At 57.5% G+C, this 55,997-nt stretch carries 59 protein-coding genes (2 of these 59 cut by a window edge); 36 read left to right on the top strand and 23 right to left on the bottom strand.

Annotation, left to right across the window (positions count from 1 at the left end; all coding sequences use genetic code 11):
• Nucleotides 1-2,425, top strand: the 3' portion of a protein-coding gene (gene carB / locus EO133_RS12075) for a carbamoyl-phosphate synthase large subunit (RefSeq protein WP_127072890.1). It extends 887 nt beyond the left edge of the window; only the last 2,425 of its 3,312 coding nucleotides appear in the window; its start codon lies beyond the left edge, outside the window; the stop codon is at nt 2,423-2,425.
• 105 nt (nt 2,426-2,530) lie between these two features.
• Here carB and EO133_RS12070 read toward each other — a convergent pair whose 3' ends face one another.
• From EO133_RS12070 to ltaE, 3 genes are all read right to left on the bottom strand, one after another.
• Nucleotides 2,531-3,106 carry a TetR/AcrR family transcriptional regulator gene (locus EO133_RS12070; RefSeq protein WP_127072889.1) on the bottom strand — a complete coding sequence of 192 codons (576 nt, stop codon included), beginning with the start codon at nt 3,104-3,106 and terminating at the stop codon, nt 2,531-2,533.
• Nucleotides 3,107-3,115: 9 nt separating this feature from the next.
• Nucleotides 3,116-3,934 carry an SDR family NAD(P)-dependent oxidoreductase gene (locus EO133_RS12065; protein ID WP_164734992.1) on the bottom strand — a complete coding sequence of 273 codons (819 nt, stop codon included), beginning with the start codon at nt 3,932-3,934 and terminating at the stop codon, nt 3,116-3,118.
• A 203-nt stretch (nt 3,935-4,137) separates the two neighbouring features.
• Nucleotides 4,138-5,157 (bottom strand): low-specificity L-threonine aldolase, encoded by a 1,020-nt coding sequence (gene ltaE / locus EO133_RS12060; RefSeq protein WP_127072887.1) that lies wholly within the window; start codon nt 5,155-5,157, stop codon nt 4,138-4,140.
• Nucleotides 5,158-5,584: 427 nt separating this feature from the next.
• Here ltaE and EO133_RS12055 point away from each other — a divergent pair, with 427 nt between their 5' ends.
• The 5 genes from EO133_RS12055 to EO133_RS12035 all read left to right on the top strand — a co-directional run bounded on the left by EO133_RS12055 (nt 5,585) and on the right by EO133_RS12035 (nt 11,039).
• Entirely contained in the window at nt 5,585-5,797 is a 213-nt protein-coding gene (locus tag EO133_RS12055; RefSeq protein WP_127072886.1) for a cold-shock protein, read from the top strand.
• Between the two features lie 311 nt (nt 5,798-6,108).
• Nucleotides 6,109-6,582: a transcription elongation factor GreA gene (greA, locus tag EO133_RS12050; RefSeq protein ID WP_127072885.1), complete on the top strand. Its 474-nt coding sequence runs from the start codon at nt 6,109-6,111 to the stop codon at nt 6,580-6,582.
• Between the two features lie 153 nt (nt 6,583-6,735).
• Nucleotides 6,736-7,686 carry a thioredoxin-disulfide reductase gene (trxB, locus tag EO133_RS12045; RefSeq protein WP_127072884.1) on the top strand — a complete coding sequence of 317 codons (951 nt, stop codon included), beginning with the start codon at nt 6,736-6,738 and terminating at the stop codon, nt 7,684-7,686.
• Nucleotides 7,687-7,708: 22 nt separating this feature from the next.
• Nucleotides 7,709-8,602, top strand: a complete 894-nt coding sequence (locus tag EO133_RS12040) for a LysR family transcriptional regulator (RefSeq protein ID WP_127072883.1) — start codon at nt 7,709-7,711, stop codon at nt 8,600-8,602.
• A 1,399-nt stretch (nt 8,603-10,001) separates the two neighbouring features.
• Nucleotides 10,002-11,039, top strand: a complete 1,038-nt coding sequence (locus EO133_RS12035) for an NAD(P)-dependent alcohol dehydrogenase (RefSeq protein ID WP_127072882.1) — start codon at nt 10,002-10,004, stop codon at nt 11,037-11,039.
• On the opposite strand, the gene EO133_RS12030 is transcribed toward EO133_RS12035, so the two are convergent.
• Nucleotides 11,040-12,242, bottom strand: a complete 1,203-nt coding sequence (locus EO133_RS12030) for a pyridoxal phosphate-dependent aminotransferase (RefSeq protein WP_127072881.1) — start codon at nt 12,240-12,242, stop codon at nt 11,040-11,042.
• A 177-nt stretch (nt 12,243-12,419) separates the two neighbouring features.
• Between EO133_RS12030 and EO133_RS12025 the strand changes: the two genes are divergently transcribed.
• Entirely contained in the window at nt 12,420-12,848 is a 429-nt protein-coding gene (locus EO133_RS12025) for a CBS domain-containing protein (protein WP_127072880.1), read from the top strand.
• Between the two features lie 107 nt (nt 12,849-12,955).
• Nucleotides 12,956-14,188: an aminotransferase class V-fold PLP-dependent enzyme gene (locus EO133_RS12020; protein ID WP_127072879.1), complete on the top strand. Its 1,233-nt coding sequence runs from the start codon at nt 12,956-12,958 to the stop codon at nt 14,186-14,188.
• Here the strand turns inward: EO133_RS12020 and EO133_RS12015 are convergent, their stop codons facing one another.
• Nucleotides 14,189-14,584: a DUF2147 domain-containing protein gene (locus EO133_RS12015; protein ID WP_127072878.1), complete on the bottom strand. Its 396-nt coding sequence runs from the start codon at nt 14,582-14,584 to the stop codon at nt 14,189-14,191.
• 358 nt (nt 14,585-14,942) lie between these two features.
• Between EO133_RS12015 and EO133_RS12010 the strand changes: the two genes are divergently transcribed.
• Nucleotides 14,943-15,554, top strand: coding sequence for a thymidine kinase (locus EO133_RS12010; RefSeq protein ID WP_127072877.1), 612 nt, complete (start codon nt 14,943-14,945; stop codon nt 15,552-15,554).
• Nucleotide 15,555: 1 nt separating this feature from the next.
• Nucleotides 15,556-15,963 carry an acyl-CoA thioesterase gene (locus tag EO133_RS12005; protein WP_127072876.1) on the top strand — a complete coding sequence of 136 codons (408 nt, stop codon included), beginning with the start codon at nt 15,556-15,558 and terminating at the stop codon, nt 15,961-15,963.
• Nucleotides 15,964-15,993: 30 nt separating this feature from the next.
• Here EO133_RS12005 and EO133_RS12000 read toward each other — a convergent pair whose 3' ends face one another.
• Entirely contained in the window at nt 15,994-16,638 is a 645-nt protein-coding gene (locus EO133_RS12000; RefSeq protein WP_164734991.1) for an MOSC domain-containing protein, read from the bottom strand.
• A gap of 195 nt (nt 16,639-16,833) precedes the next feature.
• On the opposite strand from EO133_RS12000, the gene EO133_RS11995 reads away from it, so the two are divergent.
• Together EO133_RS11995 and EO133_RS11990 are read left to right on the top strand one after the other, a co-directional pair.
• Entirely contained in the window at nt 16,834-17,442 is a 609-nt protein-coding gene (locus EO133_RS11995; protein ID WP_164734990.1) for an SH3 domain-containing protein, read from the top strand.
• Nucleotides 17,443-17,682: 240 nt separating this feature from the next.
• Nucleotides 17,683-18,081, top strand: coding sequence for a septal ring lytic transglycosylase RlpA family protein (locus EO133_RS11990; RefSeq protein ID WP_127072873.1), 399 nt, complete (start codon nt 17,683-17,685; stop codon nt 18,079-18,081).
• A gap of 2 nt (nt 18,082-18,083) precedes the next feature.
• Here EO133_RS11990 and EO133_RS11985 read toward each other — a convergent pair whose 3' ends face one another.
• From EO133_RS11985 to EO133_RS11975, 3 genes are all read right to left on the bottom strand, one after another.
• On the bottom strand, nt 18,084-18,980 hold the full coding sequence (locus tag EO133_RS11985) for an aminoglycoside phosphotransferase family protein (protein ID WP_127072872.1): 897 nt from the start codon (nt 18,978-18,980) through the stop codon (nt 18,084-18,086).
• Nucleotides 18,981-19,381: 401 nt separating this feature from the next.
• The gene (locus EO133_RS11980) at nt 19,382-21,310 is read right to left on the bottom strand and encodes a methyl-accepting chemotaxis protein (protein ID WP_127072871.1); all 1,929 of its coding nucleotides are present in this window, start codon (nt 21,308-21,310) and stop codon (nt 19,382-19,384) included.
• A gap of 250 nt (nt 21,311-21,560) precedes the next feature.
• The gene (locus tag EO133_RS11975; RefSeq protein WP_127072870.1) at nt 21,561-22,967 is read right to left on the bottom strand and encodes an aminotransferase-like domain-containing protein; all 1,407 of its coding nucleotides are present in this window, start codon (nt 22,965-22,967) and stop codon (nt 21,561-21,563) included.
• A gap of 89 nt (nt 22,968-23,056) precedes the next feature.
• On the opposite strand from EO133_RS11975, the gene EO133_RS11970 reads away from it, so the two are divergent.
• Nucleotides 23,057-23,920, top strand: a complete 864-nt coding sequence (locus EO133_RS11970) for a DMT family transporter (RefSeq protein ID WP_127072869.1) — start codon at nt 23,057-23,059, stop codon at nt 23,918-23,920.
• Here EO133_RS11970 and EO133_RS11965 read toward each other — a convergent pair.
• Complete coding sequence (locus EO133_RS11965; RefSeq protein WP_127072868.1) at nt 23,917-24,600, bottom strand: ArsR/SmtB family transcription factor; 684 nt, start codon at nt 24,598-24,600, stop codon at nt 23,917-23,919. The genes EO133_RS11970 and EO133_RS11965 overlap by 4 nt on opposite strands.
• Before the next feature lie 72 nt (nt 24,601-24,672).
• Between EO133_RS11965 and EO133_RS11960 the strand changes: the two genes are divergently transcribed.
• Together EO133_RS11960 and EO133_RS11955 are read left to right on the top strand one after the other, a co-directional pair.
• Entirely contained in the window at nt 24,673-25,002 is a 330-nt protein-coding gene (locus tag EO133_RS11960; RefSeq protein ID WP_127072867.1) for an NIPSNAP family protein, read from the top strand.
• Entirely contained in the window at nt 24,999-25,346 is a 348-nt protein-coding gene (locus EO133_RS11955; protein ID WP_127072866.1) for an antibiotic biosynthesis monooxygenase family protein, read from the top strand. The genes EO133_RS11960 and EO133_RS11955 overlap by 4 nt, the downstream gene beginning before the upstream one ends.
• On the opposite strand, the gene EO133_RS11950 is transcribed toward EO133_RS11955, so the two are convergent.
• The 3 genes from EO133_RS11950 to EO133_RS11940 form a co-directional block, all read right to left on the bottom strand.
• On the bottom strand, nt 25,334-26,548 hold the full coding sequence (locus tag EO133_RS11950; protein ID WP_127072865.1) for a multidrug effflux MFS transporter: 1,215 nt from the start codon (nt 26,546-26,548) through the stop codon (nt 25,334-25,336). The genes EO133_RS11955 and EO133_RS11950 overlap by 13 nt on opposite strands.
• Before the next feature lie 623 nt (nt 26,549-27,171).
• Nucleotides 27,172-28,518: an HD-GYP domain-containing protein gene (locus EO133_RS11945; RefSeq protein ID WP_127072864.1), complete on the bottom strand. Its 1,347-nt coding sequence runs from the start codon at nt 28,516-28,518 to the stop codon at nt 27,172-27,174.
• A gap of 130 nt (nt 28,519-28,648) precedes the next feature.
• Complete coding sequence (locus EO133_RS11940) at nt 28,649-29,482, bottom strand: LysR family transcriptional regulator (protein WP_127072863.1); 834 nt, start codon at nt 29,480-29,482, stop codon at nt 28,649-28,651.
• Between the two features lie 107 nt (nt 29,483-29,589).
• Here EO133_RS11940 and EO133_RS11935 point away from each other — a divergent pair, with 107 nt between their 5' ends.
• Nucleotides 29,590-29,991: an MAPEG family protein gene (locus EO133_RS11935; RefSeq protein WP_127072862.1), complete on the top strand. Its 402-nt coding sequence runs from the start codon at nt 29,590-29,592 to the stop codon at nt 29,989-29,991.
• A 78-nt stretch (nt 29,992-30,069) separates the two neighbouring features.
• Nucleotides 30,070-32,610: an excinuclease ABC subunit UvrB gene (gene uvrB, locus EO133_RS11930; protein ID WP_244640677.1), complete on the top strand. Its 2,541-nt coding sequence runs from the start codon at nt 30,070-30,072 to the stop codon at nt 32,608-32,610.
• A 592-nt stretch (nt 32,611-33,202) separates the two neighbouring features.
• Here the strand turns inward: uvrB and EO133_RS11925 are convergent.
• Together EO133_RS11925 and EO133_RS11920 are read right to left on the bottom strand one after the other, a co-directional pair.
• Nucleotides 33,203-34,048: a hypothetical protein gene (locus EO133_RS11925; RefSeq protein WP_127072861.1), complete on the bottom strand. Its 846-nt coding sequence runs from the start codon at nt 34,046-34,048 to the stop codon at nt 33,203-33,205.
• Nucleotides 34,045-35,394: an AAA family ATPase gene (locus EO133_RS11920; RefSeq protein ID WP_127072860.1), complete on the bottom strand. Its 1,350-nt coding sequence runs from the start codon at nt 35,392-35,394 to the stop codon at nt 34,045-34,047. The genes EO133_RS11925 and EO133_RS11920 overlap by 4 nt, the downstream gene beginning before the upstream one ends.
• Before the next feature lie 238 nt (nt 35,395-35,632).
• On the opposite strand from EO133_RS11920, the gene EO133_RS11915 reads away from it, so the two are divergent.
• Complete coding sequence (locus tag EO133_RS11915; protein WP_127072859.1) at nt 35,633-36,214, top strand: hypothetical protein; 582 nt, start codon at nt 35,633-35,635, stop codon at nt 36,212-36,214.
• A gap of 508 nt (nt 36,215-36,722) precedes the next feature.
• A complete protein-coding gene (locus EO133_RS11910) occupies nt 36,723-37,193 on the top strand; it encodes an SH3 domain-containing protein (protein WP_244640675.1) in 471 nt (156 codons plus the stop codon).
• Between the two features lie 43 nt (nt 37,194-37,236).
• Here EO133_RS11910 and EO133_RS11905 read toward each other — a convergent pair whose 3' ends face one another.
• A complete protein-coding gene (locus tag EO133_RS11905; protein ID WP_127072858.1) occupies nt 37,237-37,680 on the bottom strand; it encodes a hypothetical protein in 444 nt (147 codons plus the stop codon).
• 136 nt (nt 37,681-37,816) lie between these two features.
• On the opposite strand from EO133_RS11905, the gene EO133_RS11900 reads away from it, so the two are divergent.
• From EO133_RS11900 to EO133_RS11870, 7 genes are all read left to right on the top strand, one after another.
• On the top strand, nt 37,817-38,212 hold the full coding sequence (locus EO133_RS11900) for a DUF2177 family protein (protein WP_127072857.1): 396 nt from the start codon (nt 37,817-37,819) through the stop codon (nt 38,210-38,212).
• 84 nt (nt 38,213-38,296) lie between these two features.
• Entirely contained in the window at nt 38,297-38,506 is a 210-nt protein-coding gene (locus EO133_RS11895) for a hypothetical protein (protein ID WP_127072856.1), read from the top strand.
• A 147-nt stretch (nt 38,507-38,653) separates the two neighbouring features.
• A complete protein-coding gene (locus tag EO133_RS11890) occupies nt 38,654-39,412 on the top strand; it encodes an SDR family oxidoreductase (RefSeq protein ID WP_127072855.1) in 759 nt (252 codons plus the stop codon).
• Nucleotides 39,373-41,289, top strand: a complete 1,917-nt coding sequence (gene uvrC, locus EO133_RS11885; RefSeq protein ID WP_127072854.1) for an excinuclease ABC subunit UvrC — start codon at nt 39,373-39,375, stop codon at nt 41,287-41,289. Before EO133_RS11890 ends, uvrC begins: the two co-directional genes overlap by 40 nt.
• A gap of 31 nt (nt 41,290-41,320) precedes the next feature.
• Nucleotides 41,321-41,899 carry a CDP-diacylglycerol--glycerol-3-phosphate 3-phosphatidyltransferase gene (gene pgsA, locus EO133_RS11880; protein ID WP_244640671.1) on the top strand — a complete coding sequence of 193 codons (579 nt, stop codon included), beginning with the start codon at nt 41,321-41,323 and terminating at the stop codon, nt 41,897-41,899.
• Nucleotides 41,896-42,147 carry a molybdopterin converting factor subunit 1 gene (gene moaD, locus EO133_RS11875; RefSeq protein WP_127072853.1) on the top strand — a complete coding sequence of 84 codons (252 nt, stop codon included), beginning with the start codon at nt 41,896-41,898 and terminating at the stop codon, nt 42,145-42,147. The genes pgsA and moaD overlap by 4 nt, the downstream gene beginning before the upstream one ends.
• Nucleotides 42,148-42,215: 68 nt before the next feature.
• Nucleotides 42,216-42,662, top strand: a complete 447-nt coding sequence (locus EO133_RS11870) for a molybdenum cofactor biosynthesis protein MoaE (RefSeq protein ID WP_127072852.1) — start codon at nt 42,216-42,218, stop codon at nt 42,660-42,662.
• Between the two features lie 51 nt (nt 42,663-42,713).
• Here the strand turns inward: EO133_RS11870 and EO133_RS11865 are convergent, their stop codons facing one another.
• Nucleotides 42,714-43,604 carry a branched-chain amino acid aminotransferase gene (locus tag EO133_RS11865; RefSeq protein ID WP_127072851.1) on the bottom strand — a complete coding sequence of 297 codons (891 nt, stop codon included), beginning with the start codon at nt 43,602-43,604 and terminating at the stop codon, nt 42,714-42,716.
• Between the two features lie 206 nt (nt 43,605-43,810).
• On the opposite strand from EO133_RS11865, the gene EO133_RS11860 reads away from it, so the two are divergent.
• Nucleotides 43,811-44,272, top strand: coding sequence for a MarR family winged helix-turn-helix transcriptional regulator (locus tag EO133_RS11860; protein ID WP_244640719.1), 462 nt, complete (start codon nt 43,811-43,813; stop codon nt 44,270-44,272).
• A gap of 43 nt (nt 44,273-44,315) precedes the next feature.
• Here EO133_RS11860 and EO133_RS11855 read toward each other — a convergent pair whose 3' ends face one another.
• The 5 genes from EO133_RS11855 to EO133_RS11835 form a co-directional block, all read right to left on the bottom strand.
• The gene (locus EO133_RS11855; RefSeq protein WP_127072850.1) at nt 44,316-44,654 is read right to left on the bottom strand and encodes a tRNA-binding protein; all 339 of its coding nucleotides are present in this window, start codon (nt 44,652-44,654) and stop codon (nt 44,316-44,318) included.
• A complete protein-coding gene (gene proC, locus EO133_RS11850) occupies nt 44,651-45,466 on the bottom strand; it encodes a pyrroline-5-carboxylate reductase (protein WP_127072849.1) in 816 nt (271 codons plus the stop codon). The genes EO133_RS11855 and proC overlap by 4 nt, the downstream gene beginning before the upstream one ends.
• Nucleotides 45,463-45,963, bottom strand: a complete 501-nt coding sequence (locus tag EO133_RS11845; protein ID WP_127072848.1) for a type III secretion system chaperone family protein — start codon at nt 45,961-45,963, stop codon at nt 45,463-45,465. Before EO133_RS11845 ends, proC begins: the two co-directional genes overlap by 4 nt.
• Nucleotides 45,964-46,228: 265 nt before the next feature.
• Nucleotides 46,229-46,963, bottom strand: coding sequence for a metallophosphoesterase family protein (locus EO133_RS11840; RefSeq protein WP_127072847.1), 735 nt, complete (start codon nt 46,961-46,963; stop codon nt 46,229-46,231).
• A gap of 9 nt (nt 46,964-46,972) precedes the next feature.
• Complete coding sequence (locus tag EO133_RS11835) at nt 46,973-47,224, bottom strand: accessory factor UbiK family protein (RefSeq protein WP_127072846.1); 252 nt, start codon at nt 47,222-47,224, stop codon at nt 46,973-46,975.
• A 122-nt stretch (nt 47,225-47,346) separates the two neighbouring features.
• Here EO133_RS11835 and lgt point away from each other — a divergent pair, with 122 nt between their 5' ends.
• From lgt to ychF, 9 genes are all read left to right on the top strand, one after another.
• On the top strand, nt 47,347-48,156 hold the full coding sequence (gene lgt, locus EO133_RS11830; RefSeq protein ID WP_164734988.1) for a prolipoprotein diacylglyceryl transferase: 810 nt from the start codon (nt 47,347-47,349) through the stop codon (nt 48,154-48,156).
• Nucleotides 48,149-49,234: a class I SAM-dependent methyltransferase gene (locus EO133_RS11825; protein WP_244640669.1), complete on the top strand. Its 1,086-nt coding sequence runs from the start codon at nt 48,149-48,151 to the stop codon at nt 49,232-49,234. Before lgt ends, EO133_RS11825 begins: the two co-directional genes overlap by 8 nt.
• A gap of 57 nt (nt 49,235-49,291) precedes the next feature.
• A complete protein-coding gene (gene pgeF / locus EO133_RS11820; RefSeq protein ID WP_127072845.1) occupies nt 49,292-50,062 on the top strand; it encodes a peptidoglycan editing factor PgeF in 771 nt (256 codons plus the stop codon).
• Between the two features lie 151 nt (nt 50,063-50,213).
• Nucleotides 50,214-51,146: a ribose-phosphate pyrophosphokinase gene (locus EO133_RS11815; protein WP_127072844.1), complete on the top strand. Its 933-nt coding sequence runs from the start codon at nt 50,214-50,216 to the stop codon at nt 51,144-51,146.
• 248 nt (nt 51,147-51,394) lie between these two features.
• Nucleotides 51,395-51,736: a hypothetical protein gene (locus EO133_RS11810; protein ID WP_127072843.1), complete on the top strand. Its 342-nt coding sequence runs from the start codon at nt 51,395-51,397 to the stop codon at nt 51,734-51,736.
• Between the two features lie 71 nt (nt 51,737-51,807).
• A complete protein-coding gene (locus EO133_RS11805; protein ID WP_127072842.1) occupies nt 51,808-52,062 on the top strand; it encodes a hypothetical protein in 255 nt (84 codons plus the stop codon).
• Nucleotides 52,063-52,198: 136 nt separating this feature from the next.
• Nucleotides 52,199-52,822: a 50S ribosomal protein L25/general stress protein Ctc gene (locus EO133_RS11800; RefSeq protein WP_127072841.1), complete on the top strand. Its 624-nt coding sequence runs from the start codon at nt 52,199-52,201 to the stop codon at nt 52,820-52,822.
• A 68-nt stretch (nt 52,823-52,890) separates the two neighbouring features.
• On the top strand, nt 52,891-53,598 hold the full coding sequence (pth, locus tag EO133_RS11795; RefSeq protein WP_127072840.1) for an aminoacyl-tRNA hydrolase: 708 nt from the start codon (nt 52,891-52,893) through the stop codon (nt 53,596-53,598).
• Between the two features lie 96 nt (nt 53,599-53,694).
• Complete coding sequence (gene ychF / locus EO133_RS11790) at nt 53,695-54,792, top strand: redox-regulated ATPase YchF (protein WP_127072839.1); 1,098 nt, start codon at nt 53,695-53,697, stop codon at nt 54,790-54,792.
• Between the two features lie 67 nt (nt 54,793-54,859).
• On the opposite strand, the gene EO133_RS11785 is transcribed toward ychF, so the two are convergent.
• Nucleotides 54,860-55,997: the 3' portion of an MDR family MFS transporter gene (locus EO133_RS11785; protein ID WP_127072838.1), read on the bottom strand. Its footprint extends 353 nt past the window's final position; the window shows 1,138 of its 1,491 coding nt (coding positions 354-1,491); its start codon lies off the right edge, out of view; the stop codon is at nt 54,860-54,862.

Here is a 55,997-nt window from a genome sequence, read left to right as displayed (position 1 = left end):
TGTCATCGAGATGAACCCCCGCGTCTCCCGCTCGTCCGCGCTTGCCTCGAAAGCCACCGGCTTCCCCATCGCCAAGGTCGCCGCGCGCCTTGCCGTCGGCTACACGCTCGATGAATTGGAAAACGACATCACCGGCGGCGCCACCCCGGCCAGTTTTGAGCCGACCATCGATTATGTCGTCACCAAAATCCCCCGCTTTGCGTTTGAAAAATTCCCCGGCGCCGACAATCGTCTCACCACCGCCATGAAGTCGGTGGGCGAAGCGATGGCGATTGGCCGCTCATTCCCGGAATCGCTGCAAAAGGCCCTGCGCAGCCTCGAAACGGGCCTCACCGGCCTTAATGAAATCGGCATCCCGGGCCTTGGTGAAGGTGACGACAAAAACGCAGTCCGCGCCGCGCTTGGCACGCCGACCCCCGACCGCCTGCTTTATGTCGCCGAAGCCATGCGTCTTGGCTACGATCATCAGATGATCCACGAAGCCTGCCGCATCGACCCATGGTTCCTTGAGCAGCTTCAGGCCATTGTCGATATGGAAAACAAGGTTCGCGAACACGGCCTTCCGGAAACCGAAGGCCAGATGCGTAGCCTCAAGGCAATGGGCTTTTCCGATCCCCGCCTTGCCGAGCTTTCCGGCAAGACCGCCAAGGAAGTGCTCAACCACCGCCACAAGCTCGGTGTACGTCCTGTCTATAAGCGCATCGATACCTGCGCTGCCGAGTTCGCATCGCCCACCGCTTACATGTATTCGACCTACGAGGCTCCCTTTGCTGGCGCAGTCGCCGACGAAGCGCGCCCGACCGACAAGAAAAAAATCGTCATTCTCGGTGGCGGGCCGAACCGTATCGGTCAGGGCATCGAGTTCGATTATTGCTGCTGTCACGCCGCCTTCGCGCTTTCGGACGCGGGTTATGAGACCATCATGATCAACTGCAACCCGGAAACCGTCTCGACCGACTATGACACCTCCGACCGCCTCTACTTCGAGCCGCTGACGGAAGAAGACGTCATTGAAATCCTGACCACCGAAAAGCAGAACGGCACGCTGCATGGCGTTATCGTTCAGTTCGGTGGCCAGACCCCGCTCAAACTCGCCGCCGCTGTCGAACGCGCGGGCGTTCCGATCCTTGGCACCCAGCCCGAAAAGATCGACCTTGCCGAAGATCGTGACCAGTTCATGAAGCTTTTGAACCGGCTCGATCTGACCCAGCCCAAGAACGGCATCGCCTATTCGCTCGAGCAATCGCGCATCGTTGCCGAGGGCTTGGGTTTCCCGCTGGTTATTCGCCCGTCCAATGTTCTGGGCGGACGCGCCATGGTCATCTGCTATTCGGCAGAAGATTTCGAGCGCTATGTGCAGTCCACGCTGACTGAACTGGTCCCGCCCGAAATCCGCCAGAAATACCCCAATGACAAAACCGGCCAGATCAATTCGGTCCTCGCCGCCAACCCGCTGCTCTTCGATAGCTACCTCCAGGGCGCAGTCGAAATCGACGTCGATTGCCTTTCCGACGGCACCGATGTTTTTGTCGCGGGCATCATGGAACACATCGAAGAAGCGGGCATCCATTCAGGCGACAGCGCCTGTTCACTCCCGCCCCATTCGCTGTCCGGCGAGGTCATCGCCGAACTCAAGCGTCAGGCAGCCGAAGTCGCCAGGGCGCTCGATGTTGGCGGCCTGATGAATGTCCAGTTCGCATTGAAGGACGGCACGCTCTACTTCCTTGAAGTCAATCCGCGTGCTTCGCGCACGGTGCCCTTTGTGGCCAAGGTTATTGGCGAACCGATTGCCAAGATTGCAGCCCGCATTATGGCTGGCGAAAGCCTTTCCAGCTTCAATCTTGTCGAAAAAGACATCAAGCATATCGGCATCAAGGAAGCGGTCTTCCCCTTCGCCCGCTTCCCCGGCGTCGATACGGTTCTTGGCCCGGAAATGAAGTCCACAGGCGAAGTGATCGGGCTCGATACCGATTATGCACTGGCTTTTGCCAAGTCCCAGCTTGGCGCGAACGTTAAGGTGCCTGTGGAAGGTACGGTCTTTGTGTCGGTTCGCGATGAGGACAAGGCCGGTATCGTGGAGCCAGTGCGCCAATTGGCCAATGCAGGCTTCAAGATCATCGCAACCGGAGGCACCCAGCGCTTCCTCGCTGAACAGGGCATCGACTGCAGCAAGATCAACAAGGTGCTTGAGGGGCGTCCCCATATCGTTGATGCGATCAAGAACGGGGAAGTGCAACTGGTGATCAACACCACCGATGGCGTCAAGGCGGTTTCGGACAGCCGCGACATCCGCCGCGCCGCGCTGATGGGCAAGGTGCCCTATTACACCACCATCCCAGGCGCCACCGCCGCGGTTGAAGGCATCGTCGCCTATAGCGAGGGCAACCTTTCGGTCAAAGCGCTACAGGAATACTTCGCAGCGTAACCCTTGAGCGCATCCAGCAAAACGCATGCCCCCGGATTTGATCCGGGGCATGCGTCTGCGGTTCGGAAACGCTATAAAACAAGGACTTGGAGCATTTCCCAAGCGCTACAATGCCTCGATCCAGCTCTTCAGCCGCTCGCCCTCGCGCTCCAGGAGTGACGGATCGCGAGCGCTCAGGGTCACCATTGAGGCCCCCTGTAATCCCGCTTGCAGTTGGAGCGCCAAATCGTTCGCCTCCTTCTCATATCCCAGTTCGATGAACTGCTCTTTCATCCACGCCATCGGGACGGTCAGCAGTTCGCCGGCACCCTCCGAAAACGCGTCAGTCATCTTGAGAAGTTCCGCGCACAACGTGCCCATCGGGCAGCCTTTCTGCGCCACATTGTCGGCATTGCTCACCGTCATGTCGACGAAAGCCTTCAGCCGCTCTTTTGGGGACACTATCGCGCCAAAACGATCCCGCGCCTGCGCGAACTGGTCCTTGCGATAGGTCAGAATCGCCGCGCGGATGTCTTCCCTTGTCTTGAAATAATAATAGACGTTGCCAAGCGGCACGCTCGATTCCGCGGCGATGTCGGCCAGCGTGGTAAGGCCAAAACCCTGACGGTAGGCGAGCGCGACGGCCGCCGATACCAGCCGCTCGCGCTTGTCGCGGGCGGCTGTCCTTTCCTCTTTTGCCAAGTACGGCTCCTAACTGACGAACGTTGTACTCTTGCGCATCATATCCGCAGTCATCGCCCGCACCAAACCATGTGGCATAATCCTGTTCATGATGCGGAACACGAGACCCGGCATGATAATCATCTTATTGCGGCTCAAGCCTTCCAGCGCCTCGCGGACGCACTGTTCGACCGGCATGGGCTTCATCGGCATGGCAGCCCCATCGAGGCCCATTTTCGTAACGAGCGGCGTGTCAGTCGGCGTCACGATCAAAACGCTGATCCCAACGCCCGACCGCTTGAGTTCGGAATGCAGGCTGCGACCAAGTGTGTTGACGAGCCCTTTAGACGCCGCTGGAACGGCATGAAAGGGAATACCACTGTCGGCGCCCAGTGCCGAAACGAGTAAGGTGCCACCCCTGCCGCGCCGTGCAAATCTCTGACTGAAATGATGGGTCAGCAACAAATGCGATAGCCCATTGAGTTGCACGATTTCGCGCAACTGCTCACTGTTGAAGGCTAGAAACGCCCCCGGTTGTCCGGTTCCCGCGCAGGAAAAGAACAGCCCCACATCAATGTCCGCAGTGCCCGCGATAAGGACATCTTCGGCACCGGGCTGCGAAAGATCGGCTTCTATGACCCTGAACACGATCCCGTAGTGGCGGGCCAACTCCTCCCCCAGGCGAGCGAGAACTTCGCCCCGCCTGGCAACCAGCACCAGATTGAGCCCATTCGCGGCAACCTGGTGCGCCGCCTCCCGTCCGATGCCGGAAGACGCCCCTGTCACAACGGCCCAGGGACCGAATCTGCGGGCGTCCAACCTGGCAAACCGCTTGTTTTTCTTCTTCATGCTTTGTTGCTCCTTCATCAAATTAGTTAGCTAACTAACTTATTGTCGATCATAAAGCAAGAAGCCTGCCGCGCACCCGCAGAAATGGCGGCAGATTGCCCGAGAAAAGAGAGACAGCGTCAACTCCGGGCCATGTCCGAAAGACCCGGCGGCTTATCGGCGCACGGCAAACGGGCGCGTCCGACAAAAACCCAAGCGTAAAATCAACGCCTGAAAAACGCCGCCGCGACCGCCAGCGCCCGATCGACATCCGCATCCGAAATATCCAGATGTGTCACCCAGCGCTGCTCTCCATATCGGCCGGAAACCAGAATGCCGTTTGCCGCAAGCCAGTCGGAAAATGCGGACCCGATTGCCGCATCGGCGTTGACGAAGAAAATATTGGTCTGCGGCGTTGTCACGGCCAGCCCGTCATATCGCGCCAACCCTTCGGCAAGCCGTTTTGCTCGCGCATGGTCATCGGCCAGCCGGTCGATATTGTGCTCAATTGCATAAAGCGCCCCGGCGGCGATGATCCCGGCCTGCCGCATGCCGCCACCCACCATCTTGCGTAAGCGCTTGGCCTTCCCGATAAGGTCCGCATCGCCTGTCAGTACCGAGCCGACCGGTGCGCCCAGCCCCTTGGAAAGACACACCGATACGCTATCGAAAGGTTCTGCAAGCTTCTGGGCCGATTTGCCACTCGCCACCGCGGCATTGAAAATGCGGGCGCCATCGAGATGGGTCGCGAGCCCATGCCTGCGCGCAAGCGCTGTCGCTTCCAGCACATAATCTTGCGGCAGCACTTTGCCGCCAATCGTATTTTCCAGCGCCAGCAGCTTGGTGCGCGCAAAATGCGCGTCGTCTGATTTGATCGCAGCTTCGATCTTTTCAAGCGCGATCGATCCGTCTGGCAGATTTTCGAGCGGCTGCGGCTGGATCGAGCCGAGAACGGCCGCGCCTCCTGCCTCATACTTATAGGCATGGCCATCCTGCCCCGCGATAAACTCGTCGCCGCGTTCGCAATGGCTCATGAGCGCCAAAAGGTTAGATTGTGTTCCTGAAGGTACGTAGATCCCGGCTGTCTTGCCCATCAATTCGGCCACGCGGGCCTCAAGCGCGGCAACTGTTGGATCCTCACCGTACACATCGTCGCCCACCTTCGCTTCCGCCATGGCCTGACGCATGGCCGCACTGGGCCGGGTAACGGTATCGGAACGAAAATCAACAACAGGCTGTGTCATGGAAAGCAGGTACTCGCAGAACAAAACAGATTGGATGTTCCTCTTACAATCTCCGCCAGCATATTTCCATCGCCAGAACCGGCACGTGCCGGACCACCATGCGTCCAATGCCAACTATTACAATTTTAGGGCCTTCATTAGCCAAATCGAAATTCCCGTATTGCTGACATGTTAGAAAGCGCGTTACACTATGCAGCGCATCTCTATTTCAGGAATGCCAGTATAAAAATTTTGGTGGCCGCCTGAATTCAGAAACTCTTGAATAGTTCCTGCACTTCTTCTAAAAATTGCATATCGAAATTAGGGCTGACCGATCTAGCCTCGCGAGTTTCTTCGCGCCTGCAGACGTACTGGACCAATATTCGATATACCCGGCACGCAATGGCAATGCGTGCCACTAGACAGCGCGACGCGAAAGGACACGCCAATGGCTACTGGCACAGTCAAATGGTTCAACACTCAAAAAGGCTATGGCTTTATCCAGCCCGATGAGGGCGGAGCGGACGTTTTCGTCCACATTTCTGCCGTTCAGAACTCAGGCCTGACTGCTCTCGATGAGGGTCAGAAGATTTCTTACGAAATCGTCAAGGATAAGCGCACCGGCAAGTCTGCAGCCGGCAACCTTGTAGCTGCCGACTAGGCAGCAACCGGTACTTGAGCCAGCGGCCCGGCTCAGGGGCCGGAAAAGAATAAATTGGGCGCAAACCTTTAGCGGGTTTGCGCCCAATTCGGTTTTGGGGACGATTCCTCTTGCACCGCTTGGGCGAACACCCATATCTCGTCAATCGGGCTTGAGTGTTCGTAACGCACGGGTGGGACTTGACCAACCTGTCGGACATGGGCACCCTGTGCGTAAGAATCTCCCCGAATACGTGAAAGCGGCTGCCGCTGATCCTGATCGGCGCCAGACACCGCTTGCGTAAACTTGTTTGTAGAAAGGGATTGGAAAGAATGGAAAAAATCCCGATGACTGTGGCAGGACATGCCGCACTTATTGAAGAGTTGAAGCGCCGGACGTCGGAAGACCGCCGCACCATCATCGATGCGATCTCCGAGGCACGCGCCCATGGCGATCTCTCGGAAAACGCCGAGTATCATGCCGCCAAGGAGCAGCAGAGCCTTAACGAAGGCCGCATCATGGAACTTGAATCCATGTTGGCCAAGGCCGAGGTCATTGACGTGTCCAAGCTCTCGGGCTCAACCGTCAAGTTTGGCGCAACCGTCAAACTCGTTGACGAAGATACCGAGGAAGAAAAAACCTATCAGATCGTCGGCGATGCCGAAGCCGATGCCAGCGCGGGTCGTATCTCGGTATCCTCGCCCATCGCGCGCGCGCTGATTGGTAAGGAAGAGGGCGATTCGATAGAAGTTGCCGCACCCGGCGGTGCCCGCAGCTACGGAATCCTCAAAATCGCCTATAAATGAGGCAAGTGCCGGGGTGCAGCAGCGCTCCGGCAGCCCTTTGCTGTAGTTTAATCACAACACCAACAGCTTTTACCCCGCCAGCGCGTCACCATGCTTGTATCGGCGGGCTGGCGTGCCATATTTGACGCAACGCAAAAACGACGATCAGATAAAATGCACGCCAAAGTCATCATTATTGGGTCCGGCCCTGCCGGCTACACCGCCGCCATTTACGCCGCGCGCGCCATGCTTGAGCCGCTTATGCTTGCGGGCCTTCAGCCCGGCGGTCAGCTCACGATCACCACCGACGTTGAAAATTATCCCGGCTTTGCCGACCCCATTCAGGGGCCGTGGCTCGTCGAGCAGATGCGCGCCCAGGCTGAAAACATGGGCACGAAAATCAAGAACGAGATGATTGTCGATGTCGATTTCAACACGCGTCCGTTCCGGCTGACCGGCGACAGCGGCACGGTTTACACCGCCGATAGCGTTGTGATCGCAACCGGGGCTCAGGCCAAATGGCTCGGTCTGCCCACGGAAGAAAAATTCAAAGGTTTCGGCGTCTCTGCCTGTGCCACATGCGACGGCTTCTTTTATCGCGACAAGACGGTCCTTGTGGTTGGCGGCGGCAATACCGCTGTCGAAGAGGCCCTGTTCCTGACCAATTTTGCATCCAAGGTGATCCTCATTCACCGCCGCGACCAGTTTACCGCGGAAAAGGTCATGCAACAGCGCCTGTTCAAAAATCCCAAGATCGAAGTGCGTTGGAATACCGTGCTCGATGAGGTCAAGGGCGATAACATGCCGCCATCGGTGCGCGGCGCTGTCTTGCGCGATGTCGCAACCGGACAGACGAGCGAACTGGAGGTCGACGGTATTTTCGTTGCCATCGGCCATTCTCCGGCCACTGAAATTTTCGCCGGCAAGCTCGATATGAAGCAGGGCGGCTATATCATTACAGAGCCCGACAGCACGCAAACCTCGGTTCCCGGCGTCTTTGCGGCTGGCGATGTGACCGACGATGTCTATCGCCAGGCCGTGACCGCTGCTGGCATGGGCTGCATGGCCGCGCTCGAAGCCGAGCGCTACCTGGCGGCCCACGAATTGGCAGAGGCTGCCGAATAAAGGATAGGAAGGGACGAGGGGGATGCTGGACTGGGACAAGCTGCGCATATTTCATGTCGCCGCGGAATCGGGGAGTTTCACCCATTCTGCGGAAAAGCTCGGCATGTCCCAATCCGCGGTATCGCGTCAGATTTCCGCGCTTGAGGATGATCTGGGCCTCAAGCTCTTCATTCGCCACGCCCGCGGTCTCGTTCTGACGGAAGTGGGGGAGCAATTGTTCCGCACCGCCCACCGCATGGCGTGGGAACTACAGTCGGTTCAGGCCCAGATGACCGAAAGTCAGGACGTTCCGACCGGCCCTCTGATCGTCACGACCACTGTGGGGTTCGGCTCCACATGGCTGACCAAACGCATCCATGAGTTTGTCGAGCTTTATCCGACCATTCAGCTTGAAATCAAACTCAATGACGCTGAATTGGACCTGGCCATGCGCGAGGCCGACGTTGCGATCCGGCTGCATCGCCCGAACCAGTCCGAGATGATTCAGCGCAAGCTCTTCACCGTGCATTTCCACATCTATGCATCCAGATCCTACATTGAGCAGCATGGCACGCCCAACTCGATTGAAGAGTTGGACGCCCATAACATCATTACCTTTGGCGAGCCTTCTCCGTCCTACCTGGGCGATGTGAACTATCTTGAGCGCGTGGGGCGGCCCGACAACAGCCCGCGCCGCACCACCCTCAAGGTCAATGCCATTTACGGCATGATGCAAGCCTGCCGTCAGGGAATCGGCATCGCGATGATTCCCGATTACATCACCGAGGAAGAACCCACCCTCGTTCGTGTTCTCGATGACATCGAATTGCCGGCATTTGAAACCTATTTCGTCTATCCGCCCGCGCTCAAAAGCTCAAAGCGCGTCGGCGTATTCCGCGACTTCCTTGTCGAGAAGGCGCGCGACTGGCACTTCTGACCGATTACGCGTCCGGACGCGGCATGGAACGCAATCATGTGGTCTCCAAGGGCGGCGCAGTGTTGCCGGGAATTCGTCCCGGCTTCGCCCCGACCATGCGCGCTTCAACGCGCCGGCCAACGCTTTAGAGCGGATCAGTTTTTAATGAAATCGCGATCTTCATCTTTCGCTTGCCCGGCGAAAGCCGGGGCCCATGGGCATCAGCCGCAGGCTCTTGTGTTTGCCGATAGGCTGCCGGATCTCCACTTTCGTGGGGACTGCGAGGGGAGAGCTTGGGGATGTTTTCATCAAAACAGCTCCCCAATTCAAATCCCAACGATTCCGCTTTTGGCTGGTAGCGCCCGTTCAGCTTCCCCTTCGCAAGAGGTATCCTCCCTCCGGAACACGCCCGCCCCTTATATCCGATGATATTTTAAGCATAAGCGCCGCCAGTCTGCATACAAGAAAACGCCTGTATTTCAGGCACTTTGCGCAAATTTCAGCGCCCGCTATGCATTTTTCACATAGCTGACATGCTTATAGCGGGGTTGCGAGCCACCGCGCTAATCTCTACTTACGCACCAGACATTGCGCGTCTTTCCTCCTCCTCCCTTTGGGCGCGCTTGATGTTCCCTCCTTTCAAGAGGCTTGCCTCTTGAGACTGGCCCCGCTCTCCCCTCGAGCGGGGCTATTTTTTTGCCTTTGCCATAAAGACTATTTATTAGGCGCTATTTTTTACCGCCGAAAATTTCATCACCACTCTGCCCGTTTTGACCTCTGCAGAAAATGCATGGCAGCTATGCCAAAAGACTACTTTTCAAGTCGTGATTAGATTGGCATATATCGGTCGTCAACTGAGCAGCGCGCTTTCTCCTCCTCCCTAAGCCCCCTGCGAAGTGACACATAGAGCGGCAAGGGTATCTCCTCCTCCCACCTGATCCGCTCCACCGGCCGCGATCGAATCCTCCTCCCTCGATTACGGCCGACAGTTTAAGGCTCCACCCCCTCCTCCCGGGTGGAGCCTTTTTCTTGCTCAATTTTTGACCACAACTCGACATCTGCCTAATGCATGGCAGGTATGCGCTATTGCGCATTGTCCCAAACCGGCTCATGGCACATATTCGTCTTGTCAGCGGGCGACGCGCCTTCTCCTCCTCCCTAGGCCCCTCGCCACTGACACCGAACAGGCGACGTATCCTCCTCCCACGGACCCTGTTCACCCGGCCGTCGCCGTATCCTCCTCCCACGGAGCGGCCGTAAACTTTGAGATTAGGGCTATGCCCGATATCAAGGCTCCGTCTTTGACGGAGCCTCTTTTTTTGCCCGATTGGGCCGCACTGGATCACACGCCTACTTTTCTGCCACCCCGATCTGTCGTATTCGCAGACATAAAGGTCGTGGGACAGGAGATATCGGCATCATGCAAGCACTCGTACTGGAAAAAACACGCCAGCTTTCCCTGCGCGAGATCGATCTCCCGCTCGACATGGGGGCTGACGATGTAACCATTGCCATCGATACCGTCGGCATTTGCGGTTCCGATGTCCATTATTTCACCCACGGCCGCATCGGACCCTATGTCGTCAACGCGCCCATGGTGCTGGGCCATGAAGCCGCGGGCACCGTCACCGCCATTGGCGCGAACGTGAAAACGCTCAAGGTCGGCGATCGCGTCTGTATGGAGCCAGGCATTCCCGATCCCAGTTCGCGCGCCACGCGCCTTGGTCTTTACAACGTGGATCCCGAAGTCGTTTTTTGGGCTACCCCGCCGGTCCATGGCTGCCTGACCCCGCAGGTCGTTCACCCCGCAGCCTTCACGTTTAAGCTGCCCGGCAACGTATCTTTTGCCGAAGGCGCGATGATCGAACCGCTCGCCGTGGGGATGCAGGCCGCAGCCAAGGCTAAAATCGCACCGGGCGATACCGCGCTTGTCATCGGTGCCGGCCCCATCGGCATTCTCACGGCCCTTGCGGCCCTTGCAGGCGGCTGCGCCCGCGTTCTCATTTCAGACCTGCAAAAGACAAAACTCGACATCGCCGCCCAATATCCAGGCATCACCCCGGTCGATATTTCAAAGGAAAATCTCAAAACCGTTATCGACGAGACCACCAAGGGTTGGGGTGTGGATGTGATCTTTGAAGCCAGCGGCAGCCCAAAGGCCTTCGAGGGCATTTTCGATCTTGTAAGGCCCTCCGGCGTGGTTGTGTTGGTCGGAATGCCTGTTGCGCCCGTCACATTCGATGTGGTCGGCGCGCAGGCCCGCGAAATCCGCATCGAAAGCGTATTCCGTTATGCGCACGTCTTTGACCGCGCACTTGAATTGATCGCCTCGGGCAAGATCGACGTCAAACCGCTCATCACCGAAACCTTCCCCTTCGATCAGTCGATTGCCGCCTTCGAGCGCGCCGCCGAGGGCCGCCCCGGCGACGTCAAGCTGCAGATTAAATTGGCCAAATAGCTACTCCACACCTGCGCAGAACGCCTCGATGCGGTTCATCGCTTCCGTCAGTTCCGCATCCGAGGCGGCGTAGGAAATGCGGAAGTGCCCAGCCAGCCCGAATGCACTGCCATGCACAAGCGCGACGCCATTTTCCTCAAGCAGCGCCATCACGACATCTTCATCGGTCTCAAGCGCGCGTCCCCCGGCGCTGGTCTTGCCCAATAGCGCCTTGCAGGACGGAAACACATAGAACGCGCCTTCCGGTGTAAGGCATTCCAGCCCTTCGCAGCCATTGAGCCGTTCCACCACCATGTCCCGCCGTTGCTGGAACACCGCGCGCCACTCGGCCAGAAATGCCTGCGGTCCGTTGAGCGCCTCGACCGCCGCCCATTGCGAAATCGAGCACGGATTTGTCGTTGATTGACCCTGCAACTTGGTCATGGCCTTGAGAATTTCACGCGGCCCGGTGCAATAGCCGATCCGCCAGCCGGTCATGGCATGGGACTTTGAAACCCCGTTCATGGTCAGGGTACGGCCAGCAAGCCGCGGCTCAACTTCCGCGATTGTCGCAAATGTCCGGCCGTCATAGACCAGCACTTCATAGATGTCGTCGGTGAGAATATGCACATGGTCGTGGCGCACCAGCACATCGGCCAATGCCTTGAGTTCATCTGCCGTATAGGCCGCGCCCGAGGGGTTGGACGGCGTGTTTAGCAGCAGCCATTTCGTCCTGGGCGAAATGGCCTGCTCCAGAACCTTTGGCGTCAGCTTGAACCCTGTTTCCTGGCTTGCATGGGCAAAAACCGGTTCGGCACCGGCCAGTCGCACGATTTCGGGATAGCTCACCCAATAGGGCACCGGCACCACCACTTCATCGCCGGGATTGAGCGTTGCCAAGAGCGCGTTATAGATGATCTGCTTGCCGCCCGAGGAAACAAAGCAATCGTCCGGGGTAACGTCGAGCTTGTTATCGCGCCGGAACTTTTCCGCCACCGCCTGCTTGAGTTCGGCAATGCCATCCACATTGGTGTAGCGCGTCTTTCCTGCCTCAATCGCTGCTATTCCGGCCTTGCGGACATGCTCGGGCGTATCGAAGTCTGGCTCCCCGGCCGAAAGCGCAATCACGTCCCTTCCCGCCTGCGCCATCTGCCGCGCCAACTGGCTGATCCCCACGGTTGCTGAAGGCTGCACGCGCCCAAGCGCATCTGACAGCAGACCCATAATTTTCTCTCCCGGAAACAAAAACGACTGGCTATCAGCCTCTTACGCCACAAGCTGCCGCCCGTGCAAGGATGCAGCAGGCACCGACGAAAGAACGATGTCGTTCCTCAATATCAGAACTTGCGTATTTTGTTTTCGCCGGGCAAGCTGAACCATATTGGCTGAGGAGGAATTGCCATGTTTGTAGAGTCCATCCTTTCATCCAAGGGCGGCGACGTTTATTCGGTCGCTACCAGCGCGACCGTTTCTGAACTTGTCGACATGCTCGCCAAGCACAATATCGGTGCCGTGCTGGTACTGGACGACGAGGGAAACACAGCCGGCATCATTTCCGAACGCGATGTGGTCCGGCAACTGGCGCGCGCGTCCGAGGGCATTATGTCAAAGCCGGTTTCAGCGCTTATGACCAAGGCCCTCAAGACCTGCAAACCCACCGATACGCTCGATACGGTAATGGGCATCATGACTCGCGGGCGCTTCCGCCACCTGCCCGTCATGGAAAACGGTCGCCTTGTCGGCATCATCTCAATCGGTGACGTCGTAAAGCGCAAGATCGAGGAAGTCGAACACGAAACCGAAGTGCTACGTGAATACATCGCAAGCTGAAGGCTGGGCGGCGATCGCAGTCCTCGACATCTGACATGTTAGCACTTGCTCCCGACCCCTCCGGCGCCTAGAAATAGGCGCAAGCCTGTCTTGTTTCGGATTCTTTCATGTCGTCTGTGCCCCTTGCTTTGCCTATCGCCGACGTTCGCGCGTTTTTTCCGGCCTTTAGCGAACCGTCGCTCGATGGTTGGGGCTTTTTTGAAAACGCTGGTGGCTCTTATACAGCCCGGCACGTGCTTGACAGGCTCTACAGCTTTTATACCGGCACCAAGGTTCAGCCCTATAGCGCCTATCCCGCCTCGATTGATGGCGGCGCGGCGATGGACATGGCCTATACCCGCCTGGCGCTGGCACTCAATGTCGAACCCGATGCCATCCATTTCGGCCCTTCGACCTCGGCCAATTCCTACGTGCTGGCAAACGCCTTCGATCAGTTGTTCCAGCCGGGCGATACGATCATCGTTACCGATCAGGACCACGAAGCCAATTCCGGCGCCTGGCGCAAGCTGGCGGACATGGGCATCACAATTCGCGAATGGCAGGTCGATCCGGTAAGCGGCAATCTCGATCCGTCCCGGCTCGATACGCTGCTCGATGAAAGCGTGCGGCTTGTCGCTTTCCCCCATTGCTCCAATATCGTTGGCGAGATCAACCCGGTTGCTGAAATCTGCGCCACGCTCAAGGCCGCCAATATCGTCAGCGTCGTCGATGGTGTTTCCTACGCGCCGCATGGCTTGCCCGATGTTAAGGCCCTGGGCGCCGACATCTACCTGTTTTCGGCCTATAAAACCTATGGACCTCATCAGGGTATCATGGTCGTGCGACCCGATCTCGCCCGCCAGCTTCCCAATCAGGGCCATTTCTTTAACGCCGATCTTATCCGCAAGCGGCTAACCCCGGCTGGCCCTGACCATGCGCAGATCGCGGCATGTACCGGCATTGCCGATTATCTGGAGGCCCTCGCCGCGCTTTCGCCGGACGCAAACCAGCCCAACCCGTTTCGCCGCGCGGAAACCCTTATACACCAACAGGAACAGGCCCTGCTCGCCCCGCTCATGGATTACCTGGGAGCGCGCCGCAATCTGCGCGTCATCGGCCCGCTCGATGGCACCAAGCGCGCGCCCACGATCTCAATTGCCCTCGATGAACCGGGACTGGAGGCCGCAAAGCGGCTCGCCAAACACAAGATCATGGCCTCGGGCGGGCATTTCTATGCCTGGCGTCTGCTCAAGGCGCTTGGCCTCAACCCGGAAGCCGGTGTCCTGCGCCTGAGCTTTGTCCATTATACCTGCCCGGAAGAAATCGAACGGCTGATTAAGGCATTGGACGCCGAGATCTGATCAGTTGCTGACCCGGTTCAGCTCGATGCTTTCGCAGATGACAAACAACGCGCAGGCATCCAATTGCATCCGATCCTCGCTGATCACTTTCAGCGTGCCATCGAAATTGAACCCTTCGAGCGTGATGCGTCCGCGCCATACGCCCTCGCGCACCGGCATGGCTTCGTTGATGAGATAGGTATTGAGATATTTGCTGTTGCGCGCATCGATCTTGTCGTCCTGAATCCAGATCAGTTCCGCGCACAGAAAATGATTGGCCTGCCCGCAAGCGGTAAATTCATAGCGGGACTCGCGGTTCTCCGGCTCCCAAACCCCATAGGGGTTGGCGGCGAGCACCGGCGCTGCGACCGCCATACAGGCAACAGTGGCAATCGCCGCAACCATCCTTGCAAACATTATGAGCCTCCATCTGGCAAAAACATCGCGCACAATTGGCACCACCCCGGCTGAATGGTCGATGAACCGGCATGATCTATGCCCAAGAAACGCGTCATATCAATGTCATAGATCACCAGTAAAGTTTGATCGGCAGCACGGCTTAACCCCAGCAAGCTGCTTGAGGTCCGGTGCGCACGGACCTCTTGCCGAACCCCAAATCGGCTCTTTTCTTTCACGGTCGCCATCTTCGGCGACCGTTTTTCTGCTGCACCGCTATTCGGCATCGTCATTTGGCTGTGGATCGTTTCAGCTTTTGCGCCGCATTCATGGATTCGCGCATTAAAAGAGCGGCCTACCTCTCCGACCAGAAGCACGCATGGCCAAGCTTTATTTCTCATACGCCGCAATGAATGCCGGTAAATCCACAATGCTTTTACAGGCGTCGCACAATTATCGCGAGCGCGGTATGCAAACCCTGCTTTTCACGGCCGCCTTTGATGATCGCGCCGGTCGTGGTGTCATCGCGTCGCGTATTGGCGTTGCAAGTGAAGCCTTGCTTTTTTCTCCAGATGACGACCTCTTCGCCGTCATTGAGCGCGAGATTGCAAAAGACAATCTGGCCTGCATCTTTTTCGATGAGGCCCAGTTTCTGACACCCGAGCAGGTCTGGCAACTGGCGCGCGTTGCCGACAGGCTCAACGTGCCGGTGATGTGCTACGGCCTGCGCACCGATTTTCAGGGCAAGCTCTTTCCCGGCTCGGCCGAATTGCTCGCCATTGCCGACAACCTGCGCGAAATCCGCACCATCTGCTCGTGCGGCGCCAAGGCCACAATGGTCATCCGCCTGGGCGCCGATGGCAAACCCTTGCTCGAAGGCGAACAGGTCGACATTGGCGGCAATGAGAAATACGTTTCCCTGTGCCGCCGTCACTGGGAAGAGCAGGTTGGCCGCTGGGCCCGTAACCGGTCAATGAAAGGATCTGCATAAAATGAGCACTGTGGAAACCACTTCCGAACCGCGCGGAGCCATGACCATCCGCACCATGCCGATGCCCGCCGATACAAACGCTGCAGGCGACATTTTCGGTGGCTGGGTCATGAGCCAGATGGATATTGCCGGCGCCATTGCCGCCGTCGAACATGTGGGCGGGCGTGTCGCGACCGTGGCTGTCGAAGCCATGAACTTTATTGCACCGGTTCAGGTTGGCGATGTCTTCTGCGTCTATACATGGGTCGAGCGCATCGGAAACACCTCAATCACCATCGGCATGGAAGCCTGGACCAAGTCTCGCCATTCGCCCATCCGCCGCAAGGTTACTCAGGGCCACTTCATCTATGTTGCGCTCACCGATGAGGGTCAGAAGCGCGCCATAGGCGATCAACCCATCAACCTATAGAGCGCGCCGAGAACTGCGGCCCTTTTTCAATCAGGATCGCAACTCCAGCGTCCCCAGTAGTTCTGCGTAATGCTCGCGCTCGCGGATCGCGACTGGCAGGGACAGGACGGTTTCGACCTGCTCCCGCGTAGGCCGTTTTTCAAAATGCAACGCGAACTGCGCGCCAAGACTCATTCTGCGGTTCTCGGCAGGCAGATAGGCAATTGCCTGCCCTGCTTCTGCTTGTCCCTGCGCAATCACCCGTGCATAGGCACCTGGCCGCCCGGCATCGCGGAACCGCTTGACGAATGCAGGATCGCCCATCTTGGCAGCAAAGGTGTTGCACGGCACCCGCGGCGCAGTGATCTCAAGCGTGACATTGCCAAACTTGAGCCTGTCGCCCGCACATAAAGTTGCGCTTTCCACGCCCTCGATCGTCAGGTTCTCGCCAAATAACCCCGCCTCGACATCGATCCCGTCGTCGGCCCAGAAAGCATAATCATCCATGGTGTAGAGATAAACGGCCTGATCCGGGCCGCCGTGATGCTTGCGATTAACAATAGCGTCCCCTTCCAGGCCTAGCCGGTCGATCTCGACCGGGCCGCTGACAGGTCGCTTGAATATACCGCTTTTCTTTTCGGGGCGCGTCGGGTCGTAAGACTGCTTCCGGCCAATATTGACGCTGATCAATTTCATTTCGCGCTCCCTTTTATACCCATCGTTGTTCTCCAGCAGCATCCCTTAACTTCCCGTTCATATCGGGTTCAACTCACGCAATATAGACTTCACGATCATAAGTTACCGCTTGCCTCTGAAGAAAAACGGCAAGTGAACGGAACAATTGGCGACGAGATGGATTTGACATCTTATGCGCCTCGCAAGGAGAGCATCATGTTTATGCGCAAATATACAACCGTAGCGATTGTTGCCATAATGGCGCTGTTCGTCTCGGTTTCGGGCGCGATGGCCTATCAGGCCGCCGCCTCCACTTCACTCAATGTCCGCTCCGGCCCCGGCACCAACTTTGGCGTCGTTGGCGTGCTCCAGACCAATCAGGTCGTTAATGTGCTCGAATGTAACGCATCCAATACATGGTGCCGCATTCAGGATCGCACCACCCGGGGCTGGGCCTCGGCGCGTTATCTGCAGCCCATTTCCGGCACGGTCCCATCTCGGCCCGGCGTCAGCCAGCCGAATGTCGGCATAACCATCGGCGGCGACGGCTTCAGCTTTTCTTTCGGCACCGGCCCGCGCGCGCAAGTCTGCTTTTATGAGCGCCCCAACTATTCCGGCCGGAGCTTCTGCGCCCGTCCCGGCAGCACCAACCGTATGCTGGATCGCAACTGGATCGATCGCATCAGTTCCATCCGCGTTGATGGCAATGCACAGGCCATCATCTGCACCCGCCCCGGCCTGCGTGGGAATTGCGTAACAGTCGATCGCTCGGTGCGTCATTTGGGCCGCTTCGCCAACACCACCGCTTCCTACCGTATTCGCTAAACCTACCTTCTTGGCGAACGATCAACGGCCCCGCATCTGTCGGGGCCGAATTCTTTGCGCCCATCAAACTTGAGCAGGAAGTTTGTGGAAATCCGGCCCCGAAACTGTTGCAATATTGCAATAGTTCCTGGTTGATTCGCTTAAATCGACCAAAATCACATTTGCGTCATCTTTGGTCTAAGTCTGGTCACATGCACGTGTAGAACGCCCTGATCATTAATAATTAGGGCAACCAGAACAATGCCGTTTGCAAAAAGCGCTATATGCGCGGCAATACTGACTTTAGGGGTCCTTCCGGCCACTGTTTCTTCTCTCTCAGCACGCGAAACCGTTGCTGTCGTCCAGACCATAAATGGCACCGCCTCCTGGTATGGCGGCAAATTTCATGGGCGCCGCACCGCCAATGGCGAAACCTACAACATGCATGCGCTGACTGCTGCGCATCCTTCACTTCCGTTCGGCACCCAGGTGGTCGTCACCAATCAGAACAATGGCCGCACCGTCGTTGTCCGCATCAATGATCGCGGACCCTTTACCGGCGGCCGCATTATCGATCTGTCGCACAAGGCGGCAAATCAGATCGGCATGATCAATTCCGGTACTGCGCGTGTCACTCTTGAAGTGCTTGGCGGCGTCTAAAATCAAATAATGCGCGTTGGCTCGGCCAGCATCCGGTCAGCCACGCGCGCAAATTTGTCCGCTTCGTTTGCATTGGTCTTGCCCATGCCCGAAAGGATGAACAACACTTTCCACAGCACCCAGGCACGTCCGCGTAACCAGGTCGCGTCATCGAGATCGACTGCCTGCGCAAAGACCGTGCGCGCCTCTCCCTCCAGAGAGGTCCATGCAATGTAAAGATCGCAGGCAGGGTCGCCGACCCCCAATGAGCCGAAGTCGATCACCGCAGCCAATCGCCCATCGCGGACAATCAGATTGCCTGGCGCAACATCGCCATGCAGCCACACCGGCCGGCCGGCAAATCTCGCGTCAAGGCCTGCCTCCCAGATCGCGGTCGCGGCACGCTGATCGATCCGCCCTTCAAGCCGCCTTATCGCCTCGCGTGTCTGACTGTCATAGACTGCTGGCGGGCATCCCCGATAAAAATTGTGCTTTCCGGCAGCCGGACCGCCCGTGGCATCCACATCTCGCAAAGCCCTCAGAAACCTTGCCAGGTCGCGAGCGAGCTGGACATTATCGACCGTCTCGACCTGCGCGAGACTGTCCCCTTCAATCCATCGATAGACCGACCAGGGAAAGGGATAATATTCACCCGGCTCTCCAAACGCCAATGGATGCGGGACGGTCAGGGAAAGATGCCTGGCCAGATACGGCAGCCAGCGCCGCTCTTTCTCGATTTGCGCAACATAGCGTTCAGCGCTGGGAAGACGCACCAGCATATCATTGCCCAGATGAAACGTGCTGTTGTCCCATCCGCTATGGGCCACGGGGCGCACGGGCAGGTCCGCCCATTGCGGGAACTGGTGCGCAACCAGCTTTTGCACTGTTTCGGAATCGATTTGCCGCCGATCATCAACCATAACGCACCTTGCTCGTTGAGCAGTTTTCAACAACCCAGGTTGAACATAAACCTAAAATTTACCGACAATTTTAATTTCCCGCACAAGGTCTGGTTAAGCGCGCATACTGGTCCGCGCTGCTTGCAAAGCCACGGAGACAACCTCGGCAAACCTGCAGCACAGGGGGCATTATGCGGACCGGCGACGGTCCAGACCAAACGTTTGTGGGGTGTGTAATGTCGGAAAAACTCTCGACCCAGAAATTTGTCTCTATGACCATTGCCGCACTTGCGGGAACGGCCATGTGCGGCCTTTTCGCGATGGTGCTTTTGGCCACCGGTGCGCTGGCCGCATGAACCGCAATAAGAACGAGACCGGCCTCGATTAAAGACCGGTCTCACGTTTTTCACTATAGCGCGGCGTCAGGCTGCTGCCCAACGCTCCTCACTGTCATCGGCTTGCGCAAATGTCGTATTCTTGTCGATGGTGAAAATCTCCACGATCCGGTCAAGAGCCGAAGCCTGCGCTTCGGTCTGCTCAATCGCCGCATTGGTTTCTTCCACCAGCGCCGCATTGTGCTGGGTCATCTCGTCCATCTGCTGAACCGCAACCCGAACCTCGCCGATCGCAGCGCTTTGCTCCTGGTTCGCTTCTGCGATTTCCTGCATCAACGCGCTGTTTTCCTTCACTGCGGCCAGAATGTCAGTCAGTTTGGCAGCAGCCTCGGCCACCAGCTTCGACCCGCCGCTGACTTCATTTGCACTCTGCTCGATCAACGCCTTGACTTCACCCGAAGCATTGGCGGCCGATTGTGCCAGCCTGCGCACCTCAATCGCCACAACGGCAAACCCCTTGCCTGCTTCACCCGCTCGCGCTGCCTCGACCGAAGCATTGAGCGCCAGCAGGTTGGTCTGAAAGGCGATATCGTCGATCATGCCGATAATGTCGGAGATCTTGTCCGACGACGACGTGATCCGCTGCATGGCGGTTGTGGCATTGCCCATCACAACCCCGCCTTCATTGGCAAGCTGTGCCGCAGATTGGCTCTTGTTAAAGGCAACGTCCGCCTTTTCGGCATTGCCGTGAACAGCCGAGGCCAACTGCTCGATGGCCGCCGACGTTTCTTCAATTGCGGCTGCCTGCTTGGTGGTACGGCCGGAAAGATCGTTGGCACCGGCAAGAATTTCCCCGGTTGCCGTCTTCAACCCCCGCGACGTTGCCCGCAGCTTGCCGACAATCTCGGTCAGGTTGTCCGCTACCGCATTGGTGTCTTCGCGCAGCGCCGCAAAAGCGCCGCGATAGGTGCCTTCCATGCGCTGCGTCAGATCGGTACGCGCAAGCGCCGAAAGCACCTGGCCTGCTTCTGCCAGACCGGCATTGACAGTATCGAGCATGGAATTGAAGTTCGCCACAACGCGGTCGATATCCTTGTCGCCGAACTCCTCGCGGATGCGCTTTGTGAAATCGCCATCGGCACACGCTTCGATCACCGTATCGAAGGCCAACTGGAACCGCTCCATCATCTGGGCGCGGGCAGCAGCGGCCTGCGCATTGATCGCGCGCTCGGCTTCAGCCGCTTCCATGGCCTGCCCATTGGCGCGGAACACTTGCAGCGCCTTGGCCATCTGGCCCAGCTCGTGCTCGTTGTCGGTGCCCGAGATTTCCATGTTGAACTCGCCATCGGCCAGCCGTCGCATCAGTGCTGTCATTCCGGCAATTGCGCTTGAAAGCCAGCGCCCCATGGCAATCGCCAGAGCGATGCCGAGGACCAGTGCCAGCGCGGCAACGCCGATAACCAGTGCGCTTCCGAACTGCGCCCCCTCAACACCGGCCGGACCAAGCGTATTCTGCCGTTCGGTCGACCGCGCATAGAGCGCATCATAGACTTCCTGTATCTGGGGGCCAATGGCATCGAGCTGTTGGGAGGCCGAGATCTGGCCGGTAATGTTCATGGCCTGCTGTGCCGCAATAAGATTCTGCACCGTCTCGAAATACTGCTGGCCCAGCGTTTCTGCCACTGCCAGATCCGCCAGCGCGATCTCGTTGCCCGCAAACAGTTCCAGGACTGATGCATCGCTGGTGGCAAACCGCTCGGCCGCCGCCAGAACTGCCTCGCCCAGTTCAGGGCTGGAATTCAGCCGGTAGGAAACGCTCAGCCGGCGGACCGTCGCCAGCTCGGTTGCATATTGACTGACCAGCAGCGCCTGACGCGCAGCCAATCTGTATTCGTTGAAGATACCTGAAACGGTCTGCACCCCGTAAACGCCGATAGCGCCGGTTGTGACCATGAGAAAAATAATGAGCCCGAAGGCGCCATAAACCCTGAAGGCAACAGTTAACTTGGAAAACATCTGTCCGAACCGGTTTTACGTTCAACCCTTGCAGCCCGCAGGCAGAGCGCCATGCGAAAATGCCCCTCTTGAAAGGCTCCAAACCTTTTTGGCAACGAACGGAAAATCATTCACGACATCGGTGCCGGAAAGCCTTGTAGCCCAATCCAGGCAGACCCGCTCCTGACGCTGGCCACCCAAACCGGTTTAGACGCTATGCTCAAGCATTTAAATTTCAGTCAACATTGACCATTAATTGCGCTGGGCACTATTAGCCTTGTATTTGTCCGCCGAGCACTTCAAACACCCTATCGTCAAGAGATTGGGAAACATTGAATCTTAAAAAGCCCCTCGCGGCCTGCGAAACGCTGAAAGCATTTCCCGGCGCCAGCACGATATTTTTTGCCAGTGCCGCCCGCGCGACATCGGCCGCATCCAGTCCCTCGGGCAATTGGCACCACAAAAACATCCCGGCTTGCGGATAAAGCCACGGCGCGATCCCGATGGCTTGGAGTCTTTCCGCCACCTGCGTCATGGCTTGGGCGAGCCGCGCGCGCAATCTCTCCATATGCCTGCGATATCCCCCATCGCTGAGCACGCTCAGCACCAGTTCCGCATTTAGCCGCCCGCCGCCAAACGATGTCGCAATCTTCAGATCGATAAGGTTCTCGATCCATTGGGGCCGCGCCGTGATATAGCCGCTCCGCGCGGATGCCGAGAGCGTCTTGGAAAAGCTGCCGATCGAGACAACCCGATCCAGCCCATCAAAGGCTGCAAGACGCGGCGCCGGGCTATGCTCGAAATCGGCAAAAATATCGTCTTCGATGATCGTCAGTCCGAACTGTTCGGCCAGTTTCAGCAGTCGGTGCGCCACAACCGGAGACAGCATTGCGCCGGTCGGATTATGAATGCCTGCATTTGTAATATAAAGCCGCGGCCTGTGCGCCTCCAGCATCTGCTCCATGGCATCGATATCGGGTCCCGCCGGCGTCATGGGCACGCCCACCATCTTGGCCCGATGCGCGCGCAGCAACGCCTGGAAATTGAAATAGCACGGATCGTCGACCATCACCGTATCGCCCGGCTCCAGCAAAAACCTGCATAACAGGTCGATCGCCTGTGTCCCCGATTCCGTGAGGATGATCTGATCGGGCGCACATTCTATCGCCCGGCCTGCCAGTCGTTGCGACAAAAGCTGCCGCAACCCCGGCGATCCCAATGGCGACCCATAGTCGCCCAGCACCGGCGCCTCCGCCCGCGAGAGCGCGCGCAACGCCTTGCGCAGCGGTTCTTCCGGCAACCATGACGGGGGCAACCATCCACAGCCAGGCTTTAACATCGCATCTCCGGCTTCCAGCGATTGCCGGGAAATCCAGAACGGATCGATCTCGCGGTCGAGCTTCGGCCCGATCTCGGCGAGCGAGAGCGGTACGCTCTGGTTGGCAACGAAAAATCCCGACCCGCGCCGCGCATGGATCAGCCCTTCGGCCACCAGCCGCTCATAGGCGTCGACCACGGTGGACGGCGACACGCCCAATGTCTGTGCAAATCCCCGTATCGAGGGCAACTTGCCGCCCGGCAAAAGACTGCGCCCGGCAATCCGCTGCCGGATCACCTCCATTGTCGTCTCAACCTTGCTTTTGCTATCCACAACCATCTGTACTGCACCCGATACCATAACAGTTTGCGCAAACTGTATCGAACTGTAGCTGGCAAAGCCAGCGCTTCTCGCCCATAGAGCGTGTCCAGCAAAGGTGGAGTGCAACAATGGACCGGACCGTGGCAGGTCTCATCAACGGATTGATTGGCGTTGTGATTTTCAGCGGCTCGCTGCCCGCGACGCGGGTTGCGGTCATGCAGTTCGATCCGGTTTTCCTCACCGCCGCCCGCGCCGCCATTGCCGGATTGCTGGCCGTATGCCTGCTCCTCATCTTCCGCCAGAAGCGCCCTGGACGCAGCGATTTGGTCTCGCTCGCGATTGTCGCTTTCGGCGTCGTGCTGGGCTTCCCCCTGCTGACGGCTCTCGCCCTGCAACACGTCACATCGGCACACTCGATTGTCTTTATTGGCCTCTTGCCTTTGGCCACAGCCATCTTCGGCGTCATGCGTGGGGGAGAGCGGCCCAAACCGGCCTTCTGGATATTCTCGCTGCTTGGCAGCGCCCTGGTCGTCGGCTTTGCGCTCTCGCAGGGCTTTGCCGCCGCTCCCGTTGGCGATGCACTAATGTTGGCCGCCATCGTCGTTTGCGGATTGGGTTATGCGGAGGGCGCGCGCCTTTCGCGCACGCTTGGCGGCTGGCAGGTCATTTCGTGGGCGCTGGTCATATCCTTGCCCATCATGCTCGTGCTGTCGGTAATGCTGATGCCAGCGCGCTTTGACGGGATCGACATGCCGGCATGGCTTTCACTTGCCTATGTCTCGCTCTTTTCCATGCTGATCGGGTTTGTGTTCTGGTATCGCGGATTGGCGCTAGGCGGCATCGCGGCCATCGGCCAGTTGCAGCTTCTCCAGCCCTTCTTCGGCCTCGCGCTGGCCGCAACGCTCCTGCGCGAATCCGTGTCCGCGCTCATGCTGGCCACAACCCTTGCTGTCATCCTGTGCGTCGCGGGCGCGCGAAAGTTCGCGCGTTAGTTAGTTGGAAACGCGGCGTCGAACGCCACCCGCCCCGCTTTGGAAAACCGCACCGCGCGGCTGCCCGCCTCCCGATCCACCCATCGCTTTTCAAGCAATAGGTCAAACAGCGCCCGCCCCAGCACACCGGCAAGATGTGAACGCCTTTCGCTCCAGTCCAGGCATTCCCGGCATAGCGGCGCACGCCGCCCGGCCAGTTCATGGACCGAAACACCGAGATCGGCAACAAATATGCCGCCTGCCTCAGTGACAGATAGACCGTCCTCGCCAATCTGGAGATAGCCCCGCCGCACAAGCGAGTCATACATCTGCACGCCCGCCTGCCCCGCAAGATGATTGTAGCAAACCCGCGCCGCCCGCAACGCCGCATCGCGCGGTCCTGTCCGGGTGCGCAAATGGCCCTGCGCCACGGCAAATCCCATAAGCGCTTCCAGAACGTCACCGGCTTGCGCCCCTGCCAATGCGAAATATTTGTGCCGCCCCTGCTTGCGCGCCACAACCAGCCCGCCCTCTTCGAGCTTGCGCAAATGCCCCGACGCCGTGGGCATGGCAATGCCAGCCTCCTCGGCAAGCTCGGACGCTGTCAGCGCCTTGCCGGCCATTAGCGCCGTCAGAATATTGGCGCGCGCCGGATCGCCGATCAGCGCCGCCACATGTGCAATGTCAGGACCTTCCTTCATAGTTCGATCCTGACCGAAACATCCGCGCTTGGCAAGCGGCTAGAACGGATGCGCAAATATCGGGAGATCATCATGCTGACTTGCGTAATCCGCTATCATATCGATCCGGCGAAAAAGGCCGATTTCGAACACTATGCCCGCAATTGGGGCGTTGCCAGCCCGCGTTGCGGCGCCGATCTCATCGGCTATTACGCGCCCTATGAAGGCTCCAGCACGCTTGCCTATGGCATCTATAATGTACCCGATCTGGGCTGGTACGAGACCTTCCGCAAGCGCCTCGCAGACGATCCGCTTGGTCGCGAAAATTACGAATTCGTCCAGAAAAACCGCTTCATTCTGAGAGAGGACCGGACCTTTCTCAAGCTGGCCTCCGCCCCGCATGGCAAAAGGGAAACGCCATGATTGCTGTCCTCTTTGAAGTCCATCCCGCAAATGACGGTATGGACCAATATCTCGCCATCGCCCAGCGCCTGAAATCCGACCTTGAGCAAATCGACGGCTTTATCTCCGTCGAGCGCTTCCAGAGCCTCTCGGAGCCGGGAAAATTGCTCTCGCTGTCTTTTTTCCGCGATGAGGATGCCGTACAGGCCTGGCGCAACCTGCCCGTACATCGGGCGGCACAGCAAGCCGGGCGCAGCGGGATTTTCGCCGGGTATCGTTTACGTGTCGCCACCGTCATCCGCGATTATGGCATGACGGAGCGCGCCGAAGCCCCTGCCGACAGTCGCGCGCATCACTCGGGCTGAACCGTGGTGCTCCTCGCCTCCTGCATATCGATCCGCCAGACATAAAGAGCCGAAACAAGTCCTGCCGCCGATGAAAAAAGCATCATGCCCAAAAGCGCATAGGCGCCATTGGTCTCAGTAATCACCAACCCCGTCGCCCAGGTCAGCACAGCACCGCCGCCCACCGTCATCGCGCCGGACAGGCCCGACGCGCTGCCAGCCAGATGCGGACGCACGGACATGGCACCGGCATTGGCGCTGGGCAGGGTCAACCCATTGCCCAGGCCAACGAAAATCGTTGCCCCGAATAATGTCGCGGCATTTACGAAACCAAGCACAAAGAGCATAAGCCCGGCCGCCAGCCCGATACAGGCGACGATGCGCCCCCACATGATCAGGGTGAGAAGCGAATATCTGCGCGCCAGGCGCCCTGAAAGAAAACTGCCAAAGGCAAAGCCCAGCGATATGGTGCCAAGGCACAGCCCCAGAATGGCCGGTGACATGGAAAACAACCGCTCGACCACCAGCGGCGCCCCGGCCAGAAAGGCATAGAACGCCCCGACCGAAAACGCCATGCAGAACGAATAACCCCAGAACCGGCGCGACCGGATCAGCTCAGGATAAGTCCGAAACTGCGCCGTGAATGTCTCCGATGGTGTGACATTGGTTTCGCCCAGATCGGCCCAGCACAGCCAGTAGAGCACGATCCCCATCACCATAAAGGCGTAAAAACTCGCCCGCCAGCCGAAAAATTCCTCAAGCACCCCGCCGAACATCGGGCCAAGCATGGGCGCGAGCGCCATGGCCATGCTGACATAACCCAAAAGGCTGGCCGCCTCCTGCGCGGGAACCATGTCGCGGATCACCGCGCGTGAAAGCGCCATGCCGGAAATGATCGCACCTTGAAGCACGCGGAAAAACAGAAAGGTCCATATGTCGTTGGCCAGCGCACAGCCCAAGGATGCGCCAGCAAAAATGGCAAGGCTCGCCAGCAGCACCGGCCTGCGCCCGAACCGGTCCGAAAGCGGCCCCATTACGATTTGCAGCACCGCCGTTATCGCCAGGTAGCCAGCGATAGAAAGGTTCACAAGACCATAATCGGCCTGCAACGCGCTTGCGATGTTGGGCAGCGACGGCAGGAACATATTGAGCGACAGGATTGAAACCGCCGTCAAAAGGATCAGCGTTATCAACTTTGGCGGGGAATTGGCTGCGGCGAACATGGGGAACCTGTCTGGATTAAAAATGACGCATAAAAAAGCCCCCTGTTCAGGGGGCGTGCATGAACGCTCGGCAGACCAGCGGCTACCGGTTCATGCACACATGCTGCACCACGAGCTTTATGACTGTCATCGGGAATACACCTCCAAGCATACCGACATGCTAGGCCGATGCCTGCGAACCGTCAACGCCGCCAACCTAAACGGCGCGTTCAGAAAGCATTCAGCCGCGCGCCTGTATCCCTTCAAACAACGATGCGAACACGAAATCGTAATCGCATGAAACCATTTCCGAGTTCGCTTCGTTAATGAAGCAGAAAGAATTTGGAATAAGCAAAACGCAGGAGCAGACCATGACAACGCGTAAGATTATTCAGGTAAGTGCCGCCAGCGCAGCAGGCTTTGCAATGCTCACACTGATGACCGTCGTTATGGCTGTTTCGGGCGCCCTCGCCTGATCTGTCCTTTGAATAATCTCATAGAGTTTCCCAATTCCCCCCAAAGTTTCCCATGCCCTCCAAGTCGCCCCGCCGAACTCCTCCCCGGCGGGGCTTTTTTTGAAACAAATAGCTGGCAATGTTCCGTACCGAGAACCGGTTTAGACCACCCGCAATACCCTTGGAAACCTATGCCACGTCCCGCTCCGAGCGGGCCAGCGCGCGTTCCAACGCCGCGATACAGGTCGGGTCATGTGATGCGCCCGCACCTTCCCAAAGGATCGAGAGTGCTTTGGATACCGGCATAGCCTTGCGATAGGGCCGGTCTGCGGTCAGGGCGTCAAAAACGTCTGCCGTCGAGAGGATGCGCGTGTCGAGGTCCAGTTCATCGGCAGTCTTGCCATTGGGATAGCCTTTGCCGTCCAACCGCTCGTGATGGGCACCGGCCACCACTGCAAGATCGGCGAAAGCTCCGATGCGTGAGAGAATGTCCTCGGACAGCCGCGCATGGTCGCGCATCGATACCCATTCATCGTCATCAAGTTTGCCAGGCTTGTCGAGCACGCTGTTGGAAACGCCCAGTTTGCCAATATCATGCAGCAGCGCCGCGCGCTTCAGCCAGCGACGTCGGGCAGCGTGATAGCCCATTTCCTCGGCAATGAGATCTGAAAAGACCGCCACCCGCTCACTATGGCCTGAGGTAAAGGAGCTCTTGGCGTCGATCACCTGGGCGAAGGCCCGCGCAATATCATCGAGATAATTTTCATCGGCCACCGCATCCTGCTGGCCCGGTTCGAGGTCGAGCACGACCGCTTCGATATCGGGGCGCGATAGAATGGTCCAGAACTCGGCATCGGCCGCCACCTCGCAGAACGCAAAGACCACCGCCGGATCGAACCAGGTGCCCGCGCGCGATTTGATCTCGGCTAATGCCGCATCCGGCCCCCCGGCCATGTAAAACACGTCGGCCACCTGCGCCAGCAGCGCAATTCTGGCAAAAAGCGAAATTTCGGTGCCGATCTTGCCCATGGGTTTGCCGGCGCCGTTCCATTGCTCGTCCAGATCGATGATGGCCTGAGCCACGTCTTCGGAAAACCGCATTTGCCGCGCAATCGCCGCACCGCGTTGGCAGCGTGTTTCAATCAGGCTGGTAACGATCTCGCCGCCATTACGCATGATGTTGACAACAGAGCGGAACCGCTCGGCCAATCCGGCCTCGGCGCCGGTATGGGCGATAACGAAACGCAGCACCTGCGGCAGACTGCCATCGAGATGCTTGAAGTCTCGCTTGAACGTCAGATCGTCGGCCAGATACAGTTCACAAATGCGTGCTGCATTTGACGAGCAGCCCAGATCCTTGAGCAGCAGCGTGTAATAGAGATCGCGCAGCGCCGCTTCGTCCAGCCCCAGATTGCGCCCGACATGCACTCCGATCCAGCAACAACGGACACAATGGCCCGGCGGCTGCCCCTCGGTAATATCGAGCGCGCGGCTCAGCGCACCCAACACCTCCGCCAAACGCACCGAACCGTCCATCTCACGTCCCCTTATAAGCAATTCCACTTAGCCTATGCCGGCAAGATCAAAGACGGCGTTAACACCGGCGTTCCTGAGACAATCCGCGTTCGGTCCCATTTGCGCGTCACGCCGGTTCACAGAACCCGTTTCAGCCGAAGGCTTCAAACACCGCGCGGATTCGCGCCGTATGTCGCAATTCCTGAGGAGCCAGCAACCAGATGTCGACCGAAAAGGCCGTGTCGTCCGAAATTGGGACCAGATCGGGCTGCTCCACCGCAATGCTTGTTGGCAAGAGTCCAACGCCTGCTCCGGCACCGATTGCGCGCAGCATCATCAGCGGTGTGGGCACGCTCATAAGCGGGTGAACGTTCGGGCATTCCGATTTCATCCAGCGCCCCGCCGGTCCACCGCAGTCCCGACCGTTATAGTCAATCCACGGCAACTGATCGGCGGCCTTGTGCCCAAGCCGTGCAAGCAGCGTTGCATGAGCATAGGGCAGGAAATCGAACCGCCCGATCCTGCGCCCGAAAAGGAATTCGTCTGGCCGGTTTGTCAGCCTTAGCGCCATTTCCGCCTCGCGCCGCGACAGGCTGCGCAACTCCGTGCCAGTCTCGACGCTGAGGTCGATTTCGGGATAGGCCGCGCGAAAGGCAGCGATCCTGCCCATGAAGTGCCACGCCAGCACGTCAACAGTTGTCAGCCGAACCGACCCTACCAACCGTTGATCGCTACCTTTGATGCCGCGCTCCAGCCCGATGATCTCGGCATCGATCCGTTCCGCGCTCTCAAGGACACGCTCACCCGCCGGTGTCGCAATCAGCCCTTCCGGTGCATTCTCGAACAATCGGGTCCCATAATACGCCTCAAGTTGCCGCAACCGGCGCGCTACCGTGGTATGCGCGACCCCGAGCTTACGCGCCGCTGCCGAAAAACTACGGCCGTCCGCCAGCGCTTTTGCCAGCCCGAAATTGGAGACATCCATGAACCACCTGAGCGTTATTGCACATTTCGCCTGCTAAAATGCGCGTTGCTTGAACGGCAACGAACGGACATCTATGCGCTGTTGTCAACCATCCCGGACAAAATTCCATGTTTGTAACTCTCGCCATTCTCGCCACCGGCGCGCTCGTCTTTCTCTCCGCCGCCGTCCAGCACCTCAACACGATCACTGCCAATGGCATCGCCTTCGCTTTTACCGATCGCAGTACCCCGCTTTCACGTGAGGGCTTTACGGGGCGCGCGGCGCGCGTTCTGCAGAACAACCTCGAATCGGCGGCCATGTTCCTGCCTGCGGCGCTCCTGTTATCGACGAACGGCAGCACGATCCCCGACCATGCCAACATCGCCGCTGGTGTATATGTCATCGTCCGCATTGCCTTCACCCTCGCTTACTGGACCGGCCACAACCATCTGCGCTCGCTCTTCTGGGGTCTTGGCATGGCCTCCATCATGGTCGTCACACTCACCGCCCTCCTCACGCTCCTGACATGATCCGTCAGCAGCCCCCGTTCCCTCTCCGTTCCTGCCGTGCTATTGAAACGCGCGAGCGTCCGAACGATATGGTGCCCCATGACCAGCGATAAGAAATCCCAGCAGCCTGTCCGGCGCGAGGACGAGAAAACATCCGGACGGCCTGGCAAGTCTCGTGATCGTGGCGCGACCGACTTCTCCATCGATGATTTCATCAAGGAGATCGAGAAGGCCGAAGACGCCCAGGCTTCCAAACCGCTCTATGCCGAACGCATGCGCAACAAGCGCGCGCTCGATCGCGCTGACGCCAAGGCCGCTGCCGAAGCCGACAAAAAAGCCGCTAAGGGCAAGAAGAATACCCGGAGCGAAGCGACGGGCATGAGCCTCAAAGCCCCAAAGTCGAAAGCCAACTCCGTCGAACGCCCGACCAATCTCGATGGCTTTGCCGAAGGCGCGCAGGCCGGATTTCATACGCCCACCTCCGTGACCAATTCCTCGGCAGGCGTTTCGGCCACCGTTGCCGCGCTGGAAAAGATCATTGCCGAGGGCCGCAAGGAGGTCGAAGGCAACGAGGCGTGGAAACCCCACCGCCCCGCCGCGCTCAAGAAAGACAAGGCCGGCATCCCCTTCAAGCTCGTCACCGAGTACGAGCCGCGCGGCGATCAGCCCACCGCCATTGCAGAACTCGTCGAGGGCGCCAACAATGGCGAGACCGATCAGGTGCTGCTCGGCGTCACCGGCTCGGGCAAGACCTTCACCGCCGCCCAGGTCATCGCCCGCACCAATCGCCCCGCGCTGATCCTTGCCCCCAACAAGACCCTCGCCGCCCAGCTTTATGGCGAGTTCAAGAACTTCTTCCCCGAGAACGCGGTCGAATACTTCGTCTCTTACTACGACTACTACCAGCCCGAGGCCTACGTTCCGCGCACCGATACCTATATCGAGAAGGAATCCACCATCAACGAGCAGATCGACCGGATGCGCCACTCGGCCACCCGCGCGATCCTCGAACGCGACGATGTCATCATCATTGCCTCGGTCTCCTGCATTTACGGTATCGGCTCGGTGGAAGACTACACCACCATGACCATCTGGCTGGAGAAGGGCCAGAAGATCGACCAGCGCGCCCTGCTCGCCGAACTTGTCGCCCTGCAATACAAGCGCGGCGACATGGGCTTTGTGCGCGGCACTTTCCGCGTGCGCGGCGACACCATCGAAGTCTTCCCCGCCCACTATGAGGACACCGCCTGGCGCATCACCCTGTTTGGCGATGAGATCGAAACCATTGCCGAATTCGATCCGCTGACGGGCAAGAAGTCGGTCGAGCTCAACGCCGTCCGCGTCTTTGCCAATTCCCACCACGTCACCACCCGCACCACCATGAATGCGGCGATCAAGGAGATCAAAAAGGAACTCCAGGCCCGCCTGCAGGAACTCAACGGCATGGGCCGCTTTCTTGAGGCCCAGCGCCTCGAGCAGCGCACCCTGTTTGATCTCGAGATGATGGAAGCCACCGGCTCGTGCGCGGGCATCGAAAACTATTCGCGCTACTTTTCTGGCCGCAAGCCCGGCGAGCCGCCCCCGACCCTGTTTGAATATATCCCCGACAACGCGCTGGTCTTCGTTGACGAGAGCCACGTCACCATCGGCCAGTTGGGCGCCATGTATCGCGGCGATCTGCGCCGCAAGGCGACGCTGGCCGAATATGGCTTCCGCCTGCCCTCCTGCATGGACAACCGCCCGCTCCGGTTCGAGGAATGGAACGCCATGCGCCCGCAGACGGTCTATGTCTCGGCCACCCCCGGCTCATGGGAAATGGACCAAACCGGCGGCGTGTTTGCCGAACAGGTCATCCGCCCCACCGGCCTGATCGACCCGGTTGTGGAAATCCGCCCCGCCACCAATCAGGTGGACGATGTGGTGGACGAAATCCGCAAGACCACCGACAAGAATTATCGCACGCTCTTGACCGTGCTGACCAAGAAGATGGCCGAAGACCTCACCGAATATCTGCACGAGCAGGGTATTCGCGTGCGCTACATGCACTCCGACATCGACACCATCGAGCGCATCGAGATCATCCGCGATCTGCGGCTGGGCAATTTCGACGTGCTGGTCGGCATCAACCTGTTGCGTGAGGGTCTGGACATTCCCGAATGCGGGCTGGTCGCCATTCTCGATGCCGACAAGGAAGGCTTTCTGCGCTCCGAAACCTCACTGATCCAGACCATCGGCCGCGCCGCGCGGAACGTGGATGGCAAGGTGATCCTTTACGCCGACCGCATGACCGGCTCGATGGAACGCGCGCTGGCCGAAACCAACCGCCGCCGCGAAAAGCAACTGGCCTATAACGAGGCCAACGGCATCACCCCGCAAAGCGTAAAGGCCCGCATCAACGATATTGTCGACAGCGTTTACGAACGCGATCATGTGTCGGTGAAAATCCGTCCGGGCAAAGACGGCAAGGATACAATGCCCGTCGGCGCCAACCTCGCCGCGGTCATCAAGGATCTTGAGGGCAAAATGCGCGACGCCGCCACCAACCTGGAATTCGAACAGGCCGCCAAGCTCCGCGACGAAATCCGCAAATTGCGAAATCTAGAATTGGAGCAACTTGAGGCTCCGGCAGACACAGACTGATTTCGTCGAGCGAGCGAAGAGCGAGCCGCCGCGCGTGCGGCGCCCCGCCGGAGGGCCAGTGAACGGCATAGCGCGGATTTAGCGCGTCATGCCGTGAACGGTGCGGCCCGTGAGGCAGAATAACAAGACGAGATTAAAAAGCTCCGCGAAATGGAACTGGAGTCGCTGGAGGGCCCGGGTGGCTAATCAGCCCCGTCTACCCTTCTCCCCTTGAGGGACTTCGAACCGGCCAAAGGCAAAATCGCTCCGGTGGAGCGATTTTAGGTGAGGAGGCCATGAGAACTACTCTCGAGTGGCAGTGGCAGCGACAGGCCGGATTCAGGCCGTCGTCGTGCGAGCGGTGCGCGCCGTGAGACAAAACCAAAGAGACGAAATCAAGAAGCTTCGGGAGATGGAACTGGAGCAACTCGAAGGCCCGGGGGGTTAGTCCTCCACGGCGACCACAGGTCTCAGCACCACCCCCCTCCCCTTGAGGGAGAACGAACTGGCCAAAGGCAAAATCGCTCGGGTGGCAGGATTGAAGCCGATGAAGGTGCCCCTAAGGGGCGGGTGAGGGTCCGAGCACGCGAGCAACTCGCACGCTAATCCTCCGCTATGCAGGGCCTATGCACAACAACAGCTTAGTATAGGGTTCCTCAATAAGAACATTTTCCTTAGGTTTCATTCTCAGCAGCGATCCCAACCAATCATCAACGAACTTGTTCTTGTTTATATTTGTCTTCAAACCTAATACAGCAGCAAGCACCTTTTCTAGAACATGAAAACCTACATAATATGTCGGCTCAAGCTCGGTTGCTTCAGCCATTTTTTTATCAACTTTGTTTCCAATGTTCATCCAATACGAATAATCGCCATTCTTATGAGCTATTTTGGTGATGAAATTCGGTCTATCAAAAAATAACTCGCCACCTACTAGCGATATGCTCTTAGCCACGATTGGTAACGCTATACTTTTACCATCCGAGTGCCCTATCATTCTAATGACATGAATCTGTCGGGCAACTGACAAGGCAAACTTGATCCATATGTCCGAAATGTCTTTACAGAAATATATGCTTAAATTTTCGACAAACTGACCAGAATCCAAGATGTCCAGCTCTATATCAGCTCTTTCGGTCAGTATAATATTATCGCCTGGCGGGACATATGTTTGCTCCTCAAAGCTCCTATCAACGAGCCCAATAACGTGCCCGGACTGTTGATAGAGGCCTCCACACACGGCGATAACCCTACCTCGACAGCCGTCGACACCGTCGACTTCCACGCAATCGATTTCAATATCATCGATCGCGAAAATTCCGACACCGAACGGCCAGTCCCCTCCAAATATACGACGAACCGTGTACTTATCTGAAACCCCTTCTACTAAAACATCTGGTTTCAATTTGAACATTTTTTGTATTTCAATAATCTGCGACAATTTTCTGCGAGGTATCATTCCATCCCCCCAATAGATACAACCCTTGCCGCTTCACTTGTCAGTATTTCCGGAGAATGACTCGCCAATATATACTGAACCGGCGAAAATTTCGATATCCTCTCCAATGCACCTACAAATTCTCTTTGCCATATTATGTTAAGTGATAATTCCGGCTCATCAATCAGTACTATTCCAGTTTCATCTTGAACTAAAAATGCACTACCTAATATAATGAACAATTGCCGCTCTCCGGAAGAGAGCCATTCCACCCGAAGCGGCTGCTCATTAGCGATAGATTTCACAGTAAATCCATCTCTAATCGTAAAATCGAATAGTTTATCCTGGTAAAACCTATTCAATTCTTGAACAAAAGCCTCCATTCGGTCGACCATTGCTGCTATGCCGCTCGCCCTCGCCTGAAGGCTATCTAGAAAAGGATTAAGAACTAAATATAGCTTCTCTAACTCTGCTTCCTCACTCTGCCTAACTGCTCCACGAAAGACTTCTGCGTCCATCATGGGCATCGCGCCGATTCTAATCGACGATTCAGTGAGGCTCTCAGTTTCATCAATTCTCTCCAAAAGATAGTTCTTGATATCGTCTGGCGTTTCCGAGGCCTCAATCACAGATTCCACGAGTTGCTTGTAAATTGAGTACATATTCCTCTGTACTTGGACACCCCCTTTCATAACCTGCCTTCTAAAGACTTCAGTTATTACTTCTGCCATATCAGAAAAAGAAACGGACTGATCCGCTTCTTCTGACGATCTCCTCATAAAATAATCTCTGCCGGACTCATAAATAATATCTCCGCTCACTGGACGCCTTCTATGTATGCGAGAGACAACATTAGAATTCGAGTAATATTTTCGGTCATCAGTCATATAGAATATATTAACGGGAAAGTTAGCAACAAATGAAAGATAATCACTTACATCCGTTCCACTGTTATCCATTTTCACGCTATTATTTTCATCTGCAATTATATTGAACTCTATTGATTCAAGATCCTTATTAAATATTACTATATATGATCCAGTATTACCCTTTGTACGCGAAACTGTTAGTGTAGAACCATCGCTCATGAATAGCTTTGCTTCTATAAATGGCAGGGCAGCAATCCAACTTTTATGTCCCCTTCCACTATCCTTGGAAATCAGGAAATATATAAATTTTAATATTGTCGTTTTACCCTGACCATTCAATCCATATATGATGTTTATGGAACGTTCTTGAGTCTCCTGAGGGCCAGAGAAATCGAGATTTATGTCCTGTCGCCCAAATAATTTCTTTATTTCTAGGCGTGATATGAATGCATTATCTGCCGGCATCAAATCATAGAGGAAGTTCTCACCGTCGCTCATGTTTTCTCTCTTGCGTTGCTTTTGTAGGAGCTTAGCGGAGGAGTTTGTAAGCTGGCAATATTTGGTTCGACGATAGAATAAAAACTTTGACTGCTTTGCATTAGCTACGCGCTAGCGGCCCAAGTGTGGGTTGCGCTCTACGCTTTTCCCGAGCTCTTATCCCCACCCTTCCAACCTCCCCTATCCTCTCCCGTCATCCTCCGGCCGCCGGAGGCAACATGACAAGGAGAGACGATAAATGCCGACCAAACCCGATCTTCGCGATAGCTTCCAAAACCTCATCGCGCGCTATAATGCGCTGCACAGCGATTTCACCGCGCAGGCCAAATCGCGCAATGCCGGGGCGGCGACTGCCCAGGCTGTAAGGCTGGTCCGAACGCTGCTGACCGACACGCGCCGCCATCTTGGCCCGGCGCACGCGGTCAAGGCGTTGCCGTTCCTGCCCAAAAACGACGCCCTGACTGTCGCGGAAATCGCGCTGATCCTCGTGGAAGCGCGGGCCGTGCTCCAAGAACATGCAAGATCGCTCGGCCATGACCAGCCGCGCGCCAAAAGCGCGCTGACGCGGGAAGACACAGTTAAGGTCGTGCGCCGCCTTGCCGAGCTGACGATGCTCGGCGTCGAATGGGGCGTGGACGTGCGCATGCGAGCGATTGCGGCGGGCGAGGACCCCGAGGAGGCCTATACGATCTTTCACACCGAGTTTTACAAGCGCATTTATCATGGCCGCCCCGAACTCACCGAGGAAGAGCTTCAGCGGCCCGCGCCACGCCTGAATCGCGATGAGCATGGCAATGTGATCGATAGCTGGCGCGACTGAACTTATCCCCGCCTCGCAAGACCGGGTTATGGTGTGCGCACGGTCCCGCTGAGATGGACGCAAGCGCAACGAACGCTTGGCGGGGAGACCGGAAAGCCGCTTTGCGGCCGACCGGTTTTCTTGACCGATCCGGGTCCGATGGGAGTCGTCCCAGCGGAGGCCGAAACGTCACCGAGGCCAGCCACAGGACGCCTGTGGTAACCGGGGAAACCCGGCAGGGATTGGCCCTAGCCCGAGCGGACGCCACGCCACAAATCCCGGATGCATGGGGCGATGGTCGCTTCATATATTAAATTTCAGTACGGAGCGTTCATCGCCCCATGCCGTCCACCTACTTTTTATCATCCGAGGTCATCTGGCCGTCGGGCGCTTTGATATACGCTGTGGAATCCCCCTCATCCCCACCCCAAACATAAACACATCGTTCAGCAACGGTTCAGCTAGGTTGCGCTTTATTCATGGATACAAGGCGGCACAAGCCGCTCGCAACATTCAAGGGAGAAGCGTAATGGCTCTCAACAAGACTGTTTTCAGGGGCGGGTTGGCCGCTCTCATGGTCATGGTGATGACCGCCGGCGCTTATGCCTGGTCGGCCACTGCCACCACCACGGTCAATGTCCGCCAGGGTCCGGGCACCCAGTTCCGGGTTGTCGATGTGCTTGAGCGCGGTGAGCGTGTGCAGGTCGATTATTGCCGCAGCGGCTGGTGCCTGATCGAGCGTCGCGGCTATTATGGCGGCGAAGGCTGGGTTTCCGAGCGTTATCTGAGTTCGGGCGGTTATCATCGTCCGCGCCCGCCGGTGTATCAGCCCCCGCGCCCGCGTCCGCCCTATTATCACCCCCCGCGTCCGCGCCCACCCTATTGGGAGCACCCGCGGCCCCGGCCCCCGCACTACCGCCCGCCGAGCCATCGGCCGCCCAGCACTGGTGGTCAGGTCTGCTTTGACGGTCCGAACGGATATTTCTGCTTCGGGAATTAAATCCCGCGATACATGATAATGAGGCCGGAGCCCCGCTCCGGCCTCAGCTTATTTTCAGCCGGTCGATATCCATGCCGCGCGCCGCCAGCCGGGATTTAAGGCTGCGATACATGAAGGTCGTGATGCCGAATAGCGTTGCTGCCGCGATCACCAGCGTGAGGACGAAATCACGCATTCCGGCGCCTTCGATGGCAAAGCCGAGCGCCAGGAAAAAAGACAGGATGGCACCGATCGTTGCCACATAGAAGCGCCGGTCGCTATCGGCCCGCACTTCCCGCGCTGCGGTGATCAGCAGGTCGCGGCGCTCCTCTGCGCTCATGCCGGCGAGTTCCTCGGGCATACCCTCGGCATTGAGGCTGTTGATGTAGATGTCGACGCGTTCGCTCATCTGCTTTTCAACCCGCGCCGTGTTCCACTTGTGCAGCATAAGGTTGCCGATAAGCGTTATCGCTGCCAAAGCTATTGCGCCGTATAAGAGAATGATCACCGCTCTAAAGACCTCCGGTATATGGTGCTGCCAACATGCGTAATCCCCGCTATGGGTTCAAGGCCTATGATCTCAAAGTTCGTTTCAGACGTATTGAAACCATTGCGATTTCATCTGCCGGGGGTAACTGATCACCATGTCTGACTTTCTGATTGCCTATCTCGTCTGCGCCGCGATCTTTTTCCCCATCGATTATGTCTGGCTCACTTATATGGGACAGCGCTTCTATTTCCCCCAGCTTGGTGATCTGCTGCTTAAAAAGCCCCGGTTTGGCATTGCTGGCGCCTTCTACCTTGCCTATGTCGCGGGCATCGTGCTTTTTGCCGTGCTTCCCGCAAGTTCGGTGCTCAATGCTGCACTGCTTGGCGCCGCGCTCGGTTTCATTGCCTATGGCACCTATGACCTCACTAACCTTTCCACCATGAAGGGCTTTACAGTCGCAGTTGCTGTTGTCGATATCGCCTGGGGCAGCTTCCTCACGGCCTTGACGGCAGCCGGCGGCTATTGGCTTTTCACGGCAATAACGGGCTGACTGGCACCTGTTCAGCTTGCAGTCATCTCCCCCGTGGTACAGACTTTGTATCGACGGGAATGACAGGGGAGCTGAACGAGCAGTATGACACTCCGGCGCTGGGCGATAGCCTTCGGGCAATTGGGTTTGCTGCTTGCCGTCATCGGTGCAGGCCCAGCACTCGTCATGATGGTCGTTGCACCCAGCAGCAATGCGCTGCTGCCTGTTCTCCTCAGCCTGACCGTCGCGCCGCTCGGCGCGCTCTGCCTCCTGACCGCCGCGATCATGTGGCTTGTCGGCCGGATACGGAATTAATCCCCGCCTCTTGCCACTGACATAATCTGTCTCAACCAACAGATATTGCTCGCGCAACCGTCCCGGACTAAAGCTGGGTAGGGCTGAACCACCACTGGTGGCTATCCGTTTCCTGTCTTTGACCTCAAACTTTCCAAGGAGTACATTATGCAGGGCACGGCACTGATTACCGGCGCAGCGGACAGGATCGGCGCGGCAATCGCGACGCGTCTCGCAGGCGAAGGCTATGCCGTAATCATCCATTACCGCAGTTCGGGCGAAAAGGCCGAACAGCTTGCCGACGCCATTCGCTCCGATGGCGGCCGCGCTGATATTGTTCAGGCCGATCTTTCGCGACGCGAAGACCGGATGGGCCTGATCGCTGCCGCCGCCGCACCTTTCGGATCGCTATCGGTCCTCATCAACAACGCATCGGTCTTTGAGCCTGACAGCGCCGATACGCTGCACGAAGACCTTTGGGATCTGCATATGGCCCTGCACGCAGAAACGCCCGTGTTCCTGGCCCGCGATTTTGCCGCCCAGCTTCCCAAGGAAACTAACGGCAATATCGTCAACATCATCGACGAGCGCGTGCTCCATCCCGGCCCGGATCACTTCTCCTATACACTTTCGAAATCGCTGCTCTGGACCGCCACACGCACGCTCGCCCAATCGCTGGCGCCGAAAGTCCGGGTCAACGCCATCGGTCCGGGCCCGACACTCAAGAACAGCCGCCAGACCGATGCCGAGTTCGCCGCCTCGGTCAAGCAGCTGCCTCTTGAAAACGGGGCTGCCCCCGATGAAATAGCACAGGGTATAATGGCCATCCTCTCGCTTGAGTCGATGACAGGGCAAATGCTTGCTCTCGATGGCGGCGAGCACCTGCAATGGCTCGAAAAGAACGACCCCACCCCGCGCACCACATGACCAACGATACCGACGACCTTACCGGCCCCGACATTATCAAGCGCTTTGTGAAAACCCTGCCCACCGGGCCGGGCGTTTATCGCATGCTCGATGAAAATGAGGTGGTAATTTATGTCGGCAAGGCCCGCAACCTCAAGGCGCGCGTCACCAATTATACCCGCTATGAAGGCAATCCGGTCCGCATCTGCCGCATGATCGCGGCTACCCGCGCCATGGAATTCGTCCGCACCGAGACCGAAGCAGCGGCGCTTCTGCTTGAAGCTAACCTCATCAAGCGCCTGCGCCCGCGCTTTAATATTCTGCTGCGCGACGACAAGACCTTCCCCTATATCCTTCTCGCGACCGAGCATGAAGCGCCCGAGTTGAACAAGCATCGTGGCACACGCCGCCGCAAGGGACACTATTTCGGGCCATTCGCCTCAGCCGCAGCGGTCAACCGCACAGTAACAGCATTACAAAAGGCGTTTCTTTTGCGCAATTGCTCGGACAGCTTTTACGCTGGCCGGTCCCGGCCCTGTCTGCAGCATCAGATCAAGCGTTGTGCCGCGCCCTGCACCGGTGAAATCTCTATCCCCGACTATCAGGCGCTTGCTAACGAAGCCAAAGACTTCCTCTCAGGCAAGACCAAGGCTGTTCAGGATCATCTGCAGTCTGAGATGAACGCGGCCGCCGAAGCGCTCGATTTCGAGCGCGCCGCCATGCTGCGCGACCGCCTCAGTGCGCTGGCCCAGATTCAGGGCGGAGGCGGAATGAATGCGCAATCGGTCGCTGAGGCTGACGTGTTCGCCATTCATCAGGAAGCAGGCAGTTTCTGTGTGCAGGTGTTTTTCTACCGCGCGCATCAGAACTGGGGCAATTACGCCTATTATCCTCGCGCCGATGAAAACTATTCATTGTCCGAAGTGCTCGAAGCCTTCATGGCCCAGTTTTACGAGAACCGAACGCCCCCTGCACTGGTGCTGGCGTCCGAGGAACCTACGGAACCCGATCTTCTGCGCGAGGCACTTGCATCGCGGGCTGAGCGCACGGTCAGACTCGAAGTCCCCAAACGCGGAGAAAAGCGCGCGCTTGTCGAACACGCGCTGACAAATGCCCGCGAAGCACTGGGGCGTCATCTGTCCGACTCCGCCAGCCAGCGCAAACTGCTTGAAGCCATGGCCGAAACCTTTGGGCTTGAACAAACGCCGCGCCGCATCGAAATCTACGACAACTCCCATATCCAGGGCACCAATGCCGTCGGCGGCATGGTCGTTGCCGGGATCGAAGGATTGTCAAAAAAGCACTACCGGACGTTCAACATCAAATCCAAGGACCTTTCGCCGGGCGACGATTTTGGCATGATGCGCGAAGTGCTGACGCGCCGCTTCACCCGACTTGCCGCGGAAAGCGACATCGAAGCGGAAGACGACGCCTCGGGTATGCCCGATTGGCCAGATGTGCTTTTGATCGATGGTGGCGCGGGCCAGACCAACGCCGTCAAGGCTGTCCTTGCCGAAATGAACCTTCCGCGCGAGGTTACAATCATCGGCATCGCCAAAGGCGAAGAACGCAATGCAGGGCGCGAAACCTTTTATGTCGAGGGCCGCGATCCTTTCATGCTGCCATCGCGCGATCCGGTGCTCTATTATGTTCAGCGTCTGCGCGATGAGGCGCACCGCTTTGCCATTGGCACCCATCGCGCCCGGCGCAAGAAAGACATTGTCCGGAACCCGCTCGATGAGATCGAGGGCATTGGCCCAACCCGCAAGCGTGCGCTCTTGCAGCATTTCGGTTCTGCCAAGGCTGTATCACGCGCAGCGCTTTCCGATCTGTCCGCCATTCCCGGCATTTCAAAGGCTATGGCCCAGCAGATTTACGATCATTTCAACCGCACTTGACCGGCACAACGCATTACGATTGAGGTAGTTTATGAGTTCAGCTTTCGACATGGCCAAAGTGCCAAACTACCTCACCTATGGCCGGATATTTGCCATTCCGGTCATCATGGCACTGTTGCTCGCAGATGGAGACGTCTGGCGCTGGCTTGCGCTCGCGCTCTATATCATCGCGGCCATCACCGACTTTTTCGATGGCTATCTCGCGCGTAAATATGGAACTGTCTCGGCCATCGGGCGCATGCTCGATCCGATTGCCGACAAACTGCTGGTCGGTGCCCTGCTACTGGTGTTTTTTCTCGACGGCACCTTCGGCGTCTGGGAGCTGATCCCGGCAACGATCATTCTTCTGCGCGAAATCTTCATTTCCGGGCTGCGCGAATTCATGGGCAACGAAAAGATCGTTGTGCATGTTTCAAGCCTCGCCAAATACAAGACCACGATCCAATTGGTCGCCCTGGCACTGGTCATTGCCATGCCCGTTGTGCCGGTGCTGACCATTCCCGCGCTGGCGCTGTTCTGGCTGGCGGCAATTTTGACGGCGATCACTGGCTGGCAATATTGGCAGGGCGCAATCTCCCAGATTGCCGACCGCGAAGGAGCGAGCAAGTGAGAGTGCTCTATTTTGCCTGGCTGCGCGAAAGGCTCGGACGCGACAGCGACGAGATCGATCCGCCTGCAAGCGTTGCGACAATCGCTGACCTGATCGACTGGCTGGCCGCAAATGACGAGACCTTTGCGCTCGCCACCGCCAAACGGGAACTGATCCGCGCCGCGCGCGATGAAGAGCTGGTCGATCACCAGACCCCGCTTGCGGGCGCAAAAACCATTGCGCTTTTCCCGCCTATGACCGGGGGCTGAGCAATGAGCGTTCCCAGAAAAAGTGGCCGCCGGTTTTTCGCTTCGGGAACGCGACAGAGGAACGCGTCATGAGCGTTCGGTTGCAGCAGCCCACCTTCGACCCCGGCGCCGAGACCAATGCGTTTCTGGAAAACGCGGGCGGTGCAGGCGCGGCCGTAACCTTCACGGGCCTTGTACGCTCGCTGCCCGAAGATCCGATAATCTCAATGACGCTTGAGCACTATCCGGCATTGGCAGAAAGCCAGCTTGAAACTTTGCTCGGCGACGCCATGCAGCGCTTTTCTCTAACCGATGCAACGATCATTCACCGGTTCGGAACGCTTTATCCAGGCGAACCGATCGTTCAGGTCATGACCTTGGCACCGCACCGTCAGGCTGCATTCGATGCAGCCAATTTCATCATGGACGTCCTCAAGACCAACGCACCCTTCTGGAAAAAGGAAGAACGCGAAACCGGATCGGACTGGGTTGCCGCCAGGCAAAGCGATGACGAGGCCGCCCAGCGCTGGCAATAAAAAAGCCGGGATTTATCCCCGGCTTTAGAATTGCGGTGATGATGCGGCTTTTTATTCCGCTGCAGCCTTCTTGGGCTGAACTTCCGCCATATAGGCTTCCACAAGCGTCCGGCAGGCTTCACCCGGCGTGAACTTGTATTCGCCCACTTCGGAAACCGGCGTCACTTCAGCCGCGGTTCCGGTCAGGAAGCATTCGTCAAACTGGGACAATTCCTCGGGCATGATGTGCCGTTCGGTGACGGTATAGCCGTTGGCCTTGGCCAGCCCGATCAGCGTCCGGCGCGTAATGCCGTCAAGGAAGCAATCGGGCGTCGGGGTGGTGATGTCCTTGCCTTTGACAAAAAAGACATTGGCACCGGTCGCTTCAGCAACATAGCCGCGATAGTCGACCATCAGCGCATCGGCATAGCCCTTGTCCATGGCCGTGTGCTTGGAAAGCGTACAGATCATGTAAAGACCGGCAGCCTTGGCCTTGCAGGGAATGGTTTCAGGCGACGGGCGCTTCCAGTCCGCCCAGCACAGGCGAATGCCCTTGAGCCGTTCCTCGGTCGAGAAATAGCTCGGCCAGACCCAGGCGGCGATGGCGAGGTGTACCTTGTTATCGCGCGCTGGCACCGAAAGCGTTTCCGAACCGCGCCAGGCGACGGGGCGCATATAGGCATCGACGAGTTCGTTCTTTTCAAGAACCTGACGGCAGGCTTCGTCAATCTCATCGGCCGAATAGGGAATGGTGAAATCGAGCGTCTTGCCTGAAAAAATCAGGCGCTCGGTATGTTCGCGCAGCTTATAAACCTCCCCGCCATAAGCGCGCTGACCTTCAAAGACGCTGCTCGCGTAGTGCAGACCATGCGTAAGGACATGGAGCTTGGCATCCTGCCAGGGTACCATTTCCCCGTTATACCAGATCCAACCTTCTCGCTGATCCATTGGCACGATGGCCATCTTATTCTCCCACTAATTCATTTGTGTAAAGGTGCATAGAGTTGGTGCACTTTGTCCTATAATGCAGCAATCTCTCCCTACTTGGCAAACACAAGTGGGTCTGTGATAAGTCACTATTGGACAAAGAATTTGGACGGACGATGCCAGCTAACACAATAAATGTCAACAAGGCTGACATAAATTCCGCCATTTACGATTTCCCTGAAATGCCCATAGACATCATGGGCTTGTTTTTCTTCGCCTATCGGGATTTCGTGCGTGATGCGGATGCCCTTCTGGAAAAGCAGGGCTTTGGCCGGGCGCACCACCGCGTGATCTATTTTGTCAATCTGCGCCCCGGCATGACGGTTGCTGACCTGCTCGACATCCTGCGCATCACCAAGCAGAGCCTTGCCCGTGTGTTGAGGCAGTTGATCGATAGCGGTTACGTCACCCAGCGTCATGGAGAAACCGACCGCCGACAGCGGCTCTTGTACCCGACTGAAAAGGGGCGCGAGTTCTTTGAAACGCTCAGCGCTTCTCAGGCAAAACGCATCGAGACCGCGCTGGCCGCTCTGCCCGATGAAACCCGCCAATGCGTCGCGCGGTTCTTTGTGGAAATGACCGAGCAGACCGACCGTACACTTTTGGGTCAATTGCGCCTGACCGATCGCATCTCCGAGGACTGATCCCAGCGGCGTTGATTTACACCGGCGCGATTGCCGCCTGATCTCACATCAGCTTGCGGCCATTCGGCACTTGCTTGTCGACGGCCGCGAGCACGATAGCGCCGTCCTCGTCTTCAAATCCCAATGTCAGAACTTCGGACTTGATCGGCCCGATCTGGCGGGGCGGGAAATTGACCACCGCCATCACCTGCCGGCCGACAAGTTCATCGGGCGCATAATGCACCTTGATCTGGGCCGATGATTTCTTGATCCCGATCTCGGGGCCGAAATCAATGATCAGGATAATGGCGGGCTTGCGCGCTTCGGCAAAGTCCCGCGCTTCGATAATCGTCCCGGTGCGGATATCGACCTTCAAAAACTCATCGAATGTAATTTCGCTCATTTACCCAATTCTTCACTACGTGCCCTCGCCGCCGCAACAGCGCGATCCATCAGCGGTCTCAAACCATCCTCGGCCATCAGCACATCGAGCGCCGCCTGTGTTGTGCCGCCGGGTGAGGTTACGTTCTTGCGTAATTGTGCTGCCGGACTTGCATCTGCTTCCAGCAAGGCGGCGGCGCCGATAATTGTCTGGCGTGCCAGCAACATGGCCTGGTCAGCGCTCAAGCCCTGCTTCTCGCCTGCAAGTGCCAAGGCTTCAACAAGGTAGAACACATAGGCTGGCCCGGACCCCGAGACTGCGGTCACTGAATCGATCAAGGCTTCATCTTCGAGCCAAACCACCTGCCCTGCCGCTTCCAGCAGAGCTTGAGCGAGGGCTTTGTCATCGCCCGTCACCGCTTGCGCTGCCACCGCACCGGAAATCCCCTTGCCGAGTTGCGCCGGTGTATTGGGTATGGTCCGCACAACCTTCTGCGTTCCCAACGCCGAAATGAACTTATTGACGGAAATGCCCGCAGCAATTGATAGCACCAGCGTATCGGGCCCGACACTCGGTTTCACATCGGCAAGCACTTCGCTCATGACCTGCGGCTTTACCGCCAGAACAATGACACGCGGACTTTCCGCTGGAAGCGTACTGCCAAGCGAGGCGCCGTTCTCATGGGCAAAGGCTATAACGCTTTCATGCGGCGCCGGATCGACAAGGAAGAGGTTCCTGCCCGGCAGTCCGGCCTTTATCCAGCCGGCCGCCATGGCCGTTCCCATCTTGCCGGCCCCGACCAGAACGACGGAACCGGCATCGGAAAGATTCATGCTTGCCCCACGGTTTCAAACATGACTTCAGCAAGCGCGTCGGAAGCCGATTTTCCGGCCCAGACCACGAACTGGAAAGCCTGATAATAAAGATCGCAACTGTCGGTCGCAGATCGCAAAAGGGCTTCGCATTGCTGGGGCGAAACCTCGGCGCCGCCCGAAAGCAGATGCGAATTGCGGAAGAGCACAACGCCCTCCCGGCTCCATATATCGAAATGTCCGATCCAGAGTTGCTCGTTAACGAGCGCAATCAATTGCTTGATTTCACCACGGCGGGCTTCAGGCACCTTGAGATCGAAGGCGCAGGCCAGATGCAGGCTTTCCATCTCCTCCATCCAGTTGAACGATACGTGGTAATCGCACCAGCCGCCTTTCACCGAGATCGAGATTTCATCGGCATCCTGTCGCTCGAACGACCAATCGTTGATCGCAGCGATATGTTCGATGATATCCACCGGGTGGATGTTCCTATCCAGTTCCAATTCAATAAGTGACATGGCTGGCTCCGCACGCTTGAGCAGGAATTTGAACGAACGCATGACCTGATGCCACACGCCCTACGCGGCACAACCGAACTGCCTGAACAAGGGTTAGGTGTACGAATCGTCCTTAAAATTGAATCTACACCGACCTTGCCACCCGAACCCATAAACGCTGGTCCGATTGACAGATTCTTCTGTGGATGATCGGAGCGCCATGGTTAACGGGTTCTTAACAAAACCGGTTGTTCACAACGATTTGCGGCTCATTTTGGCGCAGAAATTACCTCTGCCAGCCCATTTCGAGGTTTTTGGCCCATGTCTTGGCGCCATGATCGCGCGCCTGCTGCGCGGCTGACATATGATCGTAAGGAACCTGGCGCAGCTCAATATCCCATTCTGCGCCCTTCTGCGTCACGAGAGCATAACCTGCATCGGGAGAGAGACGGGCAATCGAAGTGGGATCGGCCATGGTGTAAGCAGGACGCCCGACACTACCCGGATTGAAAACAATATGGCCATTTTCAAGCTTCACCGCACGGGCGACATGGGAATGCCCGCAACAGATCAGAGGAAGCGCTATCTCCTCGCACGCGCTGGCAATCACGTCCGGCGCAGTGGGAAAGAACCTGCCATCCGCATCTTTTGTCTGGAGCCAATGCGTATCATCGGACGCAGGCGTACCGTGGCACAGATAAAGAACATCGCCCACAACATCGGTTTCGGGCAACGAGCGCAGCCAATCGAGATCGCAAGGGCGCAGTGCCTCGATTGCGATCCTGTCCACCTTGCTCATATCTTCCGGGGCTTCGTCGAGCAGGTAGCGATCGTGATTGCCCAAAATGCTTATCGCATCGAAACCGCGAAGGAGTTGGGCGGTACCAAGCGGGTCGACCGGCCCGGAAAAATGGTCGCCCAGATTGCAAATCACATCGGTTGCCTGCCGACCGATATCGGCGAGCACCGCCTCAAGTGCCAGAGCATTACCGTGAACATCGGACAATACGGCAATGCGCATGAGAAAACCCTAACTGGTTTTACGGCGCTTCTTGAACGCTTCGAGATCGCGGCGCAACGCCTCGATTTCTTCGCCTTGAATCTGCACGAGATCGCGAAGTGCGTCATAGTCCTCTCGCTTGACCAGATCCAGGTCATTGACGATCCGCTCCATCTGCCCGCGCATGGCTGTTTCCGCCTCCCGGCGCACACCGTCGGCCACCGAAGCTGCATCGTTCATCAACCGGCCAAGATCGTCGAAAATCTTGCTTGATTGGCTCATGTGTCAATTCCTTTTCATTGGCGAGTTAGCCAAATTTATCTCTATGTAGTGACTGGCTGGCAGCTTGACCAGAGCAAGTTGGCCCGGCATGGTCCGCCTATTCAAAAATTGTGAGATCCGACTTGCCTTTCCCCAATATCGATCCCATCGCCTTTGCCATCGGCCCCATTGCCATCCGCTGGTATGCCCTCTCCTATCTGGCAGGCATCTTTATCGGTGTCGGATATGGCATGCTGCTGGTAAAGCGCACTTCGCTTTGGATGAACAACAATCCGCCCATGACCGCCAATGAGCTTTTCGATTTCGCGTTCTGGATCGTTATCGGCATCGTGGTGGGCGGTCGTTTGGGTTATGTCGTGTTTTACGATCCGGCATTCTTTGCAGCGAACCCGCTTTCCATTCTGGCACTTCAGGATGGTGGCATGAGTTTTCACGGCGGCATGCTTGGCGTCATGATCGCGATGATCGTTTATTTGCGGCACAAGGGTGCCAATGTTCTTTCAGGGCTTGATCTTCTGGCCTGCTGTTCGACCATTGGCTTGCTTCTTGGCCGCGTTGCGAATTTCATCAATGGCGAGCTTTACGGTAGCGTCACCACAATGCCTTGGGGCGTTGTATTTCCCGGCGGCGGCGACCTTCCGCGCCACCCTTCGCAGCTCTATGAGGGTTTGCTGGAAGGTCTCGTGCTGTTTCTTGTCATTCGCTATTTCACCCATATCAAGCTGGTGCTGCGCAGCCCCGGCACAGCCGCCGGCATCTTCGGCATCGGCTATGCCGCGTCTCGCATTTTCGTTGAGTTCTTCCGCTTGCCCGATGCCCATATCGGCTATCTGGCGTTCGGCTGGTTGACAATGGGCATGGTCCTATCGTTGCCCATCCTGATTGCAGGAATTGCTTTGATCGTCTGGGCACAAACGCGCCGCCATGCGTGACACCGATCTCAGCCTTGGCGATCTGATCGATATGCAGATCCGCACAAGCGGACCCATCTCACTTGCCACCTATATGGGCTTGTGCCTGACGCACCCATCACGGGGCTATTACCGGACGAGCGATCCGCTTGGCGTTGGCGGGGATTTCATCACCGCACCTGAAATCAGCCAGACTTTTGGCGAAATGATCGGTGCATGGATCGCCGATCTTTATGTGCAGATGGGTTCGCCTGACGCCATTACTGTACTTGAGCTTGGGCCGGGGCGCGGCACGCTCATGGCCGATGCGCTCCGGGTTGCCACGCGGGTTCCCGGTTTCAGCGATGCCCTCAATCTGCAATTGATGGAAACCAACGCAGCACTGATCGAGATGCAGCGGGACAAGCTCGCCGCCTTCGGACCGCAATGGACGGAAGATATCGGCGAACTGCCCCCCTCTCCACTCATCGTAATCGCAAACGAGTTTTTCGACGCGCTGCCGGTTCGCCAGTTCGTTAAACGTGAAGAGAAATGGTTCGAGCGCTGCATCGGCCTCGCCGATGGCAGACGCGTGTTCGGCCTGTCGCCAACACCCTACGACGGAACATTGCTTGGTGAGGCTTTTTCCAATGCGAAAGATGGTGAAGTTGCGGAAATTGGTCTGGCCGGCCGTCAACTCATGGAGCAATTGGGCCGGACAATTGCTCCACGCGGCGGCGCGATCCTGACGATCGATTATGGCTATGAGCATACCCAACCAGGCGAAACGCTACAGGCGCTTTCCCGTCATGAGTACGCGGACCCATTGGCTGAACCCGGCAAGGCCGATCTTACGACGCATGTGGATTTTGAAGCGCTGGGTCACGCTGCACGCATAGCTGGGTTGACGATACACCCACTTGTGACACAGGGCCACTTTCTTACATCATTAGGGCTGGAGGATCGTCATTCAGCCCTGAGCAAAACCAATCCTGACAAGGCCGAGCAATTGCGTTCCGCATTTGAGCGACTGACCGGATCATCGCAAATGGGTACGCTTTTCAAGGCCTTTTGCGCATCCAGTCCCGGCTTGGCACCGGCAGGATTTGTTTCCCGCTAGAAAGGCCAGCACCCTCCGGCTGCATTTCTGGCGCTTTACGACAAAAGATTTGGCACCATGCACGCACCCCTTGAGCAAAGCCCGGCCCTTAACCAGATCCGCTCCATCCGTCACGGCTTTTTCGGACGCAGGGGCGGGGTATCGGAGGGCGAATTTGCGGCGCTCAACGCTTCGATTTCAGTAGGTGACGATTCTGGCAATGTCGCAGAAAATATCCATCGGGCCGTCATGGCGCTCAAGGCCGGTCCGTTGCCGGTCGCCATGGCAAAACAGGTTCATGGAACCGATGTGCTCACCATCCGCGCAGGTCATGATTTCAAAGCGCGCCCGGAAGCCGATGCGCTCGTCACGGACCAGCCCGGCATAGCCCTGGGCATTTTGACCGCCGATTGCGTACCGATATTGCTCGCAGACCCGGAAAGCGGAATAATCGGTGCAGCACACGCGGGTTGGCGCGGCGCGGTCGGAAACATTCTCGCAGCGACCGTCAATGCCATGGCCGAGCTTGGTGCAGGTGTTGAAGACATTGTGGTTGCTATCGGCCCATCCATTAGCGCACCTGCCTACGAAGTCGGCGACACATTCGCTCAAATGATCCGCGAACAGTTCCCGCATACATCCGATTTCTTGGCGACCAAAGGCTACGAAAAGCCGCATTTCGACGTGCCGGGGCTTGTTCGGCATCAGGCCGAAGACCTAGGACTGGCGACGTTCGAGCAAGTTGGCGGCTGCACATATCATTCACCCGAACTCTATTTTTCCCACCGGCACGCCACCCATTCCGGCACTCGCGCGGGTCGGCAGATTTCACTGATCGCCAAGAGCTGACAAGCGGACACTTTGGTAACACTTTGCAAAAGACTTTTGCCATTCATGCAAAAGTCATATTGCGCCGCTGCCAGTGTAGGGCTACAGGTGCCCGCAAACGGAGCCGGCGCATTGGCGACGCCGGCATAAAAGCACAGCGATAGGGGCTACCATGAAGCTGGTGACGGGCAACTCTAACCTCACCGTGGCCAAGGCCGTCTCCCAGTATCTCGAAATTCCGCTTACCGATTGCTCGGTCAAACGCTTTGCGGACAAGGAAATCTTCGTGGAAATCCACGAAAACGTTCGTGGCGAGGATGTTTTTATCCTTCAGTCCACGTCCTATCCGGCAAATGACCACTTGATGGAATTGCTGATCCTCATCGACGCAGCGCGCCGGTCCTCAGCGCGCCGGATTACTGCCGTCATGCCCTATTTCGGCTATGCGCGCCAGGACCGGAAATCCGCTCCCCGCACCCCGATCTCCGCCAAGCTCGTGGCTAATCTGATCACACATGCTGGCGCGAACCGCATTTTGACCCTGGATCTGCATGCACCGCAAATCCAGGGTTTTTTCGACATTCCGACAGACAATCTTTATGCGGCACCTGTCCTGACCCGAGACATCAAGGCCAATTACGATACGTCCAAAGTTATGGTCGTATCACCAGACGTCGGCGGTGTATTGCGCGCCCGCAATGTTGCCAACCGGATCGGCGCCCAGCTTGCCATCGTCGATAAGCGCCGTCCGCGCGCAGGCGTCTCCGAGGTCATGAACATTATCGGTGATGTCGAAGGCCAATCCTGCATTCTGATCGATGACATCGTGGACTCCGGTGGCACGCTGGTAAACGCAGCCGAGGCGCTGCTCAATGCTGGGGCCAGTGAGGTTTCGGCTTATATCACGCACGGCGTCCTGTCCGGCGAAGCGCACGAGCGGATTGCCAAGTCTCGTCTCAAGGAACTGGTCACAACCGACTCCATCGAGATGACCGAGGCCGTGAGCAAAGTCGAAAAAATCCGGCACATTCCGATTGCGCACCTAATGGGCGAAGCGATTGCCCGCACCGCATCGGAACAATCGGTATCGAGTCTGTTCGACTAAAGCTCATCACGAGTCGTTACGTTTATGGTTAACCCTCGGTTAACGCGGAGATAGGCTTCCGCGCGAATACCCTTGCGACTGCACTATGGTTAACACTTCGTCATCGCATCATTTGCAAGATGAGGCTTTGACCTATGCCGCCGACTCAGCCACAAGCCTTGGTGTACTCAGCGCTGAATGGGGGCCCATTAGGCGGGGCACTGGGCTACGTTCTATATGTGTGCGAGTGGAATTTTCGCAGATACCAGATGCTGACCGGCAAATTTCTGTGCCGGCTGGGTGGGTCCTGGGTTTCCGCTGGCGCTGCTGTTGCGGAAGTACGTTTACCCCCTATGGCCCCTAAAAAGCCCATTATCAGCCCGCGTACCGCGGCCCGCTCCGAACTCGATACGCTCCTGGGCGAAATATCGGGTTGGGACAATACGATTCTCATTCACATGTACAAGCGCTTCGCCACGAGCAGGTTGTTCCGCGTGCGCCATGACATGACGGCGCCAATGACCGAACATGCGATCTGCTTGCGCGAGGCAGCGAAGGCAGAGATACAGCGACGTGGCCTGCCATTGCCAAATGAGCAGACCGATAAATAACGACCACGGCACCGCCTCATTTTCTCCACTTGTGCGTTTAAACTGGGGACAGTTCAGGAAGGAACGCACAAATGTCGATCAAGACTGTCGTTGCGGTGTTGGCAGCTTTGGCTTTGGCCGCCTGCTCAACCACTGCGGAGGAACGCCGCGCTCTCGATCAACAACGTTGCGCCGGATATGGCTTCAGTCCCAACAGCGAGGCCTTTGCCAATTGTCTTTTGACACTCGATCTCGACCGCCGGGCCGACCAAAGGGCAAGGCTGGATCGTTTGCAGGCCCGCTCGCCAATGTTCATCTATGTGCGTGAACGCTACGAAGACGATTGAGAGATCGCAAAATGCAACGGGACTTGCCGAAAGTTCCGCACTCTAGTATAGACCGCGCCCATGAAGCGCTCGTCACCCCTGGAGGACGGGCGCGCGTTTCATTTGGATGAAACGCACCAACCGAATGGATGATTCCATGAGCGTCGAGCTAAAGGCTTCGGTGCGGGACCGGGTGGGCAAGGGGGCCGCTCGTGAACTGCGTCGTAATGGTCTGGTTCCTGCCGTTATTTACGGCGATAAGAAAGCCCCACTTGCTATCTCGGTGTCCTATAAGGACACATTCCGCAAGATTCATGACGGCGGCTTCCTCTCCCACGTCATCGAAATCGATGTCGACGGCGAAAAGCATCGCGTAATCCCGAAAGATTACCAGCTTGAGCCTGTTCGTGACTTCCTCGTACACGTAGATTTCCTGCGTATCGGCAAGAACACGACCCTGACGGTCGAAGTTCCGGTCAACTTCATCAACGAAGAAAAGTCGCCTGGCCTCAAGAAGGGTGGCGTGCTCAACATCGTGCGTCATGCTGTTGAAGTTAGCTGCCCTGCCGAATCGATCCCGGAAAATCTGGTTGTCGATCTTGCTGGCGTTGAAGTTGGCGACTCGATCCACATCTCGGCCGTTACCCTGCCCAAGGGCGTAACGCCCACGATCACCGATCGTGACTTCACCATCGCAACGATCGCTGCGCCTTCGGCTCTGCGTTCGTCTGAAGGTGGTGCGAGCGATGAAGAAGCCGAAACTGGCGAAGGCGAAGAGTAATTTCTTCCACGAGGCTGACGGGCCTACTGTCAGCCTCACCTTTCTGATTGCTTGTCCGGAGCCTTGCAATGCACCTTATTGTAGGTCTCGGTAATCCCGGCCCCGAATATGCTGGCAACCGGCATAATATCGGCTTCATGGCAGTCGATGAAATTGCCCGTATCCATAATTTTCCGCCTTTCCGCAGCAAGTTCTCCGCGCAGATCGCTGAATCTGTAATCGAGGGGCAAAAAGTGCTGCTCATCAAACCGCAGACCTTTATGAACCGGTCGGGCGATGCTGTGGCACAAGCCGCCAAGTTCTATAAAATCGGTCCTGCCGATATCTCCGTCATCCATGACGAACTGGACCTTGCGCCGGGCAAAGTGCGGATCAAGACCGGTGGCGGCAATGGCGGCCATAACGGGCTCAAATCCATAGAAAGCCATCTGGGCAAGGAATTCGTTCGCGTCCGGCTCGGCATAGGCCATCCGGGCAGCAAAGAACGCGTCCATCAGCACGTGCTTTCAAATTTTCCAAAAGCCGATGCAGCGTGGCTGGAGCCCGTGCTCGACACGCTGGCAAAAAATGCTGCGCTGCTCGCAAAGGGCGATGCCGCAGGGCTGATGAACAAGCTCGCGCTCGCCACACAAGCTGAAATCGCAGCCACTTCAAAACCGGCGCCTAAAGCCCAAAGCCATGTGCATCAAGCCCGGCAAGGCGCTTCCAAAAAAACCGCGCAACCAACCGGTCCCATGGCCGCAATGCTGAAAAAGCTGTTTGGCGACAAGTCCTGATTCTGTTGGCCTTCAGCGCTTGACTTATCCCGCCGGCTGCATGACGTAAGGCCAAGTTTATTTCCGCACCGGCGGACACGAAAAAGAGGTTCTTCAATGGGTTTTAAATGCGGCATCGTCGGTCTGCCCAATGTTGGCAAGTCGACCCTTTTCAATGCGCTTACCCAGACCGCTGCCGCGCAGGCCGCAAATTTTCCCTTTTGTACGATTGAACCCAATGTGGGTGAAGTCTCGGTGCCCGATGAACGGCTCGACAAATTGGCCGAGATCGGAAAATCGGCAACCAAACTCCCTGCGCGCCTTTCATTCGTCGATATTGCAGGGCTGGTCAAAGGCGCATCCAAGGGAGAAGGACTGGGCAATCAGTTTCTCGCCAACATTCGCGAGTGCGACGCCATTGCCTATGTTCTGCGCTGCTTTGAAAATGACGACATCGTCCACGTTGCGGGTAAGGTCGACCCGATCACCGATGCCGAGGTTGTCGAAACCGAATTGATGCTGGCCGATCTTGAAAGCCTCGAAAAGCGCATTCCGGGCCTGGAAAAGAAAATCCGTGCCCAGGACAAGGAGGCCAAGCTGGCGCTCGAATTGATCCAGCGTGCCAAGGCACTGCTTGAGGATGGCAAACCGGCCCGCCATACCGAACGCGCTGCCGACGAAGAAAAAGCATTCAAGGAGCTCCAGCTTCTGACGGCTAAACCGGTGCTTTATGTCTGCAATGTCGATGAGTCGGCTGCATCCACTGGCAATGAGCACACAAAAAAGGTCGAAGAATACGCCAAGGCGCAAGATGCCCGTATGGTTATCATCTGTGCGGAAATCGAGGCGGAACTTGCCGGGCTCGACCAAGCTGATCGCGCCGATTATCTGGCCTCGCTTGGCCTTGAGGAACCCGGCCTGAACCGGCTGATCCGCGAAGGCTACAAGCTCTTGCACCTTCAGACCTATTTCACCGTAGGCCCCAAGGAAGCGCGCGCCTGGACTATTCCTGTGGGCACCAAAGCGCCCCAGGCCGCCGGCGTCATCCATACCGATTTCGAGCGTGGTTTCATCCGTGCGCAGACCATTGCCTACGACGACTTTATTGCTCTGGGCGGGGAAGTTGCCGCCAAGGAAGCCGGCAAGGCACGCGACGAAGGCAAGGAATATATCGTTAAAGATGGCGACGTAATGTTGTTCAAGTTCAACACCTGAACCTGACCATCAGAACCAAAGCAAAAGGGGCGATGTCATCGGCATCGCCCCCTTTTTATGCCTTGCCTCAATGGCCGGTTGCGACCGCACCGACAGGCATTTCGTCGGGATCCTTGGTCTTGCGGATAAACAGAGCCGCAACAATTGTCCCTAGCGAAAGGATGGCCGCACACATGAAGGCCATGCGAATACCGCCAGCAAGCGCGGCGACATCAGTGGCCCCCTGATCGGACAGCACGGTCATGCGCAAAGACATGAGCGACACCAAAAGAGCTATGCCGGCCGCACCGGAAACCTGCTGGATGGTGCCAAGCGTTGCGCTGCCGTGCGAATAAAGCCGCGCAGGCAACGCCCCCAGACTTGCCGTAAAGAGCGGCGTAAACAGCAGCGCCAGCCCAACGCTGAGTACCATATGCCCTGTAAGCACCAGCCAGATCGCCGTCGTTTCGCCAAGCAGCGTCATGCTCCAGAGCACAGCGCTGACAAGTATGGATCCGGGAATGACGAGTGGAGCAGGCCCTACCCGATCATACCAACGGCCAACGAAAGGTGCCATCAAGCCCATCATCAAGCCACCGGGCAACAGCATCAGACCGGTTTGCAGCGCATCCATGCCCAGGACATTCTGGGTATAGATCGGAAACAGGATTATCATGCCAAAAAGCGCCATCATATTGATGGCCATCATCACAATCGCCAGCGTAAAGGTCTTTGACTTGAATGTCCTGAGATCGAGCAGAGCGCGGTCCAGATCCTGCAATTTGAACTGCCGCGCGATAAAGAGCGCCAGACCGAGTGCGCCAATCGCTACCGGTACCCAGAGCGGAACAATATGTTCTGCGCCGTGTGCTTCACCAATCGAACTAAGCCCATAAACCAGCCCGCCGAACCCAATGGCCGAAAGAACGACCGACACAATATCGAGCGGCGCAATGCGTGGCGTCGTAACATTCTGAATCAGGCGACCACCCAGCACCAGCGCTGTAACAGCGATTGGCAGCACCAACCAGAACATCCAGCGCCAATCGAGCACATTAAGAATGATGCCGGAAATCGTGGGCCCGATGGCTGGCGCCACTGAAATGACGATCGAGATATTGCCCATCGTCCGCCCCCGCGTTTGAGGCGGCACCAGATTCATCACCGTGGTCATCAACAAGGGCATCATAATGGCGGTGCCGGCAGCCTGTACCACGCGCCCGAAA

It is taken from the genome of Pelagibacterium lentulum (assembly GCF_003992625.1).
GTDB classification, from domain to species: Bacteria; Pseudomonadota; Alphaproteobacteria; order Rhizobiales; family Devosiaceae; genus Pelagibacterium; species Pelagibacterium lentulum.
This window is presented reverse-complemented; position numbering and strand designations above follow the sequence as displayed.

Bases quoted from the DNA above. Each gene is read 5' to 3' on its own strand.
- EO133_RS12065 (WP_164734992.1), bottom strand. From the start codon at position 3,934: ATGAAGAAGAAAAACAAGCGGTTTGCCAGGTTGGACGCCCGCAGATTC.
- ltaE (WP_127072887.1), bottom strand. From the start codon at position 5,157: ATGACACAGCCTGTTGTTGATTTTCGTTCCGATACCGTTACCCGGCCC.
- EO133_RS12055 (WP_127072886.1), top strand. From the start codon at position 5,585: ATGGCTACTGGCACAGTCAAATGGTTCAACACTCAAAAAGGCTATGGC.
- greA (WP_127072885.1), top strand. From the start codon at position 6,109: ATGGAAAAAATCCCGATGACTGTGGCAGGACATGCCGCACTTATTGAA.
- trxB (WP_127072884.1), top strand. From the start codon at position 6,736: ATGCACGCCAAAGTCATCATTATTGGGTCCGGCCCTGCCGGCTACACC.
- EO133_RS12040 (WP_127072883.1), top strand. From the start codon at position 7,709: ATGCTGGACTGGGACAAGCTGCGCATATTTCATGTCGCCGCGGAATCG.
- EO133_RS12035 (WP_127072882.1), top strand. From the start codon at position 10,002: ATGCAAGCACTCGTACTGGAAAAAACACGCCAGCTTTCCCTGCGCGAG.
- EO133_RS12030 (WP_127072881.1), bottom strand. From the start codon at position 12,242: ATGGGTCTGCTGTCAGATGCGCTTGGGCGCGTGCAGCCTTCAGCAACC.
- EO133_RS12025 (WP_127072880.1), top strand. From the start codon at position 12,420: ATGTTTGTAGAGTCCATCCTTTCATCCAAGGGCGGCGACGTTTATTCG.
- EO133_RS12020 (WP_127072879.1), top strand. From the start codon at position 12,956: ATGTCGTCTGTGCCCCTTGCTTTGCCTATCGCCGACGTTCGCGCGTTT.
- EO133_RS12015 (WP_127072878.1), bottom strand. From the start codon at position 14,584: ATGTTTGCAAGGATGGTTGCGGCGATTGCCACTGTTGCCTGTATGGCG.
- EO133_RS12010 (WP_127072877.1), top strand. From the start codon at position 14,943: ATGGCCAAGCTTTATTTCTCATACGCCGCAATGAATGCCGGTAAATCC.
- EO133_RS12005 (WP_127072876.1), top strand. From the start codon at position 15,556: ATGAGCACTGTGGAAACCACTTCCGAACCGCGCGGAGCCATGACCATC.
- EO133_RS12000 (WP_164734991.1), bottom strand. From the start codon at position 16,638: ATGAAATTGATCAGCGTCAATATTGGCCGGAAGCAGTCTTACGACCCG.
- EO133_RS11995 (WP_164734990.1), top strand. From the start codon at position 16,834: ATGTTTATGCGCAAATATACAACCGTAGCGATTGTTGCCATAATGGCG.
- EO133_RS11990 (WP_127072873.1), top strand. From the start codon at position 17,683: ATGCCGTTTGCAAAAAGCGCTATATGCGCGGCAATACTGACTTTAGGG.
- EO133_RS11985 (WP_127072872.1), bottom strand. From the start codon at position 18,980: ATGGTTGATGATCGGCGGCAAATCGATTCCGAAACAGTGCAAAAGCTG.
- EO133_RS11980 (WP_127072871.1), bottom strand. From the start codon at position 21,310: ATGTTTTCCAAGTTAACTGTTGCCTTCAGGGTTTATGGCGCCTTCGGG.
- EO133_RS11975 (WP_127072870.1), bottom strand. From the start codon at position 22,967: ATGGTATCGGGTGCAGTACAGATGGTTGTGGATAGCAAAAGCAAGGTT.
- EO133_RS11970 (WP_127072869.1), top strand. From the start codon at position 23,057: ATGGACCGGACCGTGGCAGGTCTCATCAACGGATTGATTGGCGTTGTG.
- EO133_RS11965 (WP_127072868.1), bottom strand. From the start codon at position 24,600: ATGAAGGAAGGTCCTGACATTGCACATGTGGCGGCGCTGATCGGCGAT.
- EO133_RS11960 (WP_127072867.1), top strand. From the start codon at position 24,673: ATGCTGACTTGCGTAATCCGCTATCATATCGATCCGGCGAAAAAGGCC.
- EO133_RS11955 (WP_127072866.1), top strand. From the start codon at position 24,999: ATGATTGCTGTCCTCTTTGAAGTCCATCCCGCAAATGACGGTATGGAC.
- EO133_RS11950 (WP_127072865.1), bottom strand. From the start codon at position 26,548: ATGTTCGCCGCAGCCAATTCCCCGCCAAAGTTGATAACGCTGATCCTT.
- EO133_RS11945 (WP_127072864.1), bottom strand. From the start codon at position 28,518: ATGGACGGTTCGGTGCGTTTGGCGGAGGTGTTGGGTGCGCTGAGCCGC.
- EO133_RS11940 (WP_127072863.1), bottom strand. From the start codon at position 29,482: ATGGATGTCTCCAATTTCGGGCTGGCAAAAGCGCTGGCGGACGGCCGT.
- EO133_RS11935 (WP_127072862.1), top strand. From the start codon at position 29,590: ATGTTTGTAACTCTCGCCATTCTCGCCACCGGCGCGCTCGTCTTTCTC.
- uvrB (WP_244640677.1), top strand. From the start codon at position 30,070: ATGACCAGCGATAAGAAATCCCAGCAGCCTGTCCGGCGCGAGGACGAG.
- EO133_RS11925 (WP_127072861.1), bottom strand. From the start codon at position 34,048: ATGATACCTCGCAGAAAATTGTCGCAGATTATTGAAATACAAAAAATG.
- EO133_RS11920 (WP_127072860.1), bottom strand. From the start codon at position 35,394: ATGAGCGACGGTGAGAACTTCCTCTATGATTTGATGCCGGCAGATAAT.
- EO133_RS11915 (WP_127072859.1), top strand. From the start codon at position 35,633: ATGCCGACCAAACCCGATCTTCGCGATAGCTTCCAAAACCTCATCGCG.
- EO133_RS11910 (WP_244640675.1), top strand. From the start codon at position 36,723: ATGGCTCTCAACAAGACTGTTTTCAGGGGCGGGTTGGCCGCTCTCATG.
- EO133_RS11900 (WP_127072857.1), top strand. From the start codon at position 37,817: ATGTCTGACTTTCTGATTGCCTATCTCGTCTGCGCCGCGATCTTTTTC.
- EO133_RS11895 (WP_127072856.1), top strand. From the start codon at position 38,297: ATGACACTCCGGCGCTGGGCGATAGCCTTCGGGCAATTGGGTTTGCTG.
- EO133_RS11890 (WP_127072855.1), top strand. From the start codon at position 38,654: ATGCAGGGCACGGCACTGATTACCGGCGCAGCGGACAGGATCGGCGCG.
- uvrC (WP_127072854.1), top strand. From the start codon at position 39,373: ATGGCTCGAAAAGAACGACCCCACCCCGCGCACCACATGACCAACGAT.
- pgsA (WP_244640671.1), top strand. From the start codon at position 41,321: ATGAGTTCAGCTTTCGACATGGCCAAAGTGCCAAACTACCTCACCTAT.
- EO133_RS11870 (WP_127072852.1), top strand. From the start codon at position 42,216: ATGAGCGTTCGGTTGCAGCAGCCCACCTTCGACCCCGGCGCCGAGACC.
- EO133_RS11865 (WP_127072851.1), bottom strand. From the start codon at position 43,604: ATGGCCATCGTGCCAATGGATCAGCGAGAAGGTTGGATCTGGTATAAC.
- EO133_RS11860 (WP_244640719.1), top strand. From the start codon at position 43,811: ATGCCCATAGACATCATGGGCTTGTTTTTCTTCGCCTATCGGGATTTC.
- EO133_RS11855 (WP_127072850.1), bottom strand. From the start codon at position 44,654: ATGAGCGAAATTACATTCGATGAGTTTTTGAAGGTCGATATCCGCACC.
- proC (WP_127072849.1), bottom strand. From the start codon at position 45,466: ATGAATCTTTCCGATGCCGGTTCCGTCGTTCTGGTCGGGGCCGGCAAG.
- EO133_RS11845 (WP_127072848.1), bottom strand. From the start codon at position 45,963: ATGTCACTTATTGAATTGGAACTGGATAGGAACATCCACCCGGTGGAT.
- EO133_RS11840 (WP_127072847.1), bottom strand. From the start codon at position 46,963: ATGCGCATTGCCGTATTGTCCGATGTTCACGGTAATGCTCTGGCACTT.
- EO133_RS11835 (WP_127072846.1), bottom strand. From the start codon at position 47,224: ATGAGCCAATCAAGCAAGATTTTCGACGATCTTGGCCGGTTGATGAAC.
- EO133_RS11825 (WP_244640669.1), top strand. From the start codon at position 48,149: ATGCGTGACACCGATCTCAGCCTTGGCGATCTGATCGATATGCAGATC.
- pgeF (WP_127072845.1), top strand. From the start codon at position 49,292: ATGCACGCACCCCTTGAGCAAAGCCCGGCCCTTAACCAGATCCGCTCC.
- EO133_RS11815 (WP_127072844.1), top strand. From the start codon at position 50,214: ATGAAGCTGGTGACGGGCAACTCTAACCTCACCGTGGCCAAGGCCGTC.
- EO133_RS11810 (WP_127072843.1), top strand. From the start codon at position 51,395: ATGCTGACCGGCAAATTTCTGTGCCGGCTGGGTGGGTCCTGGGTTTCC.
- EO133_RS11805 (WP_127072842.1), top strand. From the start codon at position 51,808: ATGTCGATCAAGACTGTCGTTGCGGTGTTGGCAGCTTTGGCTTTGGCC.
- EO133_RS11800 (WP_127072841.1), top strand. From the start codon at position 52,199: ATGAGCGTCGAGCTAAAGGCTTCGGTGCGGGACCGGGTGGGCAAGGGG.
- pth (WP_127072840.1), top strand. From the start codon at position 52,891: ATGCACCTTATTGTAGGTCTCGGTAATCCCGGCCCCGAATATGCTGGC.
- ychF (WP_127072839.1), top strand. From the start codon at position 53,695: ATGGGTTTTAAATGCGGCATCGTCGGTCTGCCCAATGTTGGCAAGTCG.